Origin of the sequence: Blastomonas natatoria (assembly GCF_003201955.1) — a bacterium.
Classification (GTDB): domain Bacteria; phylum Pseudomonadota; class Alphaproteobacteria; order Sphingomonadales; family Sphingomonadaceae; genus Blastomonas; species Blastomonas natatoria.
Genome location: NZ_QJJM01000017.1, coordinates 1 through 57,671, shown reverse-complemented (window position 1 = coordinate 57,671; position 57,671 = coordinate 1). Strand labels below are relative to the sequence as shown.

51 protein-coding genes and 1 riboswitch (1 of these 52 running past the window's edge) are annotated in these 57,671 nt (G+C 63.1%); of the genes, 17 read left to right on the top strand and 34 right to left on the bottom strand.

All coding sequences use genetic code 11. The features are described 5' to 3' along the window. On the bottom strand, window positions 1-277 hold the 5' portion of the coding sequence (locus C7451_RS17315) for a pyruvate dehydrogenase complex dihydrolipoamide acetyltransferase (protein ID WP_110300151.1). 1,025 nt of this gene lie to the left of the window's left edge; the window shows 277 of its 1,302 coding nt (coding positions 1-277); it begins with the start codon at window positions 275-277; the stop codon falls past the left edge of the window. A gap of 132 nt (window positions 278-409) precedes the next feature. Here C7451_RS17315 and C7451_RS17310 point away from each other — a divergent pair, with 132 nt between their 5' ends. Next, a complete protein-coding gene (locus C7451_RS17310; RefSeq protein ID WP_110300150.1) occupies window positions 410-865 on the top strand; it encodes a universal stress protein in 456 nt (151 codons plus the stop codon). 5 nt (window positions 866-870) lie between these two features. On the opposite strand, the gene rnr is transcribed toward C7451_RS17310, so the two are convergent. The 3 genes from rnr to phaR form a co-directional block, all read right to left on the bottom strand. Beyond that, entirely contained in the window at window positions 871-3,123 is a 2,253-nt protein-coding gene (gene rnr / locus C7451_RS17305; protein WP_110300182.1) for a ribonuclease R, read from the bottom strand. 58 nt (window positions 3,124-3,181) lie between these two features. Next, window positions 3,182-4,714: a proline--tRNA ligase gene (gene proS / locus C7451_RS17300; protein WP_110300149.1), complete on the bottom strand. Its 1,533-nt coding sequence runs from the start codon at window positions 4,712-4,714 to the stop codon at window positions 3,182-3,184. A 96-nt stretch (window positions 4,715-4,810) separates the two neighbouring features. Then, entirely contained in the window at window positions 4,811-5,386 is a 576-nt protein-coding gene (phaR, locus tag C7451_RS17295; protein WP_110300148.1) for a polyhydroxyalkanoate synthesis repressor PhaR, read from the bottom strand. 223 nt (window positions 5,387-5,609) lie between these two features. Between phaR and C7451_RS17290 the strand changes: the two genes are divergently transcribed. Together C7451_RS17290 and C7451_RS17285 are read left to right on the top strand one after the other, a co-directional pair. Then, a complete protein-coding gene (locus C7451_RS17290; protein ID WP_167398598.1) occupies window positions 5,610-6,494 on the top strand; it encodes an alpha/beta fold hydrolase in 885 nt (294 codons plus the stop codon). Between the two features lie 43 nt (window positions 6,495-6,537). Next, a complete protein-coding gene (locus tag C7451_RS17285) occupies window positions 6,538-7,710 on the top strand; it encodes an acetyl-CoA C-acetyltransferase (protein ID WP_110300147.1) in 1,173 nt (390 codons plus the stop codon). 103 nt (window positions 7,711-7,813) lie between these two features. On the opposite strand, the gene alr is transcribed toward C7451_RS17285, so the two are convergent. The 10 genes from alr to C7451_RS17235 all read right to left on the bottom strand — a co-directional run bounded on the left by alr (window position 7,814) and on the right by C7451_RS17235 (window position 20,004). Beyond that, window positions 7,814-8,839 carry an alanine racemase gene (gene alr, locus C7451_RS17280; RefSeq protein ID WP_110300146.1) on the bottom strand — a complete coding sequence of 342 codons (1,026 nt, stop codon included), beginning with the start codon at window positions 8,837-8,839 and terminating at the stop codon, window positions 7,814-7,816. Window positions 8,840-8,861: 22 nt separating this feature from the next. Continuing rightward, the gene (locus C7451_RS17275; protein ID WP_110300145.1) at window positions 8,862-10,451 is read right to left on the bottom strand and encodes an MFS transporter; all 1,590 of its coding nucleotides are present in this window, start codon (window positions 10,449-10,451) and stop codon (window positions 8,862-8,864) included. Window positions 10,452-10,482: 31 nt separating this feature from the next. Further along, window positions 10,483-10,914 carry a molybdopterin-binding protein gene (locus C7451_RS17270; protein WP_110300144.1) on the bottom strand — a complete coding sequence of 144 codons (432 nt, stop codon included), beginning with the start codon at window positions 10,912-10,914 and terminating at the stop codon, window positions 10,483-10,485. Beyond that, window positions 10,911-12,908, bottom strand: coding sequence for an acetyl-CoA carboxylase biotin carboxylase subunit (locus C7451_RS17265; protein WP_110300143.1), 1,998 nt, complete (start codon window positions 12,906-12,908; stop codon window positions 10,911-10,913). The genes C7451_RS17270 and C7451_RS17265 overlap by 4 nt, the downstream gene beginning before the upstream one ends. Beyond that, window positions 12,887-13,753, bottom strand: coding sequence for an alpha/beta hydrolase (locus tag C7451_RS17260; protein ID WP_110300142.1), 867 nt, complete (start codon window positions 13,751-13,753; stop codon window positions 12,887-12,889). Before C7451_RS17260 ends, C7451_RS17265 begins: the two co-directional genes overlap by 22 nt. A gap of 7 nt (window positions 13,754-13,760) precedes the next feature. Further along, complete coding sequence (gene bioB, locus C7451_RS17255; RefSeq protein WP_110300141.1) at window positions 13,761-14,747, bottom strand: biotin synthase BioB; 987 nt, start codon at window positions 14,745-14,747, stop codon at window positions 13,761-13,763. 107 nt (window positions 14,748-14,854) lie between these two features. Beyond that, window positions 14,855-16,993 carry a methylmalonyl-CoA mutase gene (gene scpA / locus C7451_RS17250; protein ID WP_110300140.1) on the bottom strand — a complete coding sequence of 713 codons (2,139 nt, stop codon included), beginning with the start codon at window positions 16,991-16,993 and terminating at the stop codon, window positions 14,855-14,857. A 22-nt stretch (window positions 16,994-17,015) separates the two neighbouring features. Further along, a complete protein-coding gene (locus tag C7451_RS17245; protein WP_110300139.1) occupies window positions 17,016-17,798 on the bottom strand; it encodes an enoyl-CoA hydratase-related protein in 783 nt (260 codons plus the stop codon). Window positions 17,799-17,945: 147 nt separating this feature from the next. Further along, window positions 17,946-18,383, bottom strand: a complete 438-nt coding sequence (gene mce, locus C7451_RS17240; protein ID WP_110300138.1) for a methylmalonyl-CoA epimerase — start codon at window positions 18,381-18,383, stop codon at window positions 17,946-17,948. 94 nt (window positions 18,384-18,477) lie between these two features. Beyond that, the gene (locus tag C7451_RS17235; protein WP_110300137.1) at window positions 18,478-20,004 is read right to left on the bottom strand and encodes an acyl-CoA carboxylase subunit beta; all 1,527 of its coding nucleotides are present in this window, start codon (window positions 20,002-20,004) and stop codon (window positions 18,478-18,480) included. A gap of 113 nt (window positions 20,005-20,117) precedes the next feature. Between C7451_RS17235 and C7451_RS17230 the strand changes: the two genes are divergently transcribed. Beyond that, window positions 20,118-21,524, top strand: a complete 1,407-nt coding sequence (locus C7451_RS17230) for a helix-turn-helix domain-containing protein (protein ID WP_110300136.1) — start codon at window positions 20,118-20,120, stop codon at window positions 21,522-21,524. Between the two features lie 21 nt (window positions 21,525-21,545). Here the strand turns inward: C7451_RS17230 and gor are convergent, their stop codons facing one another. Both gor and pgi read right to left on the bottom strand, forming a co-directional pair. Further along, complete coding sequence (gor, locus tag C7451_RS17225) at window positions 21,546-22,892, bottom strand: glutathione-disulfide reductase (RefSeq protein WP_110300135.1); 1,347 nt, start codon at window positions 22,890-22,892, stop codon at window positions 21,546-21,548. 34 nt (window positions 22,893-22,926) lie between these two features. Continuing rightward, entirely contained in the window at window positions 22,927-24,444 is a 1,518-nt protein-coding gene (gene pgi, locus C7451_RS17220) for a glucose-6-phosphate isomerase (RefSeq protein ID WP_110300134.1), read from the bottom strand. A 123-nt stretch (window positions 24,445-24,567) separates the two neighbouring features. Between pgi and lepB the strand changes: the two genes are divergently transcribed. From lepB to C7451_RS17195, 5 genes are read left to right on the top strand one after another with little or no spacing between them, the layout of a single operon-like run. Beyond that, entirely contained in the window at window positions 24,568-25,380 is an 813-nt protein-coding gene (gene lepB / locus C7451_RS17215; RefSeq protein ID WP_110300133.1) for a signal peptidase I, read from the top strand. Continuing rightward, window positions 25,377-26,051: a ribonuclease III gene (gene rnc, locus C7451_RS17210; protein ID WP_110300132.1), complete on the top strand. Its 675-nt coding sequence runs from the start codon at window positions 25,377-25,379 to the stop codon at window positions 26,049-26,051. The genes lepB and rnc overlap by 4 nt, the downstream gene beginning before the upstream one ends. Continuing rightward, complete coding sequence (era, locus tag C7451_RS17205) at window positions 26,048-26,956, top strand: GTPase Era (RefSeq protein ID WP_110300131.1); 909 nt, start codon at window positions 26,048-26,050, stop codon at window positions 26,954-26,956. The genes rnc and era overlap by 4 nt, the downstream gene beginning before the upstream one ends. A gap of 46 nt (window positions 26,957-27,002) precedes the next feature. Continuing rightward, a complete protein-coding gene (locus C7451_RS17200) occupies window positions 27,003-29,168 on the top strand; it encodes a primosomal protein N' (protein WP_110300130.1) in 2,166 nt (721 codons plus the stop codon). A gap of 33 nt (window positions 29,169-29,201) precedes the next feature. Then, on the top strand, window positions 29,202-30,746 hold the full coding sequence (locus tag C7451_RS17195; protein WP_208625247.1) for a S1C family serine protease: 1,545 nt from the start codon (window positions 29,202-29,204) through the stop codon (window positions 30,744-30,746). 9 nt (window positions 30,747-30,755) lie between these two features. Here the strand turns inward: C7451_RS17195 and C7451_RS17190 are convergent, their stop codons facing one another. After that, window positions 30,756-31,799: a bifunctional transcriptional activator/DNA repair enzyme AdaA gene (locus tag C7451_RS17190; RefSeq protein ID WP_110300128.1), complete on the bottom strand. Its 1,044-nt coding sequence runs from the start codon at window positions 31,797-31,799 to the stop codon at window positions 30,756-30,758. A gap of 97 nt (window positions 31,800-31,896) precedes the next feature. After that, the gene (locus C7451_RS17185) at window positions 31,897-33,645 is read right to left on the bottom strand and encodes a methyl-accepting chemotaxis protein (RefSeq protein ID WP_167398597.1); all 1,749 of its coding nucleotides are present in this window, start codon (window positions 33,643-33,645) and stop codon (window positions 31,897-31,899) included. A 267-nt stretch (window positions 33,646-33,912) separates the two neighbouring features. On the opposite strand from C7451_RS17185, the gene C7451_RS17180 reads away from it, so the two are divergent. The 5 genes from C7451_RS17180 (at window position 33,913) to C7451_RS17160 (ending at window position 38,870) form a co-directional block, all read left to right on the top strand. Beyond that, window positions 33,913-34,467: a F0F1 ATP synthase subunit delta gene (locus tag C7451_RS17180; protein WP_110300126.1), complete on the top strand. Its 555-nt coding sequence runs from the start codon at window positions 33,913-33,915 to the stop codon at window positions 34,465-34,467. A 7-nt stretch (window positions 34,468-34,474) separates the two neighbouring features. After that, entirely contained in the window at window positions 34,475-36,004 is a 1,530-nt protein-coding gene (gene atpA, locus C7451_RS17175; protein WP_110300125.1) for a F0F1 ATP synthase subunit alpha, read from the top strand. A 119-nt stretch (window positions 36,005-36,123) separates the two neighbouring features. Further along, complete coding sequence (locus tag C7451_RS17170) at window positions 36,124-36,999, top strand: F0F1 ATP synthase subunit gamma (protein WP_110300124.1); 876 nt, start codon at window positions 36,124-36,126, stop codon at window positions 36,997-36,999. A gap of 24 nt (window positions 37,000-37,023) precedes the next feature. Next, window positions 37,024-38,466, top strand: coding sequence for a F0F1 ATP synthase subunit beta (atpD, locus tag C7451_RS17165; protein ID WP_110300123.1), 1,443 nt, complete (start codon window positions 37,024-37,026; stop codon window positions 38,464-38,466). Window positions 38,467-38,612: 146 nt separating this feature from the next. Continuing rightward, entirely contained in the window at window positions 38,613-38,870 is a 258-nt protein-coding gene (locus tag C7451_RS17160) for an ATP synthase F1 subunit epsilon (protein WP_023838318.1), read from the top strand. Window positions 38,871-38,999: 129 nt separating this feature from the next. Here the strand turns inward: C7451_RS17160 and C7451_RS17155 are convergent, their stop codons facing one another. Further along, the gene (locus tag C7451_RS17155; RefSeq protein ID WP_110300122.1) at window positions 39,000-39,452 is read right to left on the bottom strand and encodes a DUF6265 family protein; all 453 of its coding nucleotides are present in this window, start codon (window positions 39,450-39,452) and stop codon (window positions 39,000-39,002) included. A 12-nt stretch (window positions 39,453-39,464) separates the two neighbouring features. Then, window positions 39,465-40,382: a DMT family transporter gene (locus C7451_RS17150; protein WP_244182006.1), complete on the bottom strand. Its 918-nt coding sequence runs from the start codon at window positions 40,380-40,382 to the stop codon at window positions 39,465-39,467. Window positions 40,383-40,593: 211 nt separating this feature from the next. Between C7451_RS17150 and C7451_RS17145 the strand changes: the two genes are divergently transcribed. Then, window positions 40,594-42,150 carry a TadA family conjugal transfer-associated ATPase gene (locus tag C7451_RS17145; protein ID WP_110300121.1) on the top strand — a complete coding sequence of 519 codons (1,557 nt, stop codon included), beginning with the start codon at window positions 40,594-40,596 and terminating at the stop codon, window positions 42,148-42,150. Window positions 42,151-42,224: 74 nt separating this feature from the next. On the opposite strand, the gene C7451_RS17140 is transcribed toward C7451_RS17145, so the two are convergent. The 7 genes from C7451_RS17140 to C7451_RS17110 all read right to left on the bottom strand — a co-directional run bounded on the left by C7451_RS17140 (window position 42,225) and on the right by C7451_RS17110 (window position 48,102). Continuing rightward, entirely contained in the window at window positions 42,225-42,449 is a 225-nt protein-coding gene (locus C7451_RS17140; protein WP_110300120.1) for a hypothetical protein, read from the bottom strand. An 11-nt stretch (window positions 42,450-42,460) separates the two neighbouring features. After that, window positions 42,461-43,732, bottom strand: coding sequence for a hypothetical protein (locus tag C7451_RS17135; protein ID WP_146215400.1), 1,272 nt, complete (start codon window positions 43,730-43,732; stop codon window positions 42,461-42,463). A 250-nt stretch (window positions 43,733-43,982) separates the two neighbouring features. After that, window positions 43,983-44,174, bottom strand: coding sequence for a hypothetical protein (locus tag C7451_RS17130; protein WP_110300118.1), 192 nt, complete (start codon window positions 44,172-44,174; stop codon window positions 43,983-43,985). A 90-nt stretch (window positions 44,175-44,264) separates the two neighbouring features. Beyond that, complete coding sequence (locus C7451_RS17125) at window positions 44,265-44,993, bottom strand: esterase/lipase family protein (protein WP_244182005.1); 729 nt, start codon at window positions 44,991-44,993, stop codon at window positions 44,265-44,267. A 127-nt stretch (window positions 44,994-45,120) separates the two neighbouring features. After that, window positions 45,121-45,894, bottom strand: a complete 774-nt coding sequence (locus C7451_RS17120; RefSeq protein WP_110300116.1) for an enoyl-CoA hydratase — start codon at window positions 45,892-45,894, stop codon at window positions 45,121-45,123. After that, the gene (locus C7451_RS17115) at window positions 45,891-46,946 is read right to left on the bottom strand and encodes an enoyl-CoA hydratase/isomerase family protein (RefSeq protein ID WP_110300115.1); all 1,056 of its coding nucleotides are present in this window, start codon (window positions 46,944-46,946) and stop codon (window positions 45,891-45,893) included. Before C7451_RS17115 ends, C7451_RS17120 begins: the two co-directional genes overlap by 4 nt. A gap of 10 nt (window positions 46,947-46,956) precedes the next feature. After that, window positions 46,957-48,102 carry an acyl-CoA dehydrogenase family protein gene (locus C7451_RS17110; RefSeq protein WP_110300114.1) on the bottom strand — a complete coding sequence of 382 codons (1,146 nt, stop codon included), beginning with the start codon at window positions 48,100-48,102 and terminating at the stop codon, window positions 46,957-46,959. 209 nt (window positions 48,103-48,311) lie between these two features. On the opposite strand from C7451_RS17110, the gene C7451_RS17105 reads away from it, so the two are divergent. Continuing rightward, complete coding sequence (locus C7451_RS17105) at window positions 48,312-49,253, top strand: DMT family transporter (RefSeq protein ID WP_110300113.1); 942 nt, start codon at window positions 48,312-48,314, stop codon at window positions 49,251-49,253. On the opposite strand, the gene C7451_RS17100 is transcribed toward C7451_RS17105, so the two are convergent. Together C7451_RS17100 and C7451_RS17095 are read right to left on the bottom strand one after the other, a co-directional pair. Continuing rightward, window positions 49,220-50,803 (bottom strand): long-chain-fatty-acid--CoA ligase, encoded by a 1,584-nt coding sequence (locus C7451_RS17100; RefSeq protein ID WP_110300112.1) that lies wholly within the window; start codon window positions 50,801-50,803, stop codon window positions 49,220-49,222. The genes C7451_RS17105 and C7451_RS17100 overlap by 34 nt on opposite strands. 101 nt (window positions 50,804-50,904) lie before the next feature. Continuing rightward, window positions 50,905-51,543 carry a DUF938 domain-containing protein gene (locus C7451_RS17095; protein WP_110300179.1) on the bottom strand — a complete coding sequence of 213 codons (639 nt, stop codon included), beginning with the start codon at window positions 51,541-51,543 and terminating at the stop codon, window positions 50,905-50,907. An 83-nt stretch (window positions 51,544-51,626) separates the two neighbouring features. On the opposite strand from C7451_RS17095, the gene C7451_RS17090 reads away from it, so the two are divergent. Beyond that, on the top strand, window positions 51,627-52,124 hold the full coding sequence (locus C7451_RS17090) for a methyltransferase family protein (RefSeq protein ID WP_110300111.1): 498 nt from the start codon (window positions 51,627-51,629) through the stop codon (window positions 52,122-52,124). A gap of 37 nt (window positions 52,125-52,161) precedes the next feature. On the opposite strand, the gene gcvPB is transcribed toward C7451_RS17090, so the two are convergent. The 5 genes from gcvPB to C7451_RS20300 all read right to left on the bottom strand — a co-directional run bounded on the left by gcvPB (window position 52,162) and on the right by C7451_RS20300 (window position 57,277). Beyond that, on the bottom strand, window positions 52,162-53,742 hold the full coding sequence (gene gcvPB / locus C7451_RS17085) for an aminomethyl-transferring glycine dehydrogenase subunit GcvPB (protein ID WP_110300110.1): 1,581 nt from the start codon (window positions 53,740-53,742) through the stop codon (window positions 52,162-52,164). Beyond that, complete coding sequence (gene gcvPA / locus C7451_RS17080; protein WP_110300109.1) at window positions 53,739-55,097, bottom strand: aminomethyl-transferring glycine dehydrogenase subunit GcvPA; 1,359 nt, start codon at window positions 55,095-55,097, stop codon at window positions 53,739-53,741. Before gcvPA ends, gcvPB begins: the two co-directional genes overlap by 4 nt. A gap of 38 nt (window positions 55,098-55,135) precedes the next feature. After that, entirely contained in the window at window positions 55,136-55,507 is a 372-nt protein-coding gene (gcvH, locus tag C7451_RS17075) for a glycine cleavage system protein GcvH (protein WP_110300108.1), read from the bottom strand. Between the two features lie 28 nt (window positions 55,508-55,535). Continuing rightward, a complete protein-coding gene (gcvT, locus tag C7451_RS17070) occupies window positions 55,536-56,669 on the bottom strand; it encodes a glycine cleavage system aminomethyltransferase GcvT (RefSeq protein ID WP_110300107.1) in 1,134 nt (377 codons plus the stop codon). A 170-nt stretch (window positions 56,670-56,839) separates the two neighbouring features. Continuing rightward, window positions 56,840-56,932, bottom strand: a riboswitch (glycine riboswitch). A gap of 87 nt (window positions 56,933-57,019) precedes the next feature. After that, window positions 57,020-57,277, bottom strand: coding sequence for a deoxyguanosinetriphosphate triphosphohydrolase family protein (locus C7451_RS20300; protein WP_244182008.1), 258 nt, complete (start codon window positions 57,275-57,277; stop codon window positions 57,020-57,022). Between the last annotated feature and the right edge of the window lie 394 nt (window positions 57,278-57,671).

Sequence of the window (57,671 nt, the reverse complement as noted above, 5' to 3'; positions counted from 1 at the left end):
GTGCCGCAGCAGCCGGCACATCGCTCACGTCTTCGCCCTCACCCGCGATGATCGCGATGACCTCGCCCACCTTCACATTGTCAGTGCCAGCGGGGATAAGGATCTTGGCGACCACGCCTTCGTCCACCGCCTCGAATTCCATGGTTGCCTTGTCGGTTTCGATCTCGGCCAGCAAGTCGCCGGATGCGACCGTATCGCCCTCCTTGACCAGCCATTTGGCCAATGTGCCTTCCTCCATCGTCGGCGAGAGGGCGGGCATTTTCAGATTGATAGGCATTGGGTGTTTTTCCCCCGATTCAGTGACCGGCGCCGTTCTCGACGCTTCAAGCCGTAGGGTCAAGGGGGCAGACCCTTGCCACACCTATCATTTTGGCGCAGTCTGCCGCGCAGCAAACGGGGCAGCAAAGAAATGCGGGTATATCTGGTCATCATGGATGAGACGAGCGAGGCGCTGACCGCGCTGCGCTTCGCCTCACGCCGCGCGCAGCATACCGGCGGGCAGGTGCATATTCTGGCGCTGGTGCCCAAACAGGATTTCGTCGCCTGGGGCGGCGTGCAGGCTACGATCGAGGATGAGGCCCGCAGCCGCGCGGAGGCTCTGGTCACCGATGCCGCTGGTGCGTTGTTCGAGGACATGGGCCAGCGCCCGATGATCACCGTGCGCATGGGCGATGCCACCAAAGAGATTCGCAATTATATGCAGGAATGCCCAGATCTCGCCATGCTGGTGCTGGGAGCCGCTGCGACTGGCGCACCGGGCCCGCTGATCACCCATTTTGCCGGAGCCGATGCAGGCGCCCTGCCCTGCCCGGTCACCATCGTGCCTGGCGGGCTTTCCGACGAGGAAATCGACCGGATGTCCTGATCCGCTCAGCGGCTCTGGTGTCGGATATTGGCAGGGCGTCCGCGCCGCTTGATCGGTGGGCGACCGCCAGGGCGATGGCCGGGACCTTTTCCCCGAGGCGGCGGGCCTGGCATGTAGTTTCCGCCCTCGGGCAGCTCGAACTTGATCGCACCAGTGACCGGATCGGCCTCGGCAAGCCGAAGTTCGAGCCGCTGTCCCACCGCATAGCGCTCGCCGCTGCTTTCACCGGTCAGCGTCTGTGATGCCTCGTCATACCAGAAGCGCTCCGCGCCCAGGGTCGAGACTGGAACCAGACCGTCGCCGCCGAATTCCTCGATCGTCGCAAAAAAGCCGAAGCTCTGGACGCCCGTGATGCGGACCTTGTGAATCTCGCCGACCTTGGTGGAAAGGAACGCCGCGACATAGCGATCGACGGTTTCGCGCTCGGCCTCCATCGCGCGCCGCTCGAAGCCGCTGATCAGCTCGCAGATGCGGTCGAGCGAGGCAGCATCGTGCTCGGCAAGGCCAGTGGTCGGCGGCAGGTCGAGCTTTGGTGCGGGCGGCTGTTCCAGGCCATGGGCGTCGACCAGCGCGCGGTGCAGCAACAGATCGGCATAGCGGCGGATCGGGCTTGTGAAATGCCCATAAGAGGCGAGGGACAGACCGAAATGACCCATGTTGCGCGGACCATAATAGGCCTGTGTCTGGCTACGCAGCACCTGCTCCATCACCAGCGGCTTGACGGTCTCGTCGGTGACCTTGGCGAGGATGCCGTTAAAGGTTGCGGGCCGCACCACCTGACCCAGTGCGAAGCTGATATCGAACGTGCCGAGATAATCCTTCAGCGCGACCAGCTTCTCGCGCGAGGGGGGTTCATGAACGCGGTACACGACGGGTGCCTTTTTCGCCTCCAGCGCCTTGGCGGCGGCGACATTGGCGGCGATCATGAAATCCTCGACCAGCCGGTGCGCATCGAGCCGTTCGCGCACCGCAACGCTGACGATGCGCCCTGCCTCATCAAGCACGATCCGCCGCTCGGGCAGATCGAGGTCGAGCGGCTCACGCGCCTCGCGGGCCTTGAACAGCAACTTCCAGCAGGCCCAGAGGGGGCTGAGCACATTTTCGGTCAGGTCATGCGGCTTCGCTCCATCGATCGCCGCCTGCGCGTCCTCATAGGCGATATTGGCCGCGAGGCGCACCAGCGCGCGGGTAAAGCGCCAGCTTTTGAGCTTGCCCGTCTTGTCGATGACCAAGTGGCAGACCATCGCTGCGCGGTCCTGCCCCGCTTTCAGCGAACACATGTCCGCCGAAAGGACCTCGGGCAGCATCGGGACCACGCGATCGGGGAAATATACGCTGTTGCCCCGTTTGCGCGCCGAGCGATCAATCGCGCCGCCGGGGCGGACATAGAAGCTCACATCAGCAATCGCGACGATCGCTAGGAAACCGCCTTCGTTCGCCGGATCGTCATCGGGCGTCGCCCAGATCGCATCGTCATGATCGCGCGCATCGACCGGATCGATCGCGACGATGGGAATGTGCCTCAGGTCCTCGCGATGATCGGCGGACAAGGGCAGCTTGGCGGCCCGTTCTGCCTCTGCGATTGCCTCGGGCGGAAAATCGTGCGGTATGCCGTATTTGTGGATCGCGATCAGGCTGAACGAGCGCGGGGCGAACGGCTCGCCGAGGACTTCGGTGACCTTCGCGCTCACCCGGTCGCGCTGGCCATGCTGCTCGGCGAGCACCAGCTGGCCCGGCTCGGCATTGCCCGCATCGGATATCGGCACCATGCGGCGGATGCGCTTGTCGACGGGCTTGAGCCACAATTTGCGGCCCTCGCCTTTCTCGACCACGCCGAGCAGCTGCTCGCTCGCGCGCTGGAGCTTCTTCATGACGAAGGCGCGATAGCCGCTGCCCGCCTCTTCGGTGCGCGCGAGCACCCGGTCACCTACTGCGAGCGCGCCGGAACGCCCACGCTCGGACAGGCGCACGCGCGGCATCGGCACGCCCTCGGCCTGCCAGTTATCGGGGATCGCGATCAGCTCGCGGCCCTCGACCTCGATCACCTTGAGCACGGTGACCTTGGGCAGGCCGCCCATCTTGTGGAAGGCGCGGCCCTTGCTGCTGTCGATCAGGCCTTCATCGGCCATGTCCTTGAGCAGCGCCTTGAGCGCGATCTTCTCCGCGCCCTTTAGTCGGAAATGCTTGGCGATTTCGCGCTTGCCCGCCTCATCCTGGCTCTCGCTCAGGAATTTGAGGATATCGTCGCGGCTGGGCATGCCCGCTGCCGCGCGATCCGGTTTCCCCTTGCCTGAGCGAGCGCCCGCCACCCCCGGCTCAATAGGCCCGGGCGAGCAGCACGCGCTCGACCGCGGGACCGCCGGTGAAGAAGCAGGTCGTGCTTGCCGGAGCCGAACCCTCGGGCGTGTTGCGGATGGTGAGCTTCAGCGCCTTCAATTGTTCGACCACCTTCTCCAGCGCCTCGCCGGTCGGACGGCACCAGTCGACCGCAACCCAGCCGGGATATTTGCTGCCCTCGAAATGCGCCTTGAGACCTTCGAGATCGGTCACGTCGTCGCGGATTTCGGCATCGAGCCGCGCCTTGGCCGAGCAGAACATCAGCGTCTGAATCTGGTCGAGCAGCGCCGGCGCCTGACCGACAAACGATTCCCAGTGCATCGCCTGGTTGGCAAGCCTGCCATCCTCGCCATAAAGCGAGTCGCGGCGGATCATCGTCACCTGTTCGCCTGCGGCATCGCGCCCGCCGATCTCGAGGATGATCGGCGCACCCTTCTTGACCCAGCCCCAGCGCTTGGGACCGGCCTTGCCGGGCTTCTTGTCGATCAGCACGCGCAAGGGCTCGCCGAAGGCCGAAGCGTCGATCAGCGCAGTCCGGATCTTCGCACAATAGGCGAGCAGCGCCTCGTCCTCGGGCGTCTCGCGCAGCATGGGCACGATGACGATTTGGTGCGGCGCGATCTGCGGCGGCACTTTCAGGCCGTCGTCATCGCCATGCGTCATGATGACGCCGCCGACCAGGCGCGTTGAAACGCCCCAGCTCGTCGTGTGCGCGAACTGAAACTGCCCTTCGCGGTCCTGGAAGCGGATATTCTGCGCGTGGGCGAAGTTCTGGCCGAGATAATGCGAGGTGCCGGCCTGCAACGCCTTGCCGTCCTGCATCATGGCCTCGATCGAATAGGTCGCGACCGCGCCCGGAAAGCGCTCGTTCTCGGGCTTCTCGCCCGCGATCACCGGCATGGCGAGCGGACCCTGCGCAAAATCGCGGTACATCTGCAGGATGGTCAGCGTCTCGGCCATCGCATCCGTCTCGTTCTCGTGTGCGGTATGACCTTCCTGCCAGAGGAATTCCGAGGTGCGCAGGAACATGCGGGTGCGCATTTCCCAGCGCACGACATTGGCCCATTGGTTGACCATGATCGGCAGGTCGCGCCAGCTCTGCAACCAGCGCGAGAAGGCGGTTCCGATCACCGTTTCCGAGGTGGGACGAACGACCAGCGGTTCTTCCAGCTTCGCTTCGGGATCGACGACCAACGCGCCGTCCTCCATCTTCAGCCGGTGATGCGTGACCACCGCCATTTCCTTGGCAAAGCCCTCGACATGCTCAGCCTCCTTGGCGAAATAGCTCAAGGGGATGAACAGCGGGAAATAGCAGTTCTCGTGGCCCGATTCCTTGATCTTGCGGTCGAGCAGCATCTGAATGCGTTCCCAGATGCCATAGCCCCAGGGGCGCATGATCATGCAGCCTCGCACACCCGATTCCTCGGCGAGATCAGCCTCCTGGATGACGGCCTGATACCAGGCGGCAAAATCTTCCTGCCGGGTGACGGGCAGCGCGTTCTTCTGGCTCACGTGAATTCCAAGTCCTGCAATCAAGATAGGCCCGGGTGCCTAGGCTCATGCGAGCCAACAGGCAATTGCATGTTTCCGTTCCAGGCCGCGAACGGCTTATTTCTTGTCGACAAGATCGTCGATCTTGCGCTGCATGGCCGACAACTGAGCCTTGAGCGCGGCGATCTCGTCCTCTGACGAACCGGCGGGGGCCGGCGCCGGGGTGGCTGCCTGCTTGTCCTTGCGCGGGGTGAAGGCGCTGGAGGCGGCCTCGAACATAGCCAGATTCTGGCGGGCCAGCTGGGCGAACGGGCTGTTCTTGATGCTGCCTTCCATCGCGCTGTGGAACTTTTCCTGGTTCTTGCGGAACGCTTCCATCGAGGCTTCGAGATATTGCGGGATCATCGACTGCATCGAATTGCCGTACATCGAGATGAGTTCGCGCAGGAAACCGACCGGCAGCATCTGCTGGCCGCTCGACTCCTCTTCCATGATGATCTGGGTCAGGATGTTATGCGTGATGTCGTCGCCGGTCTTGGCGTCGACAACCTGGAAATCCTTGCCTTCACGGGTCAGCTTCGCCAGATAGTCGAGCGTGATGTAGCTCGACGACCGGGTGTTGTAGAGACGGCGATTGGCGTATTTTTTGATGATGATGACATCATCCGAATCCGAGGTGCCAGACTTGGCCATGCGTGCATCTCCCGTTCAGTCCCACGGCACTGTAGCACCGCAGCATAGTGCACTGCAACATGCACCCCGCCCTTTACCACTTTTCCTGGCACTGGCCCGCCAACAGCTCGCCGACGATCCCGAGCGTCTCGTCCAGCTTTTGCAGGCACTTGATCGTTATGCCGGGGCAGACCGCAGCTTTCTGCGCCGTCCCGGGACAGTTTTGCTGCAACACGGCAAGGCCATGTTGCGCAGTGCAGCAGGCCTGGAGGGTCCGGCGGCGGCCATGCTACCGCAGATTGTTTTCGTACCCTCTCCGATCAACGCTCCGAACGTGCTCGACATGGATGCCGATTGCTCGCTAATTGGCTGGCTGGCCCATCAGGGACTGTCTTCTGCGCTGGTCGATTGGGGGACGACTACCCCCGCGCATCGCAACCACGATCTTGATCATCTTGCCACACGTCTACTGCTGCCGATGCTGCAGCAGATGGATCGCCCGGTGCATCTGGTCGGCTATTGCCTGGGTGGCATGATCGCCATGGCGGCGGCGTGCCATATCGAGGTAAGCAGCCTGACGCTGATCGCCGCCCCCTGGCATTTCAGCGGCTATCCTGCGAAGCGCCGGGCAGAACTGACTGCGATGTGGCAGCAACACCGCCCCGCGTGCGAGGCGATGGGCCTGGTGCCGATGGAGGTGATGCAGCACGGCTTCTGGACTCTCTCCCCGGACAAGCTGATGGAGAAATATCTCAAGTTCGGCGCAATGCCCGACGACAGTGCCGCCGCGCGACGTTTTGTTGCGGTCGAGGACTGGGCCAATGGTGGCGAACCCCTGCCCTTTGCGCTGGGCGCGCAGCTGTTCGAGCAGCTCTATCGCGATGACCGCAGCGGCAAAGGGGAATGGGTGGTAGACGGCGTCAACATAGCCCCCAACAATGTGCGCGGCCCGGTAATGGAATTTGCCTCGGCGAGCGACGCGATCGTGCCACTCGCATGCTCGCCACAAGCGCCCGATCGCGAGGTTCTGGCATCGGGCCATGTCGGCATGGTCATCGGCGGAAGCGCACCAAAGACCCTGTGGCCGATGCTGAGGCGGTGGATATTGTCACACGAACCCTCTATCTAGCCAACACGATCCTTACCTCCCCAGACATTGGAGAACGCACATCATGTCGAGCATCGTCATCACCGCCGCCAAGCGCACCCCTGTCGGCAGCTTCCTGGGTGCCTATGCTGCCACGCCCGCGCATGAACTGGGTCGGATCGCGATCGAAGCGGCGCTGGCGCAGTCGGGCCTGTCGCCGGAAGAGGTTTCCGAGGTGATCCTTGGTCAGGTGCTGACGGCTGCCCAGGGCCAGAACCCCGCGCGTCAGGCTTCGCTCAATGCCGGCATTCCGAAGGAAGTCCCGGCTTATGGCGTCAACCAGGTCTGTGGATCGGGGCTGCGCGCCGTCGCGCTCGGCTTCCAGTCGATTGCCAATGGCGATGCTGATGTCATAATCGCGGGCGGTCAGGAAAACATGTCGATGTCGCCGCACGCGCAGATGCTGCGCGCTGGCCAGAAGATGGGCGACATGAAGCTGGTCGACACCATGGTCTATGATGGCCTCACCGATGTGTTCAACCAGTATCACATGGGCATCACTGCGGAGAATCTGGCAGAGAAATACCAGATCAGCCGCGAGGCGCAGGACCGCTTTGCCGTACGCTCGCAGAACCTCGCCGAAGCAGGGCGCGCCGAAGGTCGCTTTGCCGACGAGATCGCACCGGTCACGATCAAGGGCCGCAAGGGCGATACGGTCGTCGACCAGGACGAATATATCCGCGCCGGCGCGACCTATGAAAGCGTCGCCGGTCTCAAGCCCGCGTTCAAGAAGGACGGCACCGTCACCGCCGCCAATGCCAGCGGCCTGAACGACGGCGCTGCCGCGCTGGTGCTGATGCGCGAGGAAGATGCGGCCAAGCGCGGCCTCACCCCGCTCGCGCGGATCGCCAGCTGGGCCTCGATGGGCGTCGATCCCTCGATCATGGGCATCGGCCCGGTTTCGGCGAGCCGCCGCGCGCTCGCCAAGGCGGGCTGGAAGGTCGAGGATCTCGATCTTATCGAATCGAACGAGGCCTTTGCGGCCCAGGCGCTGTCGGTGACGCAGGAAATGGGCTGGGATCCCGACAAGGTGAACGTCAACGGCGGCGCGATCGCGATCGGCCATCCGATCGGCGCCAGCGGCGCGCGTGTTCTGACCACGCTGCTGTACGAGATGGGCCGTCGCGACGCCAAGAAGGGCCTGGCGACGCTGTGCATCGGCGGCGGCATGGGCATTGCACTGGCCGTGGAGCGCTGATCGCATTGCGTTTTCCGGCGGAAGCCGGAATCCAGGAACGACATGGCGCAATCCCGCCTCTGGGCTCCGGCTTTCGCCGGAGAACGGCAAGCGGAAAAAAGGCTCAATCCACCCAGATGCGGTCGAAGCGTCGGCCGATCTGGGTGAGCCATTCATACTGGCTGATCCCGGTCGCAGCCTGGACCTCAGGCAGCAGGAGATTGGCGGCGATCCAGTCCCCCTCGCCCAGATCGGGAGCTGCCGCGAGATCGATACAGGTCAGGTCCATCGACACGCGTCCCAGGATCGGCAGGCGCGCATCACCGCAGCGGAAAGCACCGATCGACGACAAGGCTCGCTTGAAGCCATCGGCGTAGCCCAGCGCCAGCGTCGCGGTGCGTATGTCGTGCTCTGCGGCGAAGGTCGCGCCATAGCCGATGCTGTCACCCGCGCGAACATGACGCACCTGCAGGATTCGCGTCTCCAGCCGCATCACGGGCCGGATATGCTCAGCCAGCGCATCGCATGGCACGCCGCCGTAAAGCGCCAGGCCGGGCCGAGTGGCGTCGAAATGATAGGCGTTCCCCAGCGCAATCCCTGCGCTGTTCGCAAAGCTATAGCGTTGCGCCTTCACACCATGCCGCACCTGTTCGAAGCGCTCCAGTTGCTGAGCGTTCTGCGCACTGTTCTCATCCGCCGAGGCCAGATGGCTCATGCACAGATCGATATCGAGCCCGGCGCACAGGCCCGCGACATCGTCGCGCCAGTCCAGCCCCAGTCGGCTCATGCCGGTATCGATCATCACATGACAGCGCCCGCCGTCAGCGTCGCGCCATCGGGCGATCTGCTCCGCGCTGTTGAGCACTGGCACCGCCGGCCCGGCGCGCGCTGCCGCCTCCTCCCCCGGAGCGATCCCGTGCAGCACGGCCAGCCGCGCCGGATCGATCTTCCCAGCCAAAGCCTGCGCCTCGCCCCAGTGCGCGACGAAGAAATCGCGGCAACCGGCACCGGACAAGCGCTTCACGACCTCGGCAGCACCAAGACCATAGCCATCGGCCTTGACCGCCGCGCCCGCACTGGCAGCCCCGCTCAACCGATCGAGCACGCGCCAGTTGGCGACCAGCGCTGCACCATCGAGCACCAGCCGCATATTCGCCTGCAACGGAGCGGCCTCAGCCAATATCGTCCTGCCCAGAAGTTTCCGGCAGCCAGATCAGCGACACGGTGAACGCCATCACGACAACCGCGATCGTGTACCACAGCCCCGAATAGGCATCGCCCGTACGCGCGACGATATATTGCGAGATATAGGGCAGGAAGCCGCCGAAATAGCCGGTACCGATATGATAGGGGATCGACATCGAGGTATAGCGAATCTTGGCCGGGAACAGCTCGACCATGATTGCGGCGACCTGACCATAGGTCATCGCCGACAGCGCGACCATCAAGGCGACCGACAGGATGATCAGCCAGGGCTGGCGCGACGCCGGATCGGACTTGTCGGGATAGCCCGCCTTTTCCAGTGCGGCGACATAGGCCTTTTCGTCATAGCCGCGCACGACCGTGCCGCCTACGCTGAGCGCCACGGCGTCACCATCGACCTTGGTATAACTGATTCCGCGCTTGCTGAGGAAATTGAGTGCCTTGCCGCATTCGGTCGTCTGCGTTCGCTGCAGCGCATTGAACGCGCATTCGGGCATGGCGAGCGTCACCGGCGAGGTCCTGGTCGCCTGCTCGAGCGCTGGGTTGGCTGCCTGCGCCATCAGGTGAAACAGCGGGAACAGCAGCACCACCGTAAGGCCATAGCCGATCAGCAGCAGTCGCTTGCGCCCCACCCGGTCGGACAGCCAGCCGAAAAAGACGTAGAGCGGAGCAGCGAGCGTGGCCCCTGCGGCCATGTAGAGCAGCGCATCTTCTTCCGCGACGCGCGCGGTGCCGGTGAGGAAATAGAGCGTACCAAATTGCGAGGTGTAGTAGATCACGGTCAGGCCGGCGGCGACGCCGAACAGTGCGACCATCACCCGCTTGATGTTTCCGGGATAGCGCAGGCTGTCCATGAACGGGTTTTTGGATGTCGCCCCGGCGGCCTTCATCGCCTGAAAGACCGGGCTCTCGGACAGCTTCAGACGGATGTAGAGCGAGATCGCAAGCAACAGGATCGAGATCAGGAACGGTACGCGCCAGCCCCAGGCATTGAAATCCTCAGGGCTCATCAGCTTGCGTGTCGTCAGCACGCAGATCACCGCGAGCAGGAAGCCGCCTGCCACCGAGGCCTGGATCCAGCTGGTATATTGTCCGCGCTTGCCCGGCGGTGCATGCTCGGCGACATAGATTGCCGCGCCGCCATATTCGCCGCCCAGCGCCAGCCCCTGCAGGCAGCGCAACACCAGCAACAATGCTGCCGCCCAGACGCCGGCGGTGGCAAAGGTCGGCAGCAGGCCAATCGAGGCGGTCGCTCCGCCCATCAGCGAGATGGTGACGAGGAACGTGTACTTGCGCCCCACCTTGTCCCCGAGATAGCCGAACAGCACCGCACCCAGCGGCCGCACGCCAAAGCCCGCGCCGAAGATCGCCAGCGACGCGAGCGTGGCCGCGGTGGGATTGTCAGACGGGAAGAACAGCTGGCCGATCAGCGTCGCCAGGATCCCGTAGACGAAGAAATCATACCATTCGAATACCGTACCGAGCGAGGACGCGACGATCACCAGCCGATCACGGCTCGCGTCGAATTCCTGCCCATCTGCTGCAGCCGTTGCGGCCATCCAGCACTCTCCCCATCCAATCCCCAGGGCGTCAGTCTATGGCGAGGATTTCCAGCGCAATCAACTGGCGAACCGAGCGCGCGCCGCGCTTGTCGCCGGGAATGGCAAGCCGATATGGCCCCGTTGCGCTATCGAGCGATTTTCCGTCGCAACGATCGGCTAGAATGATCGTTCCGTTGCCCAGCCGCGGATCGATCTCTCCCAGCGAAAACAGTACCGAATAGCCGTCTGCGGCCCGCGCCACTACAGCCGTGCGCAAGGCTGGCCCGCGCACGGATGCGCCCGACGGAACGCCTGCCTTGGCCACCACATCGGCGAGCAAGGGGCCGTCGCAGCGCAGCGTCTCGTCATGATGCGTCAGGGTCACCTCCTGGCGCGGCAGGTCCGCGATCAGCTCGGGCGTGATGTCGATCCGCTGCGGGGCGCTGGCTGCCATGGCGAGGGCGCTCAGCAGGATCATCATTCCAGCTCCAGAATGACCGCATCGACCGCCAGGCTGTCGCCCTCGGCGGCGCTGATCGTCTTGACTGTCGCCGCCTTTTCGGCGCGCAGGATATTCTCCATCTTCATCGCCTCGACGATCGCCAGCGGCTGGCCGGGCTGCACCTTGTCGCCTTCGGCCACGTGCAGCTTCACCAGCAGTCCCGGCATCGGGCAGAGCAGGAAGCGCGAAAGGTCAGGCGGCACCTTCTCGATCATGTGCCGGGCATGCTCGGCGACATGCGAAGGCAGCACTTCGAACGTGTGCGTCGCGCCCCGCGCGGTGAGCGCCAGGCCGGTGCGTGTGCGCTGCACCTTGACCGCAAGTTCGTCGCTTTCCTCTTCGTCGCCGAAATCAGCCACGGCCAGCCGATCACCCGGGGTATAGCCCATGGCCATGTCGACCACCTCGCCATCGACGACGATCGCGTCCTCGCTGACCGAGACCTCCATCACGATATCGCCCTTGCGCACCTGCCATTCGGAGGGCGGCGTGAGCCGATTGCCGAGCTGGTCGCTGATCCGAAGCGCCCGGTCCGCCTCTGCCGTGGCGATGAACGCGGCGATCGCGCCAAGGCGGCGGAGCAGTTCGGGCGATGCGGGCGCGCCATGGAAGCCGTCGGGATATTCCTCGGCGATGAAGCCGGTGGTGATATTGCCCGAACGGAAGCGCTCGTGCTGCATCAGCGCCGAGACGAAATCGAGATTGTGTCCCGGCCCCTCGATCTCGAACCGGTCGATCGCGGTGATCTGGCGGTCGATCGCGTCGAGGCGCGTTTCGCCATAGGTGATCAGCTTGGCAATCATCGGGTCGTAATGGATCGAGACCTCGCCGCCCTCTTCGACGCCATCATCGACGCGCACGCCCTTTTTCTGCTTGGGCGGATTGTAGCGCACCAGACGACCGATCGAGGGCAGGAAACCGCGATAGGGGTCTTCGGCATAGACGCGGTTCTCGACCGCCCAGCCGGTCAGCTTGATATCGTCCTGCGTGAACGCCAGCGGCTCGCCCTGCGCGACGCGGATCATCTGTTCGACCAGATCGAGCCCGGTGACGAGTTCGGTCACGGGATGCTCGACCTGAAGCCGGGTGTTCATCTCGAGAAAGTAGAAGCTGTCGCCGGTGGTGTCCGCGCCCGAGACGATCAGTTCGACCGTGCCCGCGCTGTAATAGCCTACCGCGCGTGCCAGTGCGACCGCCTGCTCGCCCATCTTCCTGCGCATTTCGGGGCTGACGAACGGCGATGGCGCTTCTTCCACCACCTTCTGGTGGCGGCGCTGGATCGAGCATTCGCGCTCGCCCAGATAGACAATATTGCCATGCTGGTCGCCCAGCACCTGAATCTCGATATGGCGCGGCTGTTCGATGAACTTCTCGATGAACACGCGGTCGTCACCGAAGCTGTTGAGGCCCTCGCGCTTGGTGGCCTCGAAGCCCTCGCGCACGTCCTGTTCGCTATAGGCCAGGCGCATGCCCTTGCCGCCGCCGCCGGCCGAGGCCTTCATCATTACCGGATAACCGATCTCGCTGGCGATGCGCACCGCGTGCTCGGTATCCTCGATCTCGCCGACAAAGCCAGGCACGACATTGACGCCCGCCTGCAGCGCCAGCTTCTTGGACTCGATCTTGTCGCCCATCGCCGCGATCGCGCCCGGGGGCGGGCCGATAAAGGTGATGCCGGCAGCCTTCAGCGCTTCGGCAAAGCTGGTCCGTTCGGACAGGAATCCATAGCCGGGATGCACCGCATCCGCGCCGGTTGCCTTGCACGCCTCGATGATCCTGTCCGCCAGCAGATAGGACTGGGCGGCGGGCGACGGGCCGATATGCACGGCCTCGTCGGCCATCTCGACATGCGGGCTGCGTGCATCGGCGTCCGAATAGACGGCCACCGTCTTGATGCCCATAAGCCGAGCGGTGCGGATGACGCGGCAGGCGATCTCGCCCCGGTTTGCGATCAGGATCTTGGTGATTGGCATGCTATGTCAAATCCACTTTGCGGGTCTTGCTCGACCCCGGTTGGGAACAGATACTGCAACGCCTCGGGCGAGACGCTGTGGTAGATGGTGGCATGGGTCAGGTCGGAGCGCGGGGCATAGCACCAGGTCTGGTCCGCACGTTTGCTGGCACCCAGCGCGGCGACCAGCCGGTCGACCCCGGTCTGCATCTCGCGACCTTCATTGGCGATCGTCAGATACAGCCGGTGCGGCTTGGCAGAAGGTTTGGTGAGAAACGAGCCTGACGCCTTGGCGAGACGCTCGTCATCCCACCATAGGCTGGGGCTGATCGCGGCATAATGATCGAACAGGTCGGGCTCGGCGAGATAGGTCTCGACAATGAACAGTCCGGCGAGCGATTCCCCGATCACGCCAGTTTCGCCTGAGGTGCGATAGCTCTCAGCGACAAACGGCATGACTTCATCGCGGATAAAGGCGCGGAACAACGCGGATTGGCCAGCGGTGGGATATTGCTTGAGCAGCGCCGCATCCTGCGTCGGCCCCGTCAGTTCGCGCCTGCGGTTCTGCGTCGCGATGCCTACAACGATGACGGCCTGCGACCGCGCCCAGAGCGCGCCGAGCGCGCTGGTTCCGGTGACGTGCAGAAAGTCCTGATCCAGCCCGCCATCAATCAGGTACAGCACCGGATAGCTCTTGCCAGAGGTCGCATAACCGGAGGGAAGGTAGACGTTTACCACCCGATCCTGCGCCAACGGTTTGGACGCGATCCTGTGCGTCTCGCCAATGCTGATCGGCACCGGCTGCGCAGCGGCGGGCGCAGCGCAGGCCAGAGCAAGACCGATCAGGGTGGCGAGCGGGCGGATCATGCGAGGCTTACTCCGCCGCCTCCAGATGCCCGTGCGGCTGCGCGGCCATCGCCTTCATGCCGAGCTTGGCCAGCAGCGCGCTGTCCTTGTCGTCGCCGGCATTGGGCGCGGTGAGCAGCTTGTCGCCGGTAAAGATGCTGTTGGCGCCCGCCATGAAGCACAGGGCCTGGCAGCTTTCGGACATGCTCTCGCGGCCCGCGCTGAGGCGCACCATCGAGTGCGGCATTGTGATGCGCGCGACGGCTACGGTGCGGACGAACTCGATCTCGTCGATCTTCGCAAGCGGCGTATCGGCGAGCATGTCGCCCAGCACCGTACCCTTGACCGGGACCAGCGCATTGATCGGCACGCTTTCCGGATGCGGCATGGTGGCGAGCGCGTGGATGAAGCCGATGCGATCGCCGCGCGTCTCGCCCATGCCGACAATGCCGCCGCAGCACACGTTGATGCCCGCCGAGCGGACGTTCTCAAGCGTCTCCATCCGGTCCTCGAAGGTGCGGGTGGTGATGACATTGGCGTAATTTTCGGGCGCGGTGTCGATATTGTGGTTGTAATAATCGAGCCCCGCATCGGCGAGTTGCTTAGCCTGCGAAGCGGTGAGCATCCCCAGCGTCATGCAGGTTTCCATGCCCATTTCGCGCACGCCCTTGACCATCGCTGTAAGCTTGGGGATGTCCTTGTCCTTGGGGTTGCGCCACGCCGCGCCCATGCAGAACCGGCCCGAGCCATGGTCCTTGGCCTGGGCTGCTGCCTGCAGCACCGCCTGCACGTCCATCAGCTTGGTCGCCTTGACGCCGCTGTCGGCATCCTTGGACTGGCTGCAATAGCCGCAATCCTCCGGGCAGCCACCGGTCTTGATCGACAGGAGGGTCGAGAGCTGCACCTCGTTGCGCGAGAAGTTCGCGCGGTGCACGCTCTGCGCCTCGAACATCAGGTCGTTGAACGGCAGATCGAACAGCGCGGTGATTTCATCGCGGGTCCAGTCGGTTCTCATTATCGGTCTCATTCCTTAAATCCGTTTGTGTCGAGCGAAGTCGAGACACGTATGCACAAGGTCCCTCGACTTCGCTCGGGACAAACGGGGGGTGGTGTGCCCTGGCATTACTCCGCAGCCTCCTGCAGCGGCGGCATGTTGTGGCCGAGCAGCCGGAGCACATCCGCTGCACACTCGACCACATTCGATCCGGGGCCGTAAATGCCCTGGACGCCGGCGTCGCGCAGATAGTCGTAATCCTGCGGCGGAATCACTCCGCCCGCGATCACCTTGATGTCGTTGCGGCCAGCCTCTTTCAGACCCCGGATCAGCTCGGGGATCAGCGTCTTGTGCCCGGCGGCAAGAGAGGACGCGCCGACGACGTCGACGCCGGTTTCGAGCGCCAGCACGACAGTTTCCTCCGGCGTCTGGAACAGCGGGCCGGATACGACATCGAAGCCAAGATCGCCAAAGGCAGACGCAATCACATTCGCGCCGCGATCATGTCCGTCCTGGCCCATCTTGGCGACGAGCAGCTTGGGTTTGCGCCCCAGGCGACGCTCCACGGCCTTGACGCCATCGACCACCTGCGCCCAGCGGCTGTCGTCCTCGTAGGGAGCGGCGTATACGCCCTTCACCGGGGTCGGGCGGGTTGCATAGCGGCCGAAGACATCCTCCATCGCCGCGCTGATCTCGCCCAGCGTGGCGCGGGCGCGCGCCGCTTCGACCGCGAGTTCGAGCAGGTTGCCCTTGCCCCTGGCGCCCTCGCGCAAGGCATCAAGCGCGGCCTGACATGCCGCCTCGTCACGCGCGGCCTTGACCGCGTTGATCCGCGCAACCTGGCCTTCGCGCACCTTCGCGTTGTCGACCTCGAGCGTTTCGAGCAGGTCCTCGTTGGCGAGACGGTACTTGTTTACGCCCACGATCACGTCATCGCCGCGGTCGACGCGCGCCTGGCGGCTGGCGGCGGCTTCCTCGATCATCGCCTTGGGCCAACCCGCCGCGACCGCCTTGGCCATGCCGCCTTCGGCCTCGACGCGTTCGATGATCTCCCAGGCCTTGTCGACCAGTTCCTGCGTCAGGCTCTCGATATAATAGCTGCCGCCCAGCGGATCGACGACCTTGGTCATCCCGGTCTCTTCCTGGATGACGATCTGCGTATTGCGGGCGATGCGTGCGGAGAAATCGGTGGGCAGCGCGATGGCTTCATCGAGCGCGTTGGTGTGCAGTGACTGCGTGCCGCCCAGCATCGCGGCCATCGCCTCGATGGTGGTGCGGATAACGTTGTTATACGGGTCCTGCTCGGTCAGCGACACGCCGCTGGTCTGGCAGTGGGTGCGCAGCATCTTGGAGCGCTCGTCCTTCGCACCGAGCCTGGTCATCACCCGGTGCCACAGCACGCGCGCGGCGCGCAGCTTGGCGATTTCCATGAAGAAATTCATGCCGATGGCGAAGAAGAACGAGAGGCGTCCGGCGAACTTGTCGATGTCGAGGCCCGAGGCGACGCCGTATTTCACATATTCCATGCCATCGGCGATGGTGAAGGCGAGCTCCTGCACCTGCGTCGCGCCAGCCTCCTGCATGTGATAGCCGGAGATCGAGATGCTGTTGAACTTGGGCATCTCGCGGCTGGTATAGCCGAAAATGTCCGAGATGATCCGCATCGAAGGTTCTGGCGGATAGATGTACGTGTTGCGGACCATGAACTCCTTGAGAATGTCGTTCTGGATGGTCCCGTCGAGCAACTTGCGGTCAACGCCCTGCTCCTCGCCCGCGACGATGAAGAAGGCAAGGATCGGGATCACCGCGCCGTTCATCGTCATGCTGACCGACATCTGATCGAGCGGAATGCCATCGAACAGGATTTTCATGTCCTCGACGGTATCGATGGCGACGCCCGCCTTGCCGACATCGCCGGTGACGCGTGGATGATCGCTGTCATAGCCGCGATGGGTTGCCAGGTCGAACGCGACCGACAGCCCCTTCTGCCCGGCGGCCAGGTTGCGGCGATAAAAGGCATTCGATTCCTCGGCGGTGGAGAAACCGGCATATTGCCGGATCGTCCAGGGGCGGCCCGCATACATGCTGGCGCGCACCCCGCGCGTGAATGGCGCAAAGCCGGGCAGGCCGGGATCGACCGATACATCGTCCGCCGTATAGAGCGGCTTGACCGCAATCCCTTCCGGCGTCTGCCAGGTGAGATCGCGTCCCTTGACCTCCTTGTCGGCCAGAGCCTGCCAGTCGGTGATGTTGGGTGTATCGGTCATTCTATCGGTCCCGTGTGGTTGTTCAGCTACCGGTGAAGTTCGGCTTGCGCTTCTGCAGGAAAGCGATGGCACCTTCGCGTGCATCGTTGGTGTCGCCCGCGATCCGCTGGCCCTCGGCCTCGCGCGCCAGAGCGGTGTGGAAATCGCATTCGAGCGCCTCGACCAGGTTCTTGCGCATGATGCCCAGCGCCACGGTCGGCATCGCGGCGAGCCGCTTCGCCAGCGCCATCGCCTCGTCCATCAGGCTGTCATGCTCGACAACCTTGTAGACCATGCCCCAGTCGTGCGCCTTGGCGGCGGGGATCTTCTCGCCGAGCATCATCATCTCGGTCGCGCGCGCCTTGCCGATCAGCCGGGTGAGCATCCAGCTTGCGCCGCCATCGGGCACCAGGCCGATATTGACGAAGGCCTGCAGGAAATAGGCCTTGTCGCTGGCAACCACGAAATCGGGCGCGAGGCCGATCGAGCAGCCGACACCGGCGGCGGGTCCGTTGACCGCGCTGATCGTCGGGATGTGCAGCCGGTGCAGCTTGAGCAGCATCGGGTTGTAATGCTGGGTCAGCGCCTTGTAGCTGCCCTGCCCGCCCGAGATCGAGCTGTCACGTCCGCCCGACAAGTCCGCCCCCGAACAGAAACCCTTGCCCGCGCCAGTGATGACCAAGGCGCGCGCATCGCCCAGCCGGTCGAGCGCGTCGTTGATCTCGCCCGCCATGGGGAGCGAACAGGCATTCAGCCGCTCGGGCACGTTCAGCGTGATCGTGGCGATCTGGTCGGCGATTTCGAGTTTTATGGTTTCGTAGGTCATGACAGCATTCTTCTCCCTTAAAGCCCTCTCCCCTTCAGGGGAGAGGGTTGGGAGAGGGGCAGTCACCCGACGTCGGCGGGACATGCCATCCCCCTCTCCCTTCGCCACTTCGTGGCTCTTCCCTCTCCCCTGAAGGGGAGAGGGCGCTTAATGCCCCTTCGGCGTTTCCATGATCTCGGTCAGCACTCCGCCCATGTCCCTTGGGTGCACGAAGAAGATCAACGTGCCATGCGCGCCGATGCGCGGCTCGCCCAGCACGCGCTTGCCCAGCGCCTCGAACTCCGCCTTGGCCGCGTGAATATCGGGCACCTCATAGCACATATGGTGCTGCCCGCCGTTCGGGTTCTTCTCAAGGAACGATGCGATCGAGGCATTGCCCGGCAGCGGCTCGATCAACTCGATCTGCGTGCCATTGAGCGCGCCGTCGGCTCCCGGCGTATCGACAAAGCACACCTTCACCCCCTGCTCGGGCAGGTCGAAAGGATCGTGAATCTTGGTCGCGCCCATGACATCGCGGTAGAACACGATGGCATCCGCGATGGAGGGCGTTGCGACGCCGATATGATTGAGACGGCCTAGTTTCATTCTATCGGATCTCCGTGCATGAATAACCCGCTGTAGAACATCATCGCGAAAGCTGCCGCGGTAAGCAGCAGCACGACCAAGATGCCGCGCTTACTCACAGCGGAATGTTGTCATGCTTCTTCCAAGGGTTCTCCAGCGCCTTGTTCCGCAGCTTCCTGAGCCCCAGCGCGATCCTCCGCCGGGTCGAATGCGGCATGATCACCTCGTCGATAAAGCCCTTGCTCGCCGCGACGAACGGGTTGGCAAAGCGCGCTTCATATTCGCGGGTTTGCTCGGCAATCTCTTCCGGCGTCTTGCCGCGGAAGATGATCTCCACCGCGCCCTTGGCGCCCATCACCGCGATCTCGGCAGTCGGCCAGGCGTAGTTGAGGTCGCCGCGCAGGTGCTTTGAGGCCATCACGTCATACGCGCCGCCATAGGCCTTGCGGGTGATGACGGTGATCTTGGGCACGGTCGCCTCGGCATAGGCGAAGAGCAGTTTTGCGCCGTGCTTGATGATGCCCGAATGCTCCTGCGCCACGCCGGGCAGGAAGCCGGGCACGTCGACAAAGGTGATGATCGGAATGTCGAAACAATCGCAGAAACGCACGAAGCGTGCGGCCTTTTTCGACGAGTTGATGTCCAGACAGCCCGCCAGCACCATCGGCTGGTTGGCGACGACGCCCACAGTGCGGCCCTCGATGCGACCAAAGCCGGTGATGATATTGCCCGCATGGGTCGGCTGGATCTCGAAGAACTCGCCCTCGTCGAGCGTCTTCTTGATCAGCTCGTGCATGTCATATGGCATGTTCGGATTGGCCGGGATCAGCGTGTCGAGGCTGTTCTCGATCCGGTCCCAGGGGTCGGCGGTCGGGCGCTCGGGCAGCGCCTCGCGGTTCGACAGCGGCAGGTAATCGATCAGGTCGCGCGCAGCGAGCAGCGCCTCGATATCGTTGTTGAACGCGACATCGGCGACGCCCGACTTGCCGGTATGCGTGACCGCGCCGCCGAGTTCTTCCTGCGTGACGACCTCGTTGGTCACGGTCTTCACCACATCGGGGCCGGTGACGAACATATAGCTCGAATCCTTCACCATGAAGATGAAGTCGGTCATCGCCGGGCTGTAGACCGCGCCGCCCGCGCACGGCCCCATGATCACCGAAAGCTGCGGCACCACGCCCGATGCCAGCACGTTGCGCTGGAACACCTCGGCATAGCCGCCGAGCGAGGCCACGCCCTCCTGGATGCGCGCGCCGCCGGAATCGTTGAGGCCGATCACTGGCGCACCAACCTTCATCGCCATGTCCATGATCTTGCAGATCTTCTGCGCATGCCGTTCGGACAGCGATCCGCCGAACACGGTGAAATCCTGGCTGAACACAAAGACCAGACGGCCATTGACCGTGCCCGATCCGGTGACCACGCCATCGCCGGGGATGACCTGATCCTGCATGCCGAAATCGACGCAGTTATGCTCGACATACATGTCATATTCTTCGAAGCTGCCCGGATCGAGCAGCACGTCGATCCGCTCGCGCGCGGTCAGCTTGCCCTTGGCATGCTGCGCCTCGATGCGCTTGGTGCCGCCGCCCAGATGCGCCTTGTCGCGCCTCGCCGCCAGTTCTTCCAATATGGCCTGCATCGCATCCTCTTCAGCTGAAATCGGGACCCTGTCTTTTCAGCCTTTGACCCGACACGCAAATGTTAAATAGCGAACTTGCAAACCGCCAGTTTGCAAACTAGTCGATCGGCACGATGTCTCGCCGCAAACGCCTTTATGCCGGAGCCCGCGTCCGCGCCGTTCGCCGCCATTCCGGCCTCAACCAGGCCGCGATGGCCGAGGCCTTGGGCATTTCAACATCTTATCTCAGCCAGATCGAGAATGACGAGCGGCCGATCACGCCGCAGGTGCTCACCGCCCTGTCGCGTCATTTCGCGTTCGAGCTGGAGGACGCCCCCGAAGGCGCGCCCTCGCTCAACTGGCAGAGTCTGCTCGACGATCCGGTGCTGGCGGGGGTCGAGGTCGATCCGGTGCGCTTTGCGCGGCTGCGCGACAGCCATCCCGAGATCGCGCACCTCATCACCAACCTCTATCAGGGCTATCGTCAGGCGCAGGAGCGCTCGGCGATGCTCGACGACAGCCTGGCCGCGACCGGCCAGCACAATGCGCGGTTGCCCTGGGAAGAGGTGCGCGACTGGTTTCATGAATCGGGCAATTATATCGACCAGCTCGACCGCAATGCCGAGCAGATTGCCGAGGAACTGGGCGACGAGCTCACTCCCGACGGGCTGATCGCGCGGCTGCACCGCGACCACGGCATTTCGGTCAAGCCCCTGCGCGCAAGCGACCCCAATGCGCCGCTCAGCCAGTACGATACCGCAAGCCGCACGCTCTATCTGGCCGAAGGCATCGCGCTGGAATCGCGCTATTTCATGCTCGCGCACCGGTTGATGGCGCACGAGATGCGCTTTGCCATCGCCATCCTGGCCGCCAATGCCAAGCTGAAGAGCGAGCAGGCGCAGAAGCTGGTTTCGGTCGGCCTCGCCAATTATGCCGCAGGCGCCCTCGTCATGCCCTATGCACGCTTCCGCGAGGCGGCGATGGCGTGTCGGCATGACATCGATCAACTCACGCATCGTTTCGGGGTCAGTTTCGAACAGGCCTGCCACCGGCTCTCGACGCTGCAGCGCCCGGGCGCGCGCGGGCTTCCGGTCTTCTTCTGCCGGGTCGACATGGCGGGCAACATCACCAAGCGGCATAGCGCCACCCGGCTGCAATTCGCCCGCTTCGGCGGTGCGTGCCCCTTATGGGTCGTGCATGAGGCGGCCGCGATTCCCGACCGCATTCTGGTACAGATGGCCGAGACGCCCGACGGTCTGCGCTACGTGTCGATGGCCAAGGGACTGGTCAAGCCGTCGGGCAGCTATGGCCGCAAGCCCCGCCGCTATGCGGTCGCGCTCGGCTGCGAGGTCGAACATGCGCGGCATTTCATCTATGCCGACGGGCTCGATACCGCCGCCGCCGGGGCGGTGACCCCGATCGGCATCAGCTGCCGCACCTGCCCGCGCGACAATTGCGACCAGCGCGCCTTTCCGCCCACCGATCGCCCGCTGGTGATCGATCCCGACCGGCGCGGCATGGTGCCGTACCAGATCGGGTAACGATCAAAAGCGCAACGGCGCTTACTTCATCAGCACCAGCTCTTCAGCCATGCTGGGATGCAGGGCGACGGTATCGTCGAATGCCTGTTTGGTCAGCCCTGCCTTGACGGCAATCGCCGCCGCCTGAAGGATCTCCGGTGAATCCGGGCCGATCATGTGCAGGCCCAGGATCTTGCCCGAGGGCTCTTCGGTGATCATCTTGTAGAGGCCACGTTCCGCACGGTGCGCGAAGACGTTGCGCATCGGGCGGAAGTCCGCCGAATAGACGCGGATATTGCCATAACGATTGCGCGCCTCGCCCTCGGTCAGGCCGACCGATGCGATCGGCGGCTGCGAGAACACGGCGGTCGGGATGCAGTTGTAATCGACGGTCCTTGGCTTGCCGCCGAACACGGTATCGGCAAAGGCCTGGCCCTCGCGGATCGCCACCGGGGTCAGCTGCACCCGGTTGGTGACATCGCCCACCGCATAGATGCTGTCGCAAGCGGTCTTGCTGTATTCGTCCACAGGGATAGCGCCCTGATCGTCAGTGGTGATCCCGACATTCTCGAGTCCCAGCCCCTCGACCTTGGGCACGCGTCCGGTTGCCACCATCACGATGTCGGTGTTGATCGGGTCATGACCCTTGAGATACACGTCGAGCGTGCCATCCTCGCGCTTCTCGATCTTTTCGAAAGGCGCCTTGAACTTGAACTCGATGCCCTTGGTCATCGAGATCTGCAGCAGCCGGTCGCGCAGAGACTCGTCATACCCGCGCAGGATCGTGTTGCCGCGATTGACCACGGTGACGCGCGTGCCGAGGCCGTTGAGGATGCCGGCAAACTCGTTGGCGATGTAACCTCCGCCCGCGATGACCGCGCGTCGCGGAAGTTCCTCGAGATGGAACATCTCGTTCGAAGTCAGGCAGTGCTCGGATCCCGGGAATTCGGGCACATAGGGCCGCGCCCCGACCGCGATCAGAATGTATTTCGCGGTGACTTCCTTGCCGCTCGCGAGCTTGACCACATGCGGCGCGATGATCTCCGCGCGTTCCTCGATGATCGTGACATCGTGGTTATTGAGCGTCGACTTGTACGCCGCATTCAACCGGTCGACATCGCCCAGCACACGGTCGCGCAGCACCTGCCAGCTGAACTTGGTCCCCTCGATGGTCCAGCCGTAATTCTGCGCGTCCTCGAGGTCCTCGGCGAAATGCGATCCGTAGACCAGAAGCTTCTTGGGTACGCAGCCGCGGATGACGCAGGTGCCGCCGACGCGATATTCCTCGGCCACGGCAACCTTGGCACCATAAGAGGATGCAATGCGCGAGGCGCGCACCCCGCCAGACCCTGCCCCGATGACGAACAGGTCGTAGTCATAGTCACTCATCGAAAAACTCCTGGGAAATCGGTCAATCGCCCCCTCAGAGACCCGCCGCCTCGATCAGCGCAGCGGTGGAAGGGTCGAAGTCGCCGGATTGGCGGTTGCCCATGGATTTGGCGATTTCCTTGCCCAGTTCAACACCGAACTGGTCAAAAGGATTTATCCCCAGCAGCATGGCATTGGCAAAGGTGCGGTGTTCGTAGAACGCGATCAGCGCACCGAGACTGGCCGGATCGACATTGTCGAGCAGGATCGTCATCGAAGGCCGGTCGCCGGGATAGCTGCGCTGCGGATCGTCGCTGGTCTTGCCCTGCATCAGCGCCGCGCCCTGAGCGAAGCAGTTGGTCAGCAATGCGCGGTGATGCGCCTCGTCGAATTCATGGACGGACAGGCGCGAGGCGATGAATTCCACCGGCACGAGATGCGTGCCCTGATACAGCAGCTGGAATACCGCGTGCTGGGCATCGGTGCCGACCCCGCCCCAGGTGATGGGCGCACTGGCGCGCCCGAGCGGCGATCCGTCGCGGCGCACGCCCTTGCCGTTGCTCTCCATCTCGAGCTGCTGGAGGTAATCGGGGAGCAACCGCAGCCGCTCGTCATAGGCGAAGACCGCGCGCGTCTGGCTGGCGCGAACCTGCGCGTAATAGAGGTCCGCAAAGGCCGCGAGCACCGGCATGTTGCTTGCGAGCGGCGCAGTGGCGAAATGCTTGTCCATGGCCAGCGCGCCAGCGCGGAATTCGGAAAAGCCCTCGTTCCCCAGCGCCATCGCGACGGGAAAGCCGATGCTCGACCAGACCGAATAGCGCCCGCCCACGGTTTCGGAGAACGGCAGGATGCGGGTTTCGTCGATGCCGAATTCGGCCGCCTTGTCCGGGGCGGCCGTAAGGGCGACCAGCTGGCCATACGGGTCCTCCACCCCGCCACCCCGCAGCCAGTCGATCGCGCTTTCCGCATTCATCAGCGTCTCGGTGGTGGTGAAGGTCTTGGACGCGATCGCGACCAGCGTCTTTGCGGGATCGAACCCGTCCACAGCTTCGGACAGCGCTTCGCCGTCGACATTGGCGACCACGGCCACATCATAGCGGTCACTGTCGCGGCACAGGGCGTCGATGATCAGCTTCGGCCCGAGCGCTGATCCGCCAATGCCGATATGCAGCACATGCCTGATCTCGCCGAATACACCCTGATCGATCGCATCGACCAGAGCGGCCATACGCTCGTGCAGCCGGGCGGCCTGCTCAACCGAATCCGCGGCACCCAGGCCGCGTTCGGCAGTATGTTCAGCGGCACGATCCTCGCTGTTGTTGATTTTGGCTCCCGCCAGAAACTCGTCACGCATGTCTGCAAGGTGCATGGCCTGCGCGAGGCGCTCGAAATTCGCGATCAGCCCTGCATCAAGATGCGTCTTTGAGAAATCGAACAGGATGTCGGTCCCGGCAATCGGCAACCGATGCGACAGCAGCGCCAGCCGGTCAGGATCGTTTGCAAACAGCTCGCCCAGAGTGGTGCGAGGGGCGTCGGCAATCGTTTGCCATACGGCATCGGCAGTATCGGACATCGTGAACCTTTCATGCTGAACGAGCCTGGCGGCGGTTTAGCGGCCCATCCTGTGCTTGGCGAGAGGCTTTGCCGCCGCGCGATGGGGCTTGACGCCGGATTGCCGGGTCATCAAAGGGGAAAAATGACCGAAACCGCTGCAACATCGCCCACGCCCAAGTCGGAAACGGCCGATTTTCTGCAGTTTCTGGTGAAGCTCGCGATCTTCTTCTTCATCCTGCGCAGCTTCATCGTCTCTCCGTTCAACATCCCGTCGGAATCGATGCAGCCGCGACTGGTGGTCGGTGACTATCTGCTCGTGTCAAAATGGTCCTATGGCTATTCGCGCTACAGCCTGCCGTTCAACCTGCCGCTGATCCCCGGGCGCATCCTGGCCAGCCAGCCAGAGCGTGGCGATGTCGTGGTATTCAAGGCACCTCCCGGAGCGAGCTCCGACTATATCAAGCGGGTCATCGGTCTGCCGGGCGATACCATCCAGATGCGCGACGGCGTCGTGTGGCTGAACGGCAAGCCGATTACCAAGCAGCGCGTGGCGGATTTCGTGATACCCGTTTCGCCCAACACCCGCTGCTATGACCGCAGCTTCGAGGTGCCTAAGTCCGATGGTACTGCAGTGTGCAGCTATCCGCGCTACCGGGAAACGCTGCCTAACGGCAGAAGCTATTACGTGCTCGACCTGATCGACGCGCCGCGCGACACCACCGAGGCGATCATCGTGCCCGAGGGGCACATGTTCCTGATGGGCGACAATCGCGACAACAGCCTCGACAGCCGCTTCCCCGCCGTCGAAGGCCAGGGCATCGGCATCGTGCCGCAGGAATATCTTGTCGGTCGTGCGCTCGTTACGGTTTTCTCGACCGATGGTTCGGCCAGCTGGTTCCTGCCCTGGACCTGGTTCACGGCCGCGCGCTGGGACCGGATCGGGGAAGGCTTTTGAGCGCCGAGCCTGATCTTGTTGCGCTGCTTCCCATCATCGATCATCAGCCGCGCAACCCTGCCCTGTTCTTCCAGGCACTGACCCATGGCAGCACCGGCATCTCGCCGGATTATCAGCGCCTGGAGTTTCTGGGAGATCGGGTGCTGGGCATGGTGATCGCGGAACTGCTCTACACGCGCTTCCCCAAGGCGGCGGAGGGCCAGATGTCGGCCTTTCTCAACCGACTCGTTTCGCGCGAGAGCTGCGCCGAGATCGCGCGCACGTGCAAGCTTGGCCCGCTGATCCGGTTGGGCAAGCAGGCACGAGATGACGGCGGCGCTGGCAGCACCAATATCCTTGGCGATGTCGTCGAGGCGCTGATCGGGGCGCTCTATGTCGATGGCGGCCTTGATGCAGCCCGCGCCTTTATCGAAAGGCACTGGGCCGACCGGATCGGCGCGATCAGCGAAGCCCCGCGGCACCCCAAGTCCGAACTGCAGGAATGGGCCGCCGCGCGCAACCGCAAGACCCCTGTCTATACCTTGTTGCGCAAATCCGGGCCCGACCATGATCTGCGCTTTACCGTGCAGGTCGAGATCAAGGGGCTGGGCAGCGCCGAGGCGACCGGAACCAGCAAGCAGGAGGCCGAAACGCTGGCCGCAAAACAGTTTCTCGCGGAGCATGGACGATGAGCGAAGATACCAACCCCACCCGCTGCGGCCTCGTTGCCGTGATCGGCGCGCCGAATGCGGGCAAGTCCACACTGGTCAACCAGCTGGTCGGGCAGAAGGTCGCGATCACCAGCCCCAAGGCGCAGACTACGCGCACCCGATTGCTCGGCATCGCGCTGGCGGGCCCGGCGCAGATCATGCTGGTCGATACCCCCGGCATATTCGATCCCGATCGCCGCTTCGACCGCGCCATGGTCAATGCCGCCTGGGAGGGATCGGACGGCGCGGACGTGATCGCGCTGGTCGTCGATGCCAAGGCCAAGCGCTCCGACCGGTTGGAACGGCTGGTCGAACAGGTCGCGATGCGGCCCGAGCGCAAGATCCTGGTGCTCAACAAGGTCGATATCGCTGCCAAGGACAAGCTGCTCGTCCAGGCGCAGCATCTGCACGCCTCAGGCGGGTTCGACGAGGTGTTCTTCATCAGCGCGCTGACCGGCGACGGCGTCGAGGAACTCAAGGCCTGGCTTGCCGCTGCGATGCCTGAGGGCCAGTGGCATTTCCCCGAGGATCAGGTTTCCGACGCCAGCGAGCGGCTCCTCGCCACCGAAATCACCCGCGAGCAGCTGTTCAACCAGCTCCATGCCGAACTGCCTTATGCCAGCGCAGTCGTTCCCGAAAAGTACATCACCCGCAAGGACGGCTCGATCGAGATCCACCAGCAGATCCTCGTCGCCCGCGATACCCAGCGCGCGATCGTGCTGGGCAAGGGCGGCGCGCGGATCAAGGAGATAGGCGAAAAGGCGCGCGCCGAGTTGTCGCGCGTGCTCGGCGTCAACGTCCATCTGTTCCTGCATGTGAAGGTGCAGGAAGGCTGGGACGAGGATCGTGAGATATACGAGACGATCGGCCTGGGCTGGGTGAAGTAACCAAAGCTATACGTTCACGACTGCACTCCCTATCTGGGATGGCACCATGACTCGCGTCCGTGTCCTCCTGTTCAACTCGGCGGTTGGCCCGTTCGATTACAGCGTGCCCGCCGGCATGGACCTGCCCGTGGGCAGCGTGGCTCAGGTGCCGCTCGGCCCGCGCCGCATAGACGGTATTGTTTGGGATGCGGGCGCTTTCGGCGCTGCAGAGATCGAGGCGAGCCGGCTGCGTCCCGTCGCGGCGAAATACGACATGCCGCCGCTGTCGCAGCCGCTGCGCCGACTGATCGAGTGGACGGCGGATTATTATCTCGCGAGTCCTGCAGCCGTCGCGCGCATGGCCCTGCCCAGCGGCTCGTTGTTCGGGCCTGGGCGGTCGATCACCGAATATCGGCTGACCGGGGAGCCCCCTGCCCGGATGACCCCGCAGCGTCAGCAGGTCTATGACAGGCTGGGTGGCGAGCAGGCCACGGTGCGCGAGCTTGCCGCGATCGCGGGCGTGTCCGAAGGGGTCATCCGGTCACTGGTGAGCTCGGGCGCGTTCGAAGCAGTCGAAGTCCCGATTGACCGTCCCTGGCCGCGCCCCGATCCCGATCATATCACCCCCTCACTCAACCAGGAGCAGCAGGAAGCCGCCGACCGGCTCGCCGAAGCAGTTCGCAGGGCCGAACCCGTACCGTTCCTGCTCGACGGCGTCACCGGATCGGGCAAGACCGAAGTGTATTTCGAAGCCGTCGCCGAAGCGCTGCGACAGGGCAAGCAGACCCTTCTGCTGCTGCCCGAAATCGCACTTACCCAGCCGTTCCTCACCCGCATCGAGGCGCGCTTCGGCGCAGCGCCGGTGCCGTGGCATTCGGGCCTGAAGCAAACCGAGCGGCGGCGCGCCTGGAATGCGATCATCAGCGGCGACGCGAAAATCATTGTCGGCGCGCGGTCGGCCCTGTTCCTGCCCTATGCCAATCTTGGCGTGATCATCGTCGACGAGGCACACGAGACCAGCTTCAAGCAGGAGGACGGCGTTCGCTACAATGCGCGCGATGTCGCGGTGATGCGCGGGCGGTTCGAGGGCTGTCCCGTCGTTCTGTCGAGTGCCACGCCGGCACTGGAGAGCCGGGTGATGGCCGAGGCGGGGCGTTACGAGCCGCTCATCCTCACGCACCGCTATGGCGGTGCGCAGTTACCTCGCATCAGCCTGATCGACCTCACGCAAGATGCCCCGCCGCGCAACCAGTGGATTGCGCCCCCGCTGCTCGCCGCGATGCAGGAACGGCTGGCGCGGGGCGAGCAGTCGCTGCTGTTTCTCAACCGTCGAGGATATGCGCCGCTGACGCTGTGCCGCCATTGCGGGCATCGCTTCAAATGTCCCAATTGCAGCGCCTGGATGGTCGATCACCGGCTGTCCGGGCGGCTCGCCTGTCATCATTGCGGTCACGCCGAGCCCTCGCCCAGCGCCTGCCCCGAGTGCGGCGAGACCGATTGCCTTGTCGCCTGCGGCCCCGGCGTCGAGCGGATTGCCGATGAAGTTGCCGCGCTCCTGCCGACAGCCCGGCGCGCCATCGTGACGTCGGATACCATCTGGTCACCTGAAAAGGCGGCAGAATTCGTTGCGCAGGTCGAGGCCAAGGCCATTGATGTCATCATCGGTACCCAACTGGTCACCAAGGGGTATCATTTCCCCGACCTGACGCTCGTAGGCGTGATCGACGCCGATATCGGCCTGGAAGGCGGCGATCTGCGTGCGGGCGAACGGACCTTCCAGCAGATCGCGCAGGTCGCGGGCCGCGCGGGCCGCGCCGCCAAGCCGGGCGAGGTGTTCATCCAGACGCGCCATCCCGACGCGCCGGTGATCGATGCGCTTGTCCAGGGCGACCGCGAGGCCTTTTACGCGGCCGAAACCCAGGCGCGGCGCGATGCGAATGTACCGCCCTTCGGCAGGCTCGCGGCGATCATCATCTCATCCGAGGATCATGCCGAGGCGCACGAGGCAGCGCGCCAGGCAGGTGCCGTCGCGCCCGAACATGATGGCTTCGCGGTCTACGGACCAGCGCCGGCGCCCTTGTCGCTGCTGCGGGGACGGCATCGCTACCGCCTGCTCGTCCATGCCCGGCGCAATGTCGAGATGCAGCGGATCATCCGCGAATGGCTGCAACCGATGCGCTGGGCGCCGGGCGTGCGCGTGGCGGTCGATGTCGATCCCTATAGCTTTGTCTGACGGCAGCGCTATGAACTGCGCCTCATGAACCCGATGCGCTTTTTTGCCCTGCTGATCGCCGCGTGCGCGACGCTAGTCGCCACGCCGCTCGCCGCCGATCCCGCCGATATACAAGCCGCCAGCCGATCGGTGGTGCGCGTGGTGCTGGTTGCGGAAGAGGATGGCGAAACCTTCTATGTCGGCCATGGCAGCGGCTTTGCCGTCGCACCGGACAAGATTATCACCAACGCCCATCTGGTCGCCCCGATGCGCGAGGATACCAGCATTCGCATCGGCATCATCCCGTCGGAGGGCATGACCACTTATGGTGGCAAGCTGGTTGCCATCTCGCCGCGCAATGATCTGGCCATGATCCAGGTCGAAAAGGGTCGCCTGCCAAGCCTTGCGCTGCTGGTGACACCTCTGGACGATGGGGCATCGGTAATGGCGATCGGCTATCCCGCTGCTGTTGATCGGGCCCAGGGACTGGATGCGCGCGAGACCGTTGCGCCCATGGCCCCCGTCAAGACGCCGGGCGTGATTTCCGGTGGCCGGACAACGCGGGATTTCGACACAATCCTTCACACTGCTGCGCTGGCCAAGGGCAATAGCGGCGGCCCGCTGGTCGATTTGTGCGGCAGGGTTGCCGGGGTCAACAGCTTCGGCTCGCTCTCCGATGGCAATGACGCCGAATATGGCTTTGCCGTATCCAACCGCGAACTCTTCAGTTTTCTGCGTTCGGCAAAGGTCGATTTCCAGATCGCCGATTCACCCTGCCGTTCCGTCGCCGAGCTGTCGGCCGAGGAGCGAGCCCGATCTGCACAGGCGGCAGAAGATGCACGCGAAAAGGCCCTTAGTGAGAAGGCCGAGCGGCGCGATATCGAGGAGCGGGCGCTCCGCGATGCCGAGCATGCGGTCATCAGTGCGCGCGAGAACCATATCGCCTTCGCTGCACTGTGTCTGGTGCTGGCAGGGATGGCCGCTGGCGCCACCTGGGTGCTCCACGATCGGGGCGATCCGGACCGGCGCAAGATTGCCGCTGGGGTAACCGGAACACTGACGCTGGCGGCGGTGCTGATCTTCGTCCTGCGCCCGGGCTTCAACCAGGCGGAAGATATCGCGCTGGCCATGGTGAAGAAGGAACTTGGCGACAAGGACAAGCTGGCGGGCAGCAGCGATGGAACCTATGTCTGCCGCATCGTACCCGACCGCAGCAAGATTACCTCATCCAGAACCGAGCCGGTGGAGATTGGATGGGCCGCCGGCGGCTGTATCAACGATCGCACCCAATATGGCCAGGATATCGATGGCTGGACGCGCGTGTTCGTGCGCAACGAGGATCAGCTGGTCGCGATCAACCAGTTCAATCCGGAAACGCGCGAGTTTCGCACCGAGAATTTCCAGCTTGGGCTCGAAGCGATGAACAATGCCCGCAAGATCCGCGCACGCTATACGGACAAGAGCTGCACCACGGAGCCCGACCGGATGGCCGAGCTCGAGGACATGCAGAAGGCGCTGCGTCAGGCTCTCCCGGCGCAGCCCAACGAAGTGCTGACCTACAGCTGCACGCTCAAGCCGACAGCGAAGCCCAAGAGCTGAGCCTCGCGGTCACTGCCCCTCGCGCTTGAGCAATTCGGTCTTTATGCCAAGACCATAGGCATAGCCGCCCAGGGTGCCGTCGGTGCGGAGCGCACGGTGGCAGGGAATGAGCACCGCGACCGGGTTCGCTCCACAGGCGGTTCCGACGGCACGGACCGCTGCCGGTTTGTCAATTTGGGCAGCAATCTGCGCATAGCTGCGCGTCTCGCCAGGCGGAATGTCGGATAGCGCTTTCCACACCGCCTCCTGAAATGCTGTTCCTCGCACATCCAGCGGGATATCCGCGCCCGTGCGGGGGCTTTCCACCTCCGCCACGATGGCAGCAACGAACTGCGCCGCTTCCTCTTCCGCACCTCGCAGAACCGCAGCGGGAAAACGGGACGCCAGCGCCGCTTCACCTTCGTCGAACGAAAGGCGGCATACCCCCCTTTCGGTCCAGGCCACCAGCATCCGACCCAGAGATGTCTCGGCCTGGGTCCAGTGGATGACCACGCCCTGCCCACCCCTCTGCCAGGCACTTGCTTCCATCCCCATCCGCCCTTTCATGGCATCGTAAAAGCGCGAGGGCGCGCTGAATCCTGCGTCATAGATCGCATCGACCACCCGCTCGCTCGTACTCAGGGCATCGCGCGCGCGGTCGTTGCGCAGTGCGCGCGCATAAGCGCTGGGCGACAGACCGGTATGCCGGGTGAAGATGCGCTGGAAATGCGCGGACGAATAGCCGCACGCCGCAGCCAGCGCAGCCAGGGCCAGAGGTTCCTCGCTCGTCCGGATCGCCCGGATCGCGGCAAGTACAGCCATCTCGTCGCGCGCAACGTCGTCGGGCAGGCATCGCTTGCACGCACGCAGACCTGCGGTTCTGGCGGCGGCGCCATCGGCGAAGAAGCGGACATTCGCACGCGCAGGGTGTCGTGCGGCGCAGGAGGGGCGGCAATAGATGCCGGTGCTGAGCACACCGGTCACGAAACGTCCGTCGAAACTGCGGTCACGGCGCAGCACGGCGGCCCAGGCGCTATCCTCGTCTATCTCCGGCACTTGTCGGCTGATTGGCATTGGCTCAGGCAATGGGCGTCTCCCGCTGGAGGATGTGGCCCGGATAGCGCGAAACGACAAGCGCCGCGTCCCGCATCATGCGGTCAAAACATTTCCCTCACGCGGCGCGAATCGCCTGGGCCAGCTCACGCATCTGTTCGCGCAGTTCCTGCGACTGCCGTGCGACATCTTCTGCTGTCTGGCCCAGTTCTTCAGCGGAGACATTGGCCCGAGAGGACTTGTCGGTCAGCTCCTTCATCTGGGCGATGACTGATTGTCCGATGTCGAGCATGAAATCGATCACATGCTGAATGTCGGCACTGGCCGCCTCCTGATCGCCAACCGCGTGATCGATCAGGTCGGCATTGTGCCGGATCATGTCGACATGACCATCGACGGTCACGATCGCCCCCGATACTTCGCGCGTCATCAGGGCAATGCGACTGAGCCGCTCTTCCACCGAACCGGCAGCGTGCTGCGTTTGAGACGCCAGGTTCTTCACTTCCTGTGCGACGACGGCAAAGCCCCTGCCCGCCTCGCCCGCGCGGGCAGCCTCGATAGTGGCATTGAGCGCCAGCAGGTTCGTCTGCTTGGCGATATGCGTGATCAGCGAGACGATCCCGGAAATCTCTCCGGCAAGCGCCTCGAGCTGATCAGCCGTTTCGCGGCTGGTGCGGCTGGCTGAATAGGCATCGCGAATATTGCGTCCGCTGTCGGCCACCAGACCCCTGACCTCGCCGCCGGTTTGAACCAGCCTTTTGCCATGCTGCTCGATGACGTTTATCGACTGCGCGGCCTGCCGGGCGTGATCGGTCATGTAATGGCTGTAGTCCTTCGCCTGCGCCGCATTGTGCTTCATGTGTTCCACACCCTCGCGCATGGCATTGGCTGCCTGGGCCAGGCGTTCCGACATGGCAGACAGGCGGGCTTCATAGGTATCGAACAGCAGATCGATCTGCTGTGCGCGCCGGCTGCGCTCCTGCTGTCGCTCTAGCTGTTCGCGCTGAAGCTCCAATTCCGCCAGGCGGCGCTGCTGCTCGGCCTTGAGGGCGCGTTCAGATTTGACATGCGATCGCTGAATCGCTCTCGCGATGACTCCTATCTCGTCGCGTCGGCGCAGGCCAAGTTGCTGGACTACGACTTTGCCATTGTTTTCCGCCAACGCATATTGGCCCAGAGCCATGAGCGGCATGACCAGATCGCGCGTCGCATAGCCGATGCACCAGCGCACGAAAAAGCCGCCAGCCAGCATCAACAGGGTGCAGAGCACCAGTCCGGCAATGTGCAAGATATTCATCGAGATCAATGTGGTCCGCGCAATACCGCGCATTTCATCCATCGCATCCTGGCTTTCCGCCAGAAGCGGATCGATCTGTTGATGCAGTGCAATGGGCGGGTCCACCCGACGCCCTCGCTGGATGAAGGCGCGAATCTGCTGTCGCAGCGTTGCGATAGCGCGGTCGGCGGGAACTCTTGCGCGCTTCAGTTTGGCCAATCGCTTCGGGAATTCTTTGCTGAAGGCGCCGGATTCGATCTTTTGCCAATCGTTCTCGATCGATCGGTCCATTCGGTCGAGCATAAGCAAGGCATCATCTGGCTCGATCAGCTTCCAGCGCACCCTGGTCGCCATCCGCATGCTCTCGCGGTATCCATCGGTCATGGACTGCAACTGCACCGTGGGCTGAATGCGGTCGGTGACTAGATGGTTGGTCGTGTATTGCGTGATTCCGACGACGGCGATGGCGCAAACAGCCAGCAGCGCAAGCAGGCACAGCATCGCGGTCAGACCGAAACGGACCTTCGCGTCGACGCCCATACCCGCAAAACTGCGCAGCAGTTCGGATCGCAGGTCTTTGATTTTCAGCATCTGCAGCGCGATTCCATGGCGTGGCCCCAAAAGAGCATTTCACCTTGTTCCTTGCCTGCATGGTGCGAAAATTTGGTAAACACCGCGTTGAGGTTAATTCAAGAATTCCCCTGATTTTTGGGGAAAGACACCTGCCGAACCGATGTTTGCCGCCTGTCTTGCAATGCAGCAATATGAGTGCTAACCGCCGCGCCGACAGGTGAGGGAGGCCAGTGTCTCCTGCCAAGCGCCTGGCGCATTATCATAACGGCAAGGGAAAGCATTCGCGTGGACATTTCCGGCGGAATACAGGCCAGTCTGGCGGGGCGCTATGCCTCGGCGCTCTTTTCGCTCGCGCGCGACGAAAAGCAGCTCGCCGAAGTTGAAACCAGCGTGGCGACCCTGCGCGCTGCGCTCGGCGAGTCGGAAGATTTCGCGGCGCTTACCAAGAGCCAGACCATCAGTCGCGCTGCAGCCGAAAAGATTGTCGCCGCGCTCGCCGAAACACTCAAGCTCGACAAGATGACCGGCAACCTGCTCGGCGTGCTCGCGACCAATCGCCGCCTGGGTCAGCTCTATCCGATCCTCGTCGCCTTCGACCAGCTGGTCGCTGCGCATCGCGGTGAAGTGACCGCCGAAGTTACGTCGGCCTTCCCGCTTTCGGAAGCGCAAGTCGACGAAATCCGCAAGCAGCTGAAGGACCGCGCCGGTCGCAGCATCAAGATCACCGCGAAGGTCGATCCGTCCATCCTGGGCGGCCTGATTGTCCGCATGGGCAGCCAGATGATCGATTCCAGCATCAAGACCCGTCTCAACACGCTCAGCCAAGCGATGAAAGGCTAACATTCTCATGGACATTCGTGCCGCAGAAATCTCCAAGGTTATCAAGGATCAGATCGCCAATTTTGGCACGGATGCGCAAGTATCCGAAGTGGGCAGCGTGCTGAGCGTCGGCGACGGCATCGCGCGCATCCACGGCCTCGACAACGTTCAGGCCGGTGAAATGGTCGAGTTCTCGAACGGCGTGCAGGGCATGGCGCTCAACCTCGAAGCCGACAATGTCGGCGTCGTGATCTTCGGCTCGGACGCCGAGATCAAGGAAGGCGATGTCGTCAAGCGCACCGGCACCATCGTGGACGTCCCCGTCGGCAAGGGTCTTCTCGGCCGTGTCGTCGATGGCCTCGGCAACCCGATCGACGGCAAGGGCCCGATCGTCGCCGACAAGCGCATGCGCGTCGAAACCAAGGCGCCGGGCATCATCCCGCGTACTTCGGTGCACGAGCCCGTGCAGACCGGCCTCAAGGCGATCGACGCGCTCGTTCCCGTCGGCCGTGGTCAGCGCGAGCTGATCATCGGTGACCGTCAGACCGGCAAGACCGCCGTCGCCATCGACACCTTCATCAACCAGAAGGCAGCCAATGCCGGCGACGATGAAGGCAAGAAGCTCTACTGCATCTATGTCGCCGTCGGCCAGAAGCGCTCGACCGTCGCTCAGATCGTGCGCCAGCTCGAGGAATCGGGCGCCATGGAATATACCATCGTGGTCGCCGCGACGGCTTCGGAACCGGCTCCTCTGCAGTTCCTGGCACCGTATACCGGCTGCACCATGGGCGAGTTCTTCCGCGACAACGGCATGCACGCGCTGATCGTCTATGACGATCTGTCTAAGCAGGCCGTTGCCTATCGTCAGATGTCGCTGCTGCTGCGTCGTCCTCCGGGCCGCGAAGCCTATCCCGGCGACGTGTTCTATCTCCATTCGCGCCTGCTCGAGCGCGCCGCGAAGATGAACTCGGCCAATGGTTCGGGCTCGCTGACCGCGCTGCCGATCATCGAAACCCAGGCGGGTGACGTGTCGGCCTATATTCCGACCAACGTGATCTCGATCACCGACGGCCAGATCTTCCTCGAAACCAACCTGTTCTACCAGGGCATCCGTCCGGCCATCAACGTCGGTCTGTCGGTGTCGCGCGTGGGATCGGCGGCGCAGACCAAGGCGATGAAGAAGGTGTCGGGCTCGATCAAGCTCGAGCTGGCCCAGTATCGCGAAATGGCGGCCTTCGCCCAGTTCGGTTCGGACCTCGACGCATCGACCCAGAAGCTGCTCAACCGCGGCCAGCGCCTGACCGAGCTGCTCAAGCAGCCGCAGTTCAGCCCGCTGCCGTTCGAGGAGCAGACCGCCTCGATCTTCGCTGGCACCAATGGCTATCTCGATGCGCTGCCGGTCAACCGGGTCAACGAATATGAAGCCGCGATGCTGAGCTTCCTGCGCACCGACCATGCCGACCTGCTCACCACGATCCGAGACACCAAGGATCTGGGCGACGATGCCAAGGCCAGCCTGAAGGCTGCGCTCGACGCATTTGCCAAGACGTTTGCGTAAACTGCTGGTCCCCTGCCCAAGCAGGGGACTATCGCCCGCCAGACGCGCGGGATGACACGGCAGCAAATGGCCCCCCGGTTGAACGGGGGAGACCGAACAGGGTTTGAAGTTAGGACACCATGGCCAGTCTGAAAGAACTCAAGGGCCGGATCGCCTCGGTCAAGTCGACCCAGAAGATCACCAAGGCCAAGCAGATGGTGGCATCCGCCAAGCTGCGCAAGGCGCAGGCGGCGGCGGAAGCTGCGCGTCCCTATGCCGAGCGACTTGAGCGCGTGATGGCCTCGCTGGCATCGAAGATCTCGATCAGCGATTCGAGCCCCAAGCTGCTCGCCGGTACGGGCAAGGACCAGATCCATCTGCTGATCGTGACCTCGTCGGACCGCGGTCTGTGCGGTGCGTTCAACTCGAACATCGTCAAGGCGGCCAAGCTGAAGGCGCGCGAGTTGGAAGCAGCCGGCAAGACCGTGCTGTTCTATCTCGTCGGTCGCAAGGGCCGCGGCATGATCATCCGCGACTATCCCAAGCAGATCGTGCGCTATTTCGATACGACGAACTTGAAGAATCAGGGCTTTGCCGAAGCGCAGGCGATCTCGGCCGAGCTGATCGCGATGTACGAAAAGGGCGAGTTCGACGTCGCCCATCTGTTCTACAGCAAGTTCCGTTCGGCGCTGCTGCAGGAGCCGGTCGGCCGTCAGATCATCCCCGTCGCCATCCCGGCGGGCGATGCTGTCGCTAGCGAAGCGGCTGTCGAGTACGAGCCCGATGAGGAGGAAATCCTCGCCGAGCTGCTGCCGCGCAACGTCACGACGCAGATCTTCGGTGCGCTGCTCGAGAATGCCGCGTCCGAACAGGGTGCCTCGATGACCGCGATGGACAATGCCACGCGCAACGCAGGCGACCTCATCAACCGGCTCACCATCGAATATAACCGCAGCCGCCAGGCCGCGATCACCACCGAACTCGTTGAAATCATCTCGGGCGCCGAAGCCCTCTAACCGTCCGAAAGCAGGAAACAGCTCATGGCAACCACCAACAATATCGGCAAGATCAGCCAGGTTATCGGCGCGGTCGTCGACGTGACCTTTGACGGCGAAATCCCCGCCATTCTGAACGCGCTGGAAACCGAGAACAACGGCCAGCGTCTGGTGCTCGAAGTCGCCCAGCACCTGGGTGAGAACACCGTGCGCTGCATCGCCATGGACGGCACCGACGGCCTGGTCCGCGGCCAGAACGTCACCGATACCGGCGCGCAGATCCGCATGCCCGTGGGCCCCGAAACGCTGGGCCGGATCATGAACGTCGTCGGTGAGCCGATCGACGAGCGCGGCCCGATCAACGCGAAGGCCTCCGCCCCCATTCACGCCAAGGCTCCGGAATTCGTCGATCAGTCGACCGAATCGGAAATTCTGGTCACCGGCATCAAGGTCATCGACCTGCTCGCTCCCTATGCCAAGGGCGGCAAGATCGGCCTGTTCGGCGGCGCCGGCGTGGGCAAGACTGTGCTCATCCAGGAACTGATCAACAACATCGCCAAGGGCCATGGTGGTACCTCGGTGTTCGCCGGCGTGGGTGAGCGTACCCGCGAAGGTAACGACCTTTATCACGAATTCCTCGATGCAGGCGTTATTGCCAAGAACGAAGCTGGCGAAGCGATCAGCGAAGGTTCCAAGGTGGCTCTGGTGTACGGCCAGATGAACGAGCCCCCGGGTGCCCGCGCCCGCGTCGCTCTGTCGGGTCTGACCATCGCCGAATATTTCCGCGACCAGGAAGGCCAGGACGTGCTGTTCTTCGTCGACAACATCTTCCGCTTCACTCAGGCGGGTTCGGAAGTGTCGGCGCTGCTCGGCCGTATTCCTTCGGCCGTGGGCTATCAGCCGACCCTGTCTACCGACATGGGCCAGCTGCAGGAGCGCATCACCTCGACCAACAAGGGCTCGATCACCTCGGTTCAGGCGATCTACGTGCCTGCGGACGACTTGACCGACCCTGCGCCTGCCACCTCGTTCGCGCACCTTGACGCGACGACCGTGCTCAACCGCGCGATTTCGGAACTCGGCATCTATCCGGCGGTGGACCCGCTCGATTCGACCAGCCGCGTTCTCGAGCCCCGCGTCGTCGGCGTCGAGCATTATGAAACCGCCCGTGCGGTCCAGTCGACGCTGCAGAAGTACAAGTCGCTGCAGGACATCATCGCCATTCTGGGCATGGATGAGCTGTCGGAAGAGGACAAGCTTACCGTCGCCCGCGCGCGCAAGATCCAGAAGTTCCTGTCGCAGCCCTTCCACGTGGCCGAAGTGTTCACCGGCATTCCTGGCAAGTTCGTTTCGCTCGAAGACACCGTGAAGAGCTTCAAGGCGGTGGTCGATGGCGAATATGACCATCTGCCCGAAGCAGCCTTCTACATGGTCGGCGGCATCGACGAGGCTGTCGAGAAGGCGAAGACGCTGGCCGAAGCGGCTTAAGCAGCAAATGCTCTCTCCCCTTCAGGGGAGAGATACGGAGGCTGGCGAGCTTGCTCGCTAGCCGAAGTTGAGAGGGGCGGCATCGTCTTGCATTCCCCTCTCCCAACCCTCTCCCCCTCAGGGGAGAGGGCCTAAAGGAAGTTGAAATGGCACTGCATTTTGAACTCGTCACCCCCGAGAAGCTGGTCCGCTCCGAAGCGGTCCACATGGTCGTCGTGCCCGGTGCAGAGGGCGAGTTCGGCGTGCTCGAAGGTCATGCTCCGCTGATGTCGACCGTGCGCGACGGTCTGGTCTCGATCTACAAATCCGAAGGCGCGCAGCCCGAGACGATCGCGATCGAAGGTGGCTTTGCCGAGGTCAATGAAAAGGGCCTGACGATCCTGGCCGAGCGCGTTTCGGGCTGATTTTCGTTCCTCTCCCTGTCTGTTTTTCTCGTCACCCCCGCGAAGGCGGGGGTCCCGCTTTCTGAAGGCAGGGCGACAATAGCGGGATTCCCGCTTTCGCAGGAATGACGAAGAAAGTCTGACCCTGAATTATTTTCCAACCACTCGCTTGTAGCGCCACGCCTGCGCCTTGCTGCCGTCGCGCATGCTGGCTTCGGCCAGCAGCATGTCGCCTTCCATCCAGTAGCGGATACGCTGCGGATATTCGTGGTTGGGATTGACGAAGACGACCTCGCGTGGCCCTGACTTGACCGCCCGGAACGCCGCTGCCGGATTGCCGAACGGCGCGCCATAGAACATCAGGTCGCCATTCTCGTTGCGGGCGATCCGCATGAATTCGTAAGAGGTAACCTCGTCGCCGCGTCCGCCTCTCCCGGTGCCTAGCATCGTTTCGGCGCGGCAGCCGGTCCAGTTCTCTTCGGTCCAGCGTGCCTCGGCCTCTTCCGAAACCCAGCGCCCCTCGATCCAGCAGGGTAGAGACGGCGGGACGGGCAGGGTCGCCATCTGCATCGCCAGTCCGATCAACCATCCCGTCAGTGCCATGTCCGCCCTTCCCTATTTGCCTCCGTCGCGCAGCAGATAGATACCGCTCGCGATGATCACCCCGGTTCCCGCCAGAGCGACGAAATCAGGATAGTCGCGATAGAAGACCACGCCGATCGCGATGGCAACGATGATCTGCACATAGACCATGGGCGCCACGGTGGCCGCCGAACTGCGCGCGGTGGCGAGGTAGACAAACATATGGCTGATGCTGGCCGTCACCGCGACGGTTGCGCAGACCAGCACGACATAAAGGCTCGGCCATCCGATCTGCAGCGATGCGACACCCGATACATGCCCGAGTGCCGCGTAGAGGATGAGCAGGGGGGCAGCGATGGCCGCCACCAGGAACTGCATCAGCAGGACGCTGCCGGAACCTGCTGCCCTGGCGTTGCTGATCATCAGGCCGCTCATTCCGAAAGCTGCGGCCAGCGGCAGCAGTGCCGCCCATCCCAGATCGGCGAAGCTGGGTCTGAGCACGATCATCACACCAACAAAGGCGACCAGGGTCGCAACCCAGCGCCCCGGACTCAACCGTTCATTGTACAGGATCGAGGAAATCACTGCGGTCAGCAGTGGCGCCATGAACTGGATCGATGTGGCCGTGGCGAGCGGCATCAGGAAGATGCTGGAGAAGAAGGTGACCGTCGCGCCGGCCAGGAAAAAGCCGCGCGCCAATTGCACTCGGGGTCGGGGCAAGCGGAAGCCTTGGGGGCCTTCCCTCACGAGCAGCACCAGCCCAAGGCCAATCGCGCCAAAGGTGAAGCGCAGAGCCGCCACGGCCATTCCTGGCCATTGCCCCGCGGTCGACTTGATCAGGCCGTCGCCGCACGACAGCATCGCAAAGCCGATCAGGGCGAACAGCATGCCGGTGCCGAGAGTCGGACGTCCTTCGGTGGTGTAACCGGCATTCAACCTATTTTCGGACAAGTCGGGACGCCTGCTGGTGGGTTGTTAACCTTTGGTCGGCTTAATGCCCATTAATGGCACGGATGCAAGTGCCAACGGGCCAAATGCGTGCGCTGCGGAGCGCTCGGAAAGGCCTTGTTAGGACATTGTCAAAGTTTCCGGGCTATTCACCATGCAACATCTGGGCAGCTTTCGGGGATGCCCGCGACATTATCCGGGATAATCGGTCACCATGAGCGCGTTCGGCAGAAAGAATGGCATTGGACAGATGGGCCCCGGCGCACGGCCGAGCTTCGGCGTCGCCCGCCCGATGAAGGGAGGCGCTGCCTCCCCTCCCCCTGCAGAAGCGCGTCTTGGCCTCTCGCTCGACATGGGCGGCGAACAGTTCCCTGATCTTGATTCCGTCGATCTGCCCAGCCTCGACATGATCGACATGACGCCCGAAAGCGCGGCGCTGAACGATGCGATGACGCGTCTGTCGGATCGTGCAAATTCGATTGCCGATACCGGCCCCAAAGTCGAAGGATTCGAAGCCTCGGTCCACAAGATCAAGGAACAAGTGCTGCCGCGCCTGCTCGAACGCGTCGATCCGGAAGCCGCTGCCACGCTGACCAAGGACGAGCTGGCCGAGGAATTCCGCCCGATCATCCTCGAAGTGCTCGCCGAACTCAAGCTCACGCTCAACCGGCGCGAGCAGTTTGCGCTGGAAAAGGTGCTTATCGACGAGCTGCTCGGCTTCGGTCCGCTCGAGGAACTGCTCAACGATCCGGAAATCACCGACATCATGGTCAACGGTCCGGAGCAGACCTATATCGAAAAGAAGGGCAAGCTGCAGATCGCGCCGATCCAGTTCCGCGACGAGGAACATCTGCTGCAGATCGCCCAGCGTATCGTCAACCAGGTCGGTCGCCGCATCGACCAGACCACGCCGCTGGCCGACGCCCGCTTGAAGGACGGCAGCCGCGTCAACGTCATCATCCCGCCGCTGTCGCTGCGCGGCACCGCGATCTCCATTCGTAAGTTTTCCGAAAAGCCGATCACGCTCGACAATCTGAAGGATTGGGGCGCCATGTCGGAAAAGATGGCGACCGCGCTCAAGATCGCCGGGGCCTGCCGCTTCAACATCGTCATCTCGGGTGGTACAGGCTCGGGCAAGACGACGATGCTCAATGCGCTGTCGAAGATGATCGATCCGGGCGAACGCGTGCTGACCATCGAGGACGCGGCCGAACTTCGCCTGCAGCAGCCGCACTGGCTGCCGCTCGAAACGCGCCCGCCGAACCTGGAGGGCAAGGGCGCGATCAGCATCGGCGATCTCGTCAAGAACGCGCTGCGTATGCGTCCAGATCGCATCATCCTGGGCGAAATTCGTGGCGCGGAGTGCTTCGACCTGCTCGCCGCGATGAACACCGGTCACGACGGATCGATGTGTACGCTTCACGCCAACAGCCCGCGCGAGGCGCTCGGCCGTATGGAAAACATGATCCTGATGGGCGACATCAAGATCCCCAAGGAAGCGATCAGCCGCCAGATCGCCGAGTCGGTCGACATCATCGTCCAGGTGAAACGCCTGCGCGATGGTTCGCGCCGCGTGACCAACGTCACCGAGGTTATCGGAATGGAGGGCGAGGTCATCGTCACCCAGGAACTGTTCAAGTTCGAATATCTGGACGAAGGCAGCGACGGCAAAATCATCGGCGAATATCGCTCGACGGGCCTTCGCCCTTATACGCTGGAAAAGGCCCGGCAGTTCGGTTTCGAACAGGCGTTCCTGGAAGCCTGTTTGTAAGCCGACGGCTCGGCGCGATCCTGAATGCCCCGGTCCTGATCCTCAAGGCAACCCATCGAGGGACGTCCGGCTTGTCATTTCTTGAGTATGATCACGTAGAGCATCTTGCCCTTCTCGTAGTGATTGACCACGAGTTCCTTGCTTCGGGCTCCGACCATCTCCGGGAAGGCAATATGCTTGTACTCGTCGAGCTCGACATCCTCCGCGCGGTTGTCGAAAAGGCGTTCACCGCCAATTGCTGATGCCTGTTCCTCAACCTGGTCTGCGTTCGGTCCGACAATCGTTACAATTCTCGACATCTGACTGCTCCTTATTGCATCTGGTTCAGGATCGCCTGTTGCTGACCGGGTGAAAGCTCGAAGAACGCATCTCTCGAGACTGCGGGATCGCCGCTGCACAGGGCTAATGTCTCTCGCGGGCTGAGACCGACGGTTGCGGCTATTGCGGGACAATCGAAAGTTCCGGGCGCGAACCCCTGAAAAGCCTGTGTTCTGCGGTCTCGCGCCTGCCGCAGCGCGTATGTGTCGCGGGAAAAGCGTTCCGCTTCGAACTTGGCCGCGCCGCTCAGGAGCGCCAGGCAGCTATCATAGAGCGCGCTGCTGTCGCCTTTTGCCGCCACATCTTCGATACAGAACAGGCGCATGTCATCGACTTCGATCACCTGTCGTGCGATGGCGACAACAGCGTCCGCGACCTTGCCGATTTCGGTTCCGGACGCGCCTTTGTCTGCCCCGCCTGGCAGGACGGCTCCGGCACTCGTAGAGGCCCCTGCCTGCAAGGCCGGGCCGACATTGCCCGACAGCTTGACGATTTCCGCCACCTGCGCGCTTGCACTATCCAATTCTGCCTTGGCCGCCACAGCCTTGGCCTTGTCCGCTTCGCACGCCGCCTTGCCATCGGCAGGCACCTTGCTGCAGTCGGCCGTCTCCTTGTCCTTGACCGGCGCATAGGCCTTTTCTGCTGCCTCTCTGCGCTTTGCCGCTGTGGCGTAGAGCGTCACCAGTTCGCTCGACATCTGCGCGCTTGTCGCTACTGCAGGGCCGCTGATGATCGTCGCTGGCCGCTTGACTGCACCGGTCAGTTGTTCGATCGCCAGAATGGCGACCATGGCACGTGCATCGCGGCCTGCCTGTACGATGAAAGATTCGCGCGAAATCGCGCCGTTCAGATACCGTTCGCATGTCCGGTAGAAGCTTTCCCGCAGCAGATTGATGGTTTGTGTGCGTTCGATGGTCGCCCCGGCTTCGGATGCGGAAATGCTGAGGCCTCCCTGCCCGGTCTGCGATCTCGCGTCAAAGCCGATCGAACCGGATCCACTGGCTGCAATCACTGCAAAGACATCTGGTGCCGGTTCGGCGCACATTCGCAGGCTCGTCGGTGACGGTCCAGAGCCATCGGTCTCCACGGTCGGCTGGATCAGGACATGACGCTGCTTGGCGTCAACGGTGATTACCGATGCCGAACCCGTCGGAATGTTGCGATCTCGAAAGGCCGTGTTCCACCGCGCACCACAACCGCAGAGCAGCAAGCACGCTGCCAGCGCAAAGCCCAGCCCTGTTCTTGTATCCACGATATTCCGCATGATCACACCCCCGCATGTACTCGATATTCCATGCATCGGGCGGTATTTGCAATTGTCGGTTCAAACATGAACGGAATTTAATGTAGTGACGTTTGTGTACCTGTGTGTCGAAACCATTCAGACTGCTGCATTACTGTTTGTCTTCATGGAGAACTATTGATCATTTACGCTTATGGAGCAACGATATATCGCCAGCCAGGAGGTGCGGCATGAGGGGGTGTCACCACGCCGATAAGGGGGACTGCCAAGATCAATAGCCCTTGAGAGCGAAGGCCGTGGCGCAGACGGCTATGACAAGCGACAGGATGAAGATCATCGACCATGGCATGAAACCGACCCGGTCAAAATTGCGTCGGCGCATGCGGCGAGCGTCCGCAATCGCTGCGGTGCCCGCAAGAGCTGACATGGCCAGCGCCAGCTGAGCCCAAACACTCTGCAGCACGAGTTACCTCCTCAAGATCCGGAAAAAATCAGCAATCAGCACCAATGCTGCCGGTTCAGCAGGCGTCTGGAATGCGGAATCCGATCTGCCTCATTCAATTGTTCGGAAGGCGAGCGATCGCCAACCCGTGCGGGCAAACGGCTTCCAATCGTCTTCCTGCTGAGCAAGACGGTCCGCGATCGCGTACATCACCATGGGATTGACCCCAAGCCCGCAATGACTCGAGAATACCTCCAGCGTTTCGGCCTTCGGCCCCGGCTTCTGCACGGACCCACGCCACGCGACAATCCCGTCGCTGCGGCTGAGGATAGACGTGGTAGGCACCGGTGGGGCCTCTTCCAGGTTGCGGAAGCGGCCCTGCCGCAGGGGCTCGGGGTCCTTGCCATTCAACCGCTCGAAGAGATGGCGGGCATTGGTATGACCCCTGTCGCCCGAAATGGGACTTCCCAGGCTGATGACCTGCCGTACTTTCGAGGGGCTCTGCTTGGCCATTTCGCGGGCAAACAATCCGCCGAGGCTCCAGCCAATCAGGGAAACCGTCCTGCCAGAATCGGCGTGCACCCGGTCGAGCAGCGCATAGAGTGCCTGCTCCCGCGCATTATCGAAGCGAACGTTGCGCCCGAGTTCCCAGCCAAAGCTGGAATAGCCGAGATCGTCCAGCAATCCTCGCAGGGGGCGGGTGGAGCTGTCGCTCGCAAGGAACCCCGGCAAGACGATCACCGAATGCCCATCGCCCTTGGGCAAGTGCCGCATCGCGCGCCGCAAGGCGAGAAACGAGCCAAGCTCGAAAAATGCCCTCCCCTCGCTCAAGGTCAGCAAGGGATGCGGCGGACGGGCGGGGCTCTGGGTAGCAGGCATGGATTATAAATCTCCGGTCAGGCGCCGAAGATAATCACGCTGCCGATCATTTTTAAGCCATGACGCATCAACGCCCGATCTGGTTCGATCAGCGTCCGGTCCACTGGCCGGGGCGCTTTTCGACGAACGCGGCCATGCCTTCCTTCTGGTCCTCGCTGCCGAACAGGCCGTGGAACAGGCGGCGCTCGAAAACGACGCCCTGCTGCAGCGTCGTTTCGAACGCGGCGTTGACCATTTCCTTGACCGCCAGCGTGGCGAGCGGCGCCATGCCCGCGATGGTCTGAGCAGCCTTGACGGCCTCATCGACGAGCTCGGCCAGGGGGACGACGCGCGCGACCAGGCCCGACTGCTCGGCTTCGGTCGCGTCCATCATTCGCCCGGTGAGGCACATGTCCATCGTCTTGGCCTTGCCGATCGCACGCGCCATGCGCTGCGATCCGCCCATGCCGGGGGTGACGGCGAGCTTGATCTCTGGCTGGCCGAACTTGGCATTGTCGGCAGCGATGATGAAATCGCACATCATTGCAAGCTCGCAGCCGCCGCCCAGCGCATAGCCCGCGACCGCCGCAATCACCGGCTTGCGCGTGGCAGTGACGCGATCATAGCCGGCAAAGAAATTGCTGCCGTACATGTCGGCGAAGCTCTGCGTCGCCATTTCCTTGATGTCGGCCCCAGCGGCGAAGGCCTTTTCGCTACCGGTCAGCACGGCACAGCCCTGCGACGGGTCGGCATCGAAGGCGCTAAGCGCTGCGATCAGATCGGCAAGCACCTGGCTGTTCAGAGCGTTGAGCGCCTGCGGACGGTTGAGCGTGATCAGCGTGACGGCACCGCGCTGTTCGACGAGAAGCGTTTCATAGGTCATCGGGCAATCTCCAAGGGGGTCCAGGCCTGATCCTCAGGCAGAGGTGCAAAGATGGTATCGAGCAGCGCATCGCTCACACCCTCTGCGGTGGCGGGGTTCCAGCGCGGCGCATTGTCTTTCTCGATGATCAACGCGCGCACGCCCTCGATAAAGTCGTGCATCTGCACGACGCGCGCGCCGATCGCATATTCCTGGCGCATTTCGGCCGCGAAGTCAGGCATTTGTGCGCCTTCCTTGAGCTGGCGCAGAGCAACCTTGCACGTCTGGGGCGACTTGTGGCCCAAGGTCGCGAGCTCCTTCGCGCTCCAATCCGAACCGTCCCCCTCGAGCCCGGCGAGAATATCTTCGTAGCGATCGGAAGCGAACAGCCGGTCGATCTGTTCGCGATTGCCCAGGATGCGGGCGGGCGGCGGGGTGATCGATAGGTCGCTCAGAATCGCGTCGATCTCCTCCGGCGCCGAGGCGAGGCGCTGCTTGGAATCGGCCAGCGTGTCGGACGCCAGATAATGCGTCGCCAGCCCCAAGGCGTGGCATTCCGCACCATCGAGCCGCGCCCCGGTGAGCGCGAGGAACTGCCCCACCCGGCCCGGTAGCCGGGAGAGGAACCAGCCGCCACCCACATCCGGGAACAGGCCGATCCCCGTTTCCGGCATGGCAAAGCGGGTGTTCTCTGTGGCGATCCGGTAGCGCGAGGGCATGGAAAGGCCCACGCCTCCGCCCATGGTGATGCCGTCCATGAAGGCGATCACCGGCTTGGGATAGACGAACAGCAGATGGTTGAGGCGATATTCGATGAAGAAGAATTCACGCGCCTCTGCGCCGTCCGCCGCGCCGCTGGTGGCCAGCATGCGGATGTCGCCGCCCGCGCAGAAACCGCGCCCTTCGGCATGATCGATCATCACGGCATCGATCGCGGGATCGTCGATCCAGCTGACAAGCGCCTCGGTCATCGCATGGCACATGGGCGTGGTGAGCGCATGGATCGCGCCAGGACGGTTCAGGCTGATGACGCCGGTGCGGCCTTCGACGCGGGTCAGGATATCGCTGGTCATGATGTTCCCCTCACTGGCGCAGCATCTCGCGTGCGACGATCATCCGCATCACCTGGTTGGTCCCCTCAAGGATCGAATGCACGCGCAGGTCGCGCCAGAAGCGCTCGATCGGATAATCCTGGAGATAGCCATATCCGCCAAAGAGTTGCAGCGCATCATTGACAATCTTCGAACCGCTATCGGTGCTCAGCCGCTTGGCCATCGCCGCGAACTTGGTCTTGTCGGGTGCATTGGCGGTAACCTTGGCGGCGGCGAGATAGAGCAGCGCGCGCGCCGCTTCCAGATCGGTCGCCATGTCGGCGAGCATGAACTGCGTGTTCTGGAAATCGCTGATCCGCTTGCCGAACTGCTTGCGGTCGTTGGTATAGGCGATCGCTTCGTCCAGACAGCGTTGCGCCCCGCCGAGCGAGCAGGCACCGATGTTCAGGCGGCCACCATCAAGCCCCATCATCGCAAAGCGGAAGCCATCGCCTTCCGCCCCGACCCGGTTGGCGACGGGTATGCGCGCGTCCTCGAAGATCACCTGCGCCGTCGGCTGGCTGTGCCAACCGAGCTTCTTCTCGTTGGCACCGAAGCTGACGCCGGGCGTGTCCTTGTCGATCACCAGACAGCTGATCCCCTTGGGGCCATCCTCGCCGGTGCGGACCATCGTCACATAGACATCGTTCGCGCCCGCGCCGCTGATGAACTGCTTGGAGCCGTTGACGACATAATGATCGCTGTCGCGCACCGCCTTGGTCTTGAGAGCGGCGGCGTCCGATCCCGAACCCGGCTCGGTCAGGCAGTAGCTGGCGATCCTGTCCATGGTGACGAGATCGGGAAGATAGCGCGCCTTAAGATCGTCCGAGGCGAAGCTGTCGATCATCCATGCCGCCATGTTGTGGATGGAGATGAACGCGCTGGTCGACGGGCAGCCATAGGCCATGGCCTCCATGATCAGCGCCGCTTCGAGCCGTCCGAGGCCTATGCCGCCGCTCTCTTCGCTGACATAGATCGCCGCGAAGCCGAGATCTGCGGCTTCCTTGATCGTGTCGCGCGGAAAAATGTGTTTCTCGTCCCATTCGGCGGCAAAGGGCGTGATCCTGTCGGCGGTGAACTTGCGCGCCGCTTCCTGGATCGCAAGCTGGTCTTCGGTGAGCTCGAACTGGTCGGTCATGTCGGTCCTGTAGCGTGATGGCGGAAAATGCCGCCTTATGAACGTGGCGATTAATCGAACCGACCCGCTTTGGCCAGAGTGCAGCCCCCTGCCCTTTTGGTCGGGGGCGATGCGAAAATGCAGGAATCTCTGCATTGTCCCGCCCTGTTGCGGCAAATTCGCTCATTCGCGGGATGACGTGCACGGCGTCTGCTGTTAGCAGAGCGCCGATGGACCTGCCAGAACCAGCTCAAGATACTGTTCCGAGCGCCAACAGGACGCTCTATGCCATCGGGATAAGGCTGGTGTCTGCGGCCTGTCTCACGGCTATGTTCGCTTGTGTCAAACTCGCCTCGGATCTCGGCGTCCATGTGCTTGAAAGCGTGTTCTACCGGCAGCTTGGTGGCGTGCTCGTTCTGCTGCCCCTCGCCCTTTCGGGTGCCGGGCGGGCGGCGCTGAAGACCGACAAGCCCTGGGCTCATGCCAGCCGCATGGTCATCGGCATGGCGGCGATGTCGCTCAACTTCCTGTCTTTCGCGCTACTGCCCATAGCCGAAGCGACGGCGATCGGCTTCATGGTGCCAATCGTGGCCACACTTCTTTCCATCCTGCTCCTGCAGGAAACCGTTGGGCTCCATCGGTGGACCGCGATCGCTGCGGGTCTGATCGGTGTGCTCATCGTCGTGCAGCCGGGCGATGGCCACATCCCGCTGGCAGGCGCGCTCGTGGCACTGGCGGGCGTCGCGATCACTGCTTTTGGCAGCATCATCATTCGCAAGCTCGGAGAAACCGAGAGCCCGGCCACGACGATGTTCTGGTTTTCGCTCAGCTCGATGGCCCCGCTCAGCATAGCCATGCTCTTTGTCGGTCAATGGCACGATGCGCATGCATGGGGAATCATCCTGCTGATGAGCGTGCTGGGGGCCGGAGCCCAGCTCGGCATAACCTGGTCCCTGCGGCTCGCTCCGGTATCGGTGGTGCTGCCGATCGACTATTCCAGCCTTATCTGGGCGGCGCTTGTGGGCTGGTTTATCTGGGAACGATGGCCGGTGCCCGCGACCTGGATCGGGGCACCGCTCATCATCGGCTCGGGGCTGTACATCGCCCTTCGCGAAAACAGGCTGGCGCGGGAAGCTGCTCAGGCGACCGCCCGGTCCCGACCTTCCCAATAAGGCGCACGCAGTTCACGCCGCAGGATCTTGCCCGTGGCATTGCGCGGCATTTCCGCAATCACGTCGACGCTCTTGGGCGCCTTGAAAGGGGCGATGCGCTCGCGCGCCCAGGCGATGACCGATGCAGGGTCGATCTCGTGTCCCGGCTTGGCCACCACTACGGCCTTCACCGCCTCGCCCCATTTTTCATCGGGAATGCCGATGACCGCAACCTCCAGCACATCGGGATGACCGAAGATCGCATTTTCGACCTCTGCGGGATACACGTTCTCGCCGCCCGAAATGATCATGTCCTTCACCCGGTCCTGGATATAGACATAGCCATCATCATCCATATACGCGGCATCGCCTGTACGCAGCCAGCCATCGCCATCGACCGTCTCGCGCGTCTTGGCCTCGTTGCGCCAATAGCCGGTCATGTTCAGCGGCGAGCGCGTGGCAATCTCACCGATCGTGCCGTTGGGAACCGGGTTGCCTGCCGCATCGATGATGCGGATTTCTACCCCGGGCAGCGCCTTGCCGGCAGAGCGCATGCGTTGATTGCCCTCGGGATCGTGATCTTCGGGCGGCAGGGCGCAGAAGGTGCCCGTGGTCTCGGTCATGCCATATTGCTGGCAGAATTCGGCACCCATCACGTGCATGCACTGGCGCAGCAGTTCGAGCGGTATCGGTGCGGCTCCATACATCACCAGCTTGAGCTTCGACCAGTCGGTCGACGCCGCGCGCGGATGGTTGACCACCATTTGCAGTGCCGTCGGAACCAGGAACATGTGAGTCACACCGTCCTGCACGCAATCGAGCACCGCATCAGGGGTGAATTCCGCGCGGATGACGGCACGGCATCCATTGTAGAACGCGATCGTGCCGACGCCCGACCCGGCGATATGTGCCACGGGCATGATGACGAGCATCGAATCCTCGGCCGTCACCTTGTACCAGTCGACATCCGAAGCTTCGATGATCGGACGCAGCGCGAACATGTTGCGATTGCATAGCACTGCACCCTTGGGGTGACCGGTGGTGCCGGACGTGTAGAGCTGCAGCACCCCGCGTTCCGGATCGACCTGAGGCAGCGCGGCATCGCCCTGCGCAGCCGCCCAGGCATCGAGCGACCGAAGCCCCGAAATATCACCCTCGACATCGATCAGCAGAGTTTTCAGGCTGTCCAGTCCCTCGGCTGCCGCCCTGGCGGTTTCGGCCGAAAACGGCTGGCAGACGAGCAGCGCTGCCTGTGTATCGGACAGGATATAGCGCACTTCCGGCACCGCAAGCCGCCAGCCCACCGGAACCATGGCCAGACCGGCCCGGCTCGCCGCTATCAGCAGCGTGAAATAGAGGCTCGCATTCTTGCCCAGCCAAGCGATGCGGTTGCCGGGCTCCAGACCGGAAGCGACAAAGGCGCGAGCATAGCGATCAGCCATGTCATCGAGCTGCCGATAAGTGATGCGCTCCGTGCCATCATCCATGGCAATGGCGTCCGGACGCTCCTCGGCCCAGTAGCGGATCGTCGATCCAAGATCGGTACGCGTATTGGTGGTGGTCGCCAGCATCTCTCTCTCCCACATGTCCAGCAGGCGGGCGAACCTTTGCGGTTCTGCCCGATCGCCATACAGGCTAGGCAGAAAGCGCGCGGCTTGACAATAGATTTGCGTTATGCCCGCCGATAGACCAGTGACAAGTTGTTCGCGGGCATCTCGATCAGATCCGCTCTGACAAGGCCGTATTCGGCAGCGACCAAATCCACCTCGTCGACATTGCGCAGGCCCCAGCTGGGATTGCGCGCCTTGAGCGACGCGTCAAAGGCCAGATTGCTCTCCGCCGTCGTGACGTCATGACGGACAAATGGCCCATAAAGATAGAGCGACGCCCCGGGCTTCAGCAACTTTGCGGCGTGATCGAACAGCGCCAGCGTGGCACTCCACGGACTGATATGCACCATGTTGATGCAGACGATCGCAGCCGCATTCGCAATGGGCCAGTCTGGATGCTCGACATCGATCGGCAGCGGCGGAAGGATGTTGGCAAGCCCTGCTTCGCCAGACCACGCCGCTATGGAACCGAGCGCGGCGGGCTCGCAATCGCTTGGTTGCCATTGGAGGTGAGGGAAGGCAGCCGCGAAATGCACGACATGCTCGCCGCTGCCGCTGGCAATTTCCAGCACGGTTCCGTCCCGTGGCAGGACATCGCGCAGCACCGCCGTGATGGCATCGCGATTGCGCACGGTGGCAGGGGCGTGGCGGCGCACATCGTCGCCGGCCTCATCGATAAGCCATGGTCTGGGTCCGGTCATGACGCCATCATGGCGCGAACCATGCGGCACGGCAATGGCCACACGGCTTGCATCGCGCGAACAGAAGCGCCAGCTTGGCGCGCATGGATGACGAACCGCCGCAATTGCCCCGCATCGACCCCAGTATTGCCCCTGCCGTCGGCTTTCCCCCGCCCTTGGTGTTCCTGGGCTTCATACTGCTGGGCCTGCTGCTTGACCGCCTGGCGGCACTGCCGCCCATTCCGGCGGCTCGGATGCTCGAATGGCCGGGTTTTGCCCTGATGATGGCAGGCATCGGCCTGATCATCGTCTCGCTCGGAATGTTCCGCGCTTATGGCGAGAACCCGGAGCCATGGACGCCCAGTCAGGCCATCATCGCACGCGGCCCCTATCGTCACACGCGCAATCCCATGTATCTGGGTATGCTGATGATCCAGCTGGGCTATGCGGTCTGGGAGGCCAGCATGGGGATCCTGGCCTTTGCCCCCTTTGCTTTCATCGCCATAGACCGGGCGGTAATAGCCAAGGAAGAGAGTTACTTGCGCGCGCGATTTGGCAAACCTTTCGAGGACTACTGCGCGCGCGTCCGCCGCTGGATATGAAAAACCCGCCCGGTTGACTGCCGGGCGGGTTTCAGGATCATTCCGCCGCTTCGGCCTGTTCGACGACCGGCTCGGTCCAGACCAGCACCGGCTTGCGCGCGGCCAGCGTCTCGTCGAGACGGCGGCGCGGTGCGAAATGCGGCGCGCTGTGGAGCGACGGGTCGCCCTGCTTGGCCCGCAACGCAACCGAGCGCAATGCGCCGATGAACTGATCGAGCGCCGCCTTGCTTTCGGTTTCGGTCGGTTCGACCAGCATCGCGCCATGGACCACCAGCGGGAAATAGACCGTCATCGGGTGGAACCCCTCGTCGATCAGGCCCTTGGCGATGTCGAGCGTAGAGAAGCCCTCGGCCAGACCATTGTCCGAGAACAGCGCCTCGTGCATGCACGGCCCCGCGGCGGCGAACGGTGCATCGAGCACGTCCTCGAGCGAGCGAAGCACGTAATTGGCATTGAGCACCGCATCTTCCGCGACCTGAAGCAGGCCATCGGCGCCATGGCTGAGAATATAGGTCAGCGCACGGGTGAACATGCCCATCTGGCCATGGAAGGCCACCATGCGGCCGAAGCTGGAGGCGTGATGGTCCTCCATGCTCTCTTCCTCGATCAGCGCGAGCTTGCCGTCCTCGGTGCGCTCGACGAACGGCAGCGGGGCGAACGGGGCGAGCGCCTCGGAGAACACCACCGGCCCGGAGCCTGGACCGCCGCCGCCATGCGGCGTGGAGAAGGTCTTGTGCAGGTTGATGTGCATCGCATCGACGCCCAGATCGCCCGGACGCACCTTGCCGACCACCGCGTTGAAGTTCGCGCCATCGCAATAGACGAAGCCGCCCGCCTCGTGCACCGCGTCAGAGATGATCTTGAGATCGCGCTCGAACAGGCCGCAGGTATTGGGGTTGGTGATCATGACGCCCGCGACATCGGGTCCGAGCCGGGCCTTCAGGGCATCGACATCGACGCGCCCATCGGGCTTGGCGGGAATGTCCTCGACCTGATAGCCCACGAACGCTGCCGTCGCCGGGTTGGTACCGTGCGCGCTTTCGGGAACAAGGATCACAGAGCGCTTGTCGCCGCGTGCTTCGAGCGCCGAGCGGATCGCCAGGATCCCGCACAGTTCGCCATGCGCACCCGCCTTGGGCGACATCGCGACGCCCGCCATGCCGGTCAGCTTGACCAGCCAGTCGCCCAGCTCGTCGATCACCGCGAGCGCACCCTGCACCGTGTGGATCGGCTGCAGCGGGTGGATATCGGCAAAGCCGGGCAGGCGCGCCATCTTCTCGTTAAGCCGCGGATTGTGCTTCATCGTGCACGATCCCAGCGGGAAAAGGCCAAGGTCGATGGCATAGTTCTGGCGGCTGAGGCGCGTGTAATGACGCACCGTTTCCTGCTCGGACAGGCCCGGCAGGCCGATGGCCGACTTGCGCTCCAGCCCGCCGAGCCGCGAGGCGGCCCTCGGGGCTTCGGGCAGATCGACGCCGGTGCGGTTCGAATCGCCGATCTCGAAGATCAGTGCTTCTTCGAGCATCAGCGCGCGGTTGCCCGTGCTGGTGGCCATCGCCGACGCTGCGCCAGTGTCTTCCGCGGGACGAGTCGGACGGCCCTGATTGTTCATGCTCATGCCAGCAGCTCCTCAAGATTCGTGGCAAAGGCTTCGATGTCCTCGACCGTAGCCGTTTCAGTCACGGCCACGACCAGTCCGTTCGCAAGTTCGGCTTCGTCCGGATAGAGTCTGCCGAGCGATACGCCGCCCAGGATCTTGCGATCGGCCAGCGCACGCACGATCGAGCGCGCGTCCTTGGGAAGAACGAGTGTGAACTCGTTGAAAAAGCTCTCATTCAGCAGCGTGACGCCGGGAACCTTTTCGAGTCGTTCGGCCGCAGTCACCGCCATTGCATGATTGACTTGCGCCAGGCCGCGCAGACCCTTTTCGCCCAGCAGCGTCATGTGGATGCTGAATGCAAGCGCGCACAGACCGCTGTTGGTGCAGATGTTGCTGGTCGCCTTCTCGCGGCGGATATGCTGCTCGCGAGTCGACAGCGTCAGCACGAAACCGCGCTTGCCCTCGGCATCGACCGTTTCGCCGCACAGGCGGCCCGGCATCTGGCGGACATATTTCTGCTTGCACCCGAACAGGCCGACATAGGGACCGCCGAATTGCAGGCCCACGCCGAGCGACTGGCCTTCGCCAACCACGATATCCGCGCCCATTTCACCGGGGCTCCGCAACGCGCCGAGCGCCACAGGTTCGGTGACTACCGCGATTAGCAGCGCGCCTGCAGCCTGAGCGGCATGGGCGAGAGCCGACAGATCCTCGACGCGGCCGAGAATGTCGGGATATTGCACCACAACACAGCTGGTATTCTTGTCGATCTGGCCGATCAGGCCGGCAATATCGGTTTCGGCGGTCAGGCTGGGCGCCTGATGGACCAGTGCATCGCCGGTGAAGCGCGCCATGGTCTTGGCGACACCGACATAATGCGGGTGGAGGCCCGACGACAGCAGGGCCGTTGCGCGCTTGGTAATGCGCCGTGCCATGCTGATCGCTTCCCAGCATGCGGTCGATCCGTCATACATGGACGCATTGGCGACGTCGCAGCCCAGAATCCTCGCCACCTGGGTCTGGAATTCGAACAGCATCTGCAACGTGCCCTGCGCGATTTCGGGCTGATAGGGCGTATATGCGGTCAGGAACTCGCCGCGCTGGATCAGGTGATCGACCGAGGCGGGCACATGGTGCCGATAGGCACCCGCACCCATGAAGAAGGGCACATCCCCTGCCACCAGGTTCTGGCTGGCGAGCGCTTTCATGTGCCGTTCGACCGCCATTTCCGGCGCGTGCATGGGCAGGCCGTGGATCGGACCACTCAGCCGTGCCTCTTCGGGAATGTCGACGAAAAGGTCTTCGATCGATGCAGCGCCCATCGAGGCGAGCATCGCGCTGCGATCCTGGGTGTTGAGGGGGAGATAGCGCATTGCGACTTATGTCCTTGTCTCAGAGAAAATCTTGGAAATCAGAGACCTGCAACAAACTTCTTGTATGCAGCCTCATCCATCAGCGCATCAAGCTCACCCTGGTCGGTCAGCTGCAGCTTGAAGAACCAGCCATCGCCCTCTGGGTCGGAATTGACGAGCCCAGGTTCGTCAGCCAGCACCTCATTGCCTTCGACAATGGTGCCGGAGACAGGACTGTACACGTCGCTGGCGGCCTTGACCGATTCGACGACCGCGGCCTCGTCGCCCTTGTCGAACTGCTTGCCTTCGGCGGGCACGTCGACGAACACCACATCGCCCAGCTGCTGCTGCGCATATTCGGTGATGCCGACCGTGGCGATTTTGCCCTCGACTTCAACCCATTCATGTTCTTCGGTAAAATAGCGGCTCATGGTATCACTCCATCGGGACGTTTGATGTTCAGGCGGTCTTGGGCCGGTGATAGCGGTGCGGCACGAAGGGCATCGGGGCGACGGTCACCGGAATGCGCTTGCCCCGCACCTCGGCTTCCAGCACGGTGCCCAACGGGGCGAAGGCGGACTTGATCAGCGCCATCGCGATCGGCGCGCCGAGTGTCGGAGCAAAACCGCCCGAGGTCACCTTGCCGACCATGCGATCACCGACGAACAGCTCGGCGCCCTCACGCACCGGCTGACGGCCTTCGACCGAAAGACCAACACGCTTGCGGTCGGTACCCTCTTCCAGCTCCTCAAGAATGCGCTCGGCTCCGGCAAATCCGCCCTCTGCACGGCGGCGCTTGCTGATCGCAAAGCTGAGATCGCCCTCAACCGGGCTGACACTCTCGTCAAGGTCATGGCCGTAGAGAGGAAGACCAGCTTCGAGCCGCAGCGAATCGCGCGCACCCAGGCCGATCGGCTTGACCACATCAAGCGCACACAGCCGATCGGCCAGCGCTGCGGCATGGTCGCAATCGACGCTGATCTCGAAACCGTCCTCGCCGGTATAGCCCGATCGGCTGATCCACAGCGACATGCCATCGAGCGTGAAGCTGCCCGCCTGCATGAAGTAGAGCGATGCCACATCAGGGATCAGGCTCGCAAGTGCTTCGCCTGCCTTGGGCCCCTGCAGCGCAAACAGCGCACGCTCGTCGAGCAGCGTGATCACCACCTCGTCGGGGAAGGTCTCGCGCATATGGGCAAGATCGTCGTATTTGCAGGCGCCATTGACGACCAGATACAGGTCGCGCTCGCGGCGGGTGACCATCAGGTCGTCCAGAATGCCGCCGTTTTCTTCCAGCAGGACCGAATAGCGCATCCGATTGACGCCAAGCTTCTGGATCTCGCCCGGCACGATCGCTTCAAGCGCCAGATCGGGAGCATCGCCGGTGAGCAGCACCTGGCCCATATGGCTGACATCGAACAGCCCGGCATTTTCGCGGGTCCACAGATGCTCGGCCATCACCCCCTCATACTGCACGGGCATCTGGTATCCGGCGAACGGCACCATGCGCGCTCCGCGAGCGCGGTGCCATGCGTCGAGTGGCAGCAGCCGATCGGCCACGCGTTCCATCATGTCGGCAATATTATCGGTCATCAGGGCACTCCGGCAGCTTGGAATTGGAAGCGACGCACGACCCCAGGGCCCTGCCAGCATCCAACCCCCTCTGTCACTTGAACCTGAGAGCTTTCATGAAAGGCCGGAAGCCTTCCATTTACCCCTTCGGTGGAGCGGCCTTGCAAAGCCACCCTCTTTCCAGAGCGCCGATCAACGACACGGTCCCGATGACCTGAGAGATTCCGGGGCGGTTGCTCCTTCGGTGGCGATGGTTGCCCACCGCGCTCTCCCGTGTCGTCTCATGGAAATTTCTTTCCATCGACCTGGCCGGAATGCGCAAACGTCGGATGGCTGTCAATCAAATTGCGCTGCGACGCACAAAATCCTGTTCAAACGTGGCTCAGCCCTTCGGGCGCAAAGCCGAAGATCTGGCGATGCTGGCTCAACGCGAAGCGATCGGTCATGCCAGCCAGGAAATCGGCAATATGCCTGCTCTTCTCGGGCTCGGCTACGGGGAGCCGCTGCCGCCAGTCTTCCGGCAGCAGATTCGGATCGTCGTGATAGGCCGAAAACAGAGCCCCGATGACCTGCCGCGCAAGGTCGGCCGCTTCCAGTTGACGCGGGTGGTGATAGACCCGGTCGTACATGAACCTTTTGAGCGCCCGTTCCTGCTCGGCCATGGCATCGGAAAACCCGGCAATCATCTGCCCGGCTGCGCGGACGTCCTCGATATCGCCGATGCCCAGCGCGTCGATTCTGGCCCGGGTAGAGGCAATGACGTCATTGACCATCAGGCCGATCTGGTCGCGAACGAATTCCGATTGCAGCCTTGCCTCTGGCACATCGCTGAAACGCCTGCGGATTGCATCCCACTGGCGCGCGGCCGATGGCAGGGCCAGCAGATCCTCGAACGACAGAAAACCGGCGCGCAGGCCATCATCGATATAGAGGTGGCCGGGTTAGTCTGAACAGCGATTGGCAACAGATAAGTGGATCGTCTGCCGGTTGCTTCTTCGATTTTCCGATATGGGGCGTCGCGCA

Bases quoted from the DNA above. Each gene is read 5' to 3' on its own strand.
- C7451_RS17310 (WP_110300150.1), top strand. From the start codon at position 410: ATGCGGGTATATCTGGTCATCATGGATGAGACGAGCGAGGCGCTGACC.
- rnr (WP_110300182.1), bottom strand. From the start codon at position 3,123: ATGCCCAGCCGCGACGATATCCTCAAATTCCTGAGCGAGAGCCAGGAT.
- phaR (WP_110300148.1), bottom strand. From the start codon at position 5,386: ATGGCCAAGTCTGGCACCTCGGATTCGGATGATGTCATCATCATCAAA.
- C7451_RS17290 (WP_167398598.1), top strand. From the start codon at position 5,610: ATGTTGCGCAGTGCAGCAGGCCTGGAGGGTCCGGCGGCGGCCATGCTA.
- C7451_RS17285 (WP_110300147.1), top strand. From the start codon at position 6,538: ATGTCGAGCATCGTCATCACCGCCGCCAAGCGCACCCCTGTCGGCAGC.
- alr (WP_110300146.1), bottom strand. From the start codon at position 8,839: ATGCGGCTGGTGCTCGATGGTGCAGCGCTGGTCGCCAACTGGCGCGTG.
- C7451_RS17275 (WP_110300145.1), bottom strand. From the start codon at position 10,451: ATGGCCGCAACGGCTGCAGCAGATGGGCAGGAATTCGACGCGAGCCGT.
- C7451_RS17270 (WP_110300144.1), bottom strand. From the start codon at position 10,914: ATGATGATCCTGCTGAGCGCCCTCGCCATGGCAGCCAGCGCCCCGCAG.
- C7451_RS17265 (WP_110300143.1), bottom strand. From the start codon at position 12,908: ATGCCAATCACCAAGATCCTGATCGCAAACCGGGGCGAGATCGCCTGC.
- C7451_RS17260 (WP_110300142.1), bottom strand. From the start codon at position 13,753: ATGATCCGCCCGCTCGCCACCCTGATCGGTCTTGCTCTGGCCTGCGCT.
- bioB (WP_110300141.1), bottom strand. From the start codon at position 14,747: ATGAGAACCGACTGGACCCGCGATGAAATCACCGCGCTGTTCGATCTG.
- scpA (WP_110300140.1), bottom strand. From the start codon at position 16,993: ATGACCGATACACCCAACATCACCGACTGGCAGGCTCTGGCCGACAAG.
- C7451_RS17245 (WP_110300139.1), bottom strand. From the start codon at position 17,798: ATGACCTACGAAACCATAAAACTCGAAATCGCCGACCAGATCGCCACG.
- mce (WP_110300138.1), bottom strand. From the start codon at position 18,383: ATGAAACTAGGCCGTCTCAATCATATCGGCGTCGCAACGCCCTCCATC.
- C7451_RS17235 (WP_110300137.1), bottom strand. From the start codon at position 20,004: ATGCAGGCCATATTGGAAGAACTGGCGGCGAGGCGCGACAAGGCGCAT.
- C7451_RS17230 (WP_110300136.1), top strand. From the start codon at position 20,118: ATGTCTCGCCGCAAACGCCTTTATGCCGGAGCCCGCGTCCGCGCCGTT.
- gor (WP_110300135.1), bottom strand. From the start codon at position 22,892: ATGAGTGACTATGACTACGACCTGTTCGTCATCGGGGCAGGGTCTGGC.
- pgi (WP_110300134.1), bottom strand. From the start codon at position 24,444: ATGTCCGATACTGCCGATGCCGTATGGCAAACGATTGCCGACGCCCCT.
- lepB (WP_110300133.1), top strand. From the start codon at position 24,568: ATGACCGAAACCGCTGCAACATCGCCCACGCCCAAGTCGGAAACGGCC.
- era (WP_110300131.1), top strand. From the start codon at position 26,048: ATGAGCGAAGATACCAACCCCACCCGCTGCGGCCTCGTTGCCGTGATC.
- C7451_RS17200 (WP_110300130.1), top strand. From the start codon at position 27,003: ATGACTCGCGTCCGTGTCCTCCTGTTCAACTCGGCGGTTGGCCCGTTC.
- C7451_RS17195 (WP_208625247.1), top strand. From the start codon at position 29,202: ATGCGCTTTTTTGCCCTGCTGATCGCCGCGTGCGCGACGCTAGTCGCC.
- C7451_RS17190 (WP_110300128.1), bottom strand. From the start codon at position 31,799: ATGCCAATCAGCCGACAAGTGCCGGAGATAGACGAGGATAGCGCCTGG.
- C7451_RS17185 (WP_167398597.1), bottom strand. From the start codon at position 33,645: ATGCTGAAAATCAAAGACCTGCGATCCGAACTGCTGCGCAGTTTTGCG.
- atpA (WP_110300125.1), top strand. From the start codon at position 34,475: ATGGACATTCGTGCCGCAGAAATCTCCAAGGTTATCAAGGATCAGATC.
- C7451_RS17170 (WP_110300124.1), top strand. From the start codon at position 36,124: ATGGCCAGTCTGAAAGAACTCAAGGGCCGGATCGCCTCGGTCAAGTCG.
- atpD (WP_110300123.1), top strand. From the start codon at position 37,024: ATGGCAACCACCAACAATATCGGCAAGATCAGCCAGGTTATCGGCGCG.
- C7451_RS17160 (WP_023838318.1), top strand. From the start codon at position 38,613: ATGGCACTGCATTTTGAACTCGTCACCCCCGAGAAGCTGGTCCGCTCC.
- C7451_RS17155 (WP_110300122.1), bottom strand. From the start codon at position 39,452: ATGGCACTGACGGGATGGTTGATCGGACTGGCGATGCAGATGGCGACC.
- C7451_RS17145 (WP_110300121.1), top strand. From the start codon at position 40,594: ATGAGCGCGTTCGGCAGAAAGAATGGCATTGGACAGATGGGCCCCGGC.
- C7451_RS17140 (WP_110300120.1), bottom strand. From the start codon at position 42,449: ATGTCGAGAATTGTAACGATTGTCGGACCGAACGCAGACCAGGTTGAG.
- C7451_RS17135 (WP_146215400.1), bottom strand. From the start codon at position 43,732: ATGCGGAATATCGTGGATACAAGAACAGGGCTGGGCTTTGCGCTGGCA.
- C7451_RS17120 (WP_110300116.1), bottom strand. From the start codon at position 45,894: ATGACCTATGAAACGCTTCTCGTCGAACAGCGCGGTGCCGTCACGCTG.
- C7451_RS17115 (WP_110300115.1), bottom strand. From the start codon at position 46,946: ATGACCAGCGATATCCTGACCCGCGTCGAAGGCCGCACCGGCGTCATC.
- C7451_RS17110 (WP_110300114.1), bottom strand. From the start codon at position 48,102: ATGACCGACCAGTTCGAGCTCACCGAAGACCAGCTTGCGATCCAGGAA.
- C7451_RS17105 (WP_110300113.1), top strand. From the start codon at position 48,312: ATGGACCTGCCAGAACCAGCTCAAGATACTGTTCCGAGCGCCAACAGG.
- C7451_RS17100 (WP_110300112.1), bottom strand. From the start codon at position 50,803: ATGCTGGCGACCACCACCAATACGCGTACCGATCTTGGATCGACGATC.
- C7451_RS17095 (WP_110300179.1), bottom strand. From the start codon at position 51,543: ATGACCGGACCCAGACCATGGCTTATCGATGAGGCCGGCGACGATGTG.
- C7451_RS17090 (WP_110300111.1), top strand. From the start codon at position 51,627: ATGGATGACGAACCGCCGCAATTGCCCCGCATCGACCCCAGTATTGCC.
- gcvPB (WP_110300110.1), bottom strand. From the start codon at position 53,742: ATGAGCATGAACAATCAGGGCCGTCCGACTCGTCCCGCGGAAGACACT.
- gcvPA (WP_110300109.1), bottom strand. From the start codon at position 55,097: ATGCGCTATCTCCCCCTCAACACCCAGGATCGCAGCGCGATGCTCGCC.
- gcvH (WP_110300108.1), bottom strand. From the start codon at position 55,507: ATGAGCCGCTATTTTACCGAAGAACATGAATGGGTTGAAGTCGAGGGC.
- gcvT (WP_110300107.1), bottom strand. From the start codon at position 56,669: ATGACCGATAATATTGCCGACATGATGGAACGCGTGGCCGATCGGCTG.
- C7451_RS20300 (WP_244182008.1), bottom strand. From the start codon at position 57,277: ATGTACGACCGGGTCTATCACCACCCGCGTCAACTGGAAGCGGCCGAC.